Annotated in this window: 52 protein-coding genes; 23 read left to right on the forward strand and 29 right to left on the reverse strand. The window is 45.6% G+C overall.

Annotation, left to right across the window (positions count from 1 at the left end; genetic code table 11):
• Positions 1-42: 42 nt before the first annotated feature.
• On the reverse strand, positions 43-1,086 hold the full coding sequence (locus ACTRWF_RS18010) for a CDP-glycerol--poly(glycerophosphate) glycerophosphotransferase (protein ID WP_015065847.1): 1,044 nt from the start codon (positions 1,084-1,086) through the stop codon (positions 43-45).
• Between the two features lie 145 nt (positions 1,087-1,231).
• On the opposite strand from ACTRWF_RS18010, the gene ACTRWF_RS18015 reads away from it, so the two are divergent.
• The gene (locus ACTRWF_RS18015; RefSeq protein ID WP_012516554.1) at positions 1,232-1,774 is read left to right on the forward strand and encodes a gamma carbonic anhydrase family protein; all 543 of its coding nucleotides are present in this window, start codon (positions 1,232-1,234) and stop codon (positions 1,772-1,774) included.
• Here ACTRWF_RS18015 and aroE read toward each other — a convergent pair.
• Complete coding sequence (gene aroE / locus ACTRWF_RS18020; RefSeq protein WP_462835965.1) at positions 1,771-2,610, reverse strand: shikimate dehydrogenase; 840 nt, start codon at positions 2,608-2,610, stop codon at positions 1,771-1,773. The genes ACTRWF_RS18015 and aroE overlap by 4 nt on opposite strands.
• On the opposite strand from aroE, the gene ACTRWF_RS18025 reads away from it, so the two are divergent.
• Positions 2,609-3,040, forward strand: coding sequence for a group II truncated hemoglobin (locus ACTRWF_RS18025; RefSeq protein WP_020742579.1), 432 nt, complete (start codon positions 2,609-2,611; stop codon positions 3,038-3,040). The two genes, aroE and ACTRWF_RS18025, sit on opposite strands and share 2 nt — an antisense overlap.
• A 115-nt stretch (positions 3,041-3,155) precedes the next feature.
• On the opposite strand, the gene ACTRWF_RS18030 is transcribed toward ACTRWF_RS18025, so the two are convergent.
• The 7 genes from ACTRWF_RS18030 to ACTRWF_RS18060 all read right to left on the reverse strand — a co-directional run bounded on the left by ACTRWF_RS18030 (position 3,156) and on the right by ACTRWF_RS18060 (position 8,960).
• Entirely contained in the window at positions 3,156-3,830 is a 675-nt protein-coding gene (locus ACTRWF_RS18030; RefSeq protein WP_462835966.1) for an OmpW family outer membrane protein, read from the reverse strand.
• Positions 3,831-4,065: 235 nt separating this feature from the next.
• Positions 4,066-4,998: an oxygen-dependent coproporphyrinogen oxidase gene (gene hemF, locus ACTRWF_RS18035; RefSeq protein ID WP_012516550.1), complete on the reverse strand. Its 933-nt coding sequence runs from the start codon at positions 4,996-4,998 to the stop codon at positions 4,066-4,068.
• A complete protein-coding gene (tsaC, locus tag ACTRWF_RS18040) occupies positions 4,995-5,600 on the reverse strand; it encodes an L-threonylcarbamoyladenylate synthase type 1 TsaC (RefSeq protein ID WP_012516549.1) in 606 nt (201 codons plus the stop codon). The genes hemF and tsaC overlap by 4 nt, the downstream gene beginning before the upstream one ends.
• Positions 5,601-5,622: 22 nt before the next feature.
• Entirely contained in the window at positions 5,623-6,165 is a 543-nt protein-coding gene (locus ACTRWF_RS18045; protein WP_012516548.1) for a DNA topoisomerase family protein, read from the reverse strand.
• Between the two features lie 94 nt (positions 6,166-6,259).
• Entirely contained in the window at positions 6,260-6,736 is a 477-nt protein-coding gene (locus ACTRWF_RS18050; protein ID WP_012516547.1) for a DUF494 family protein, read from the reverse strand.
• A gap of 1 nt (position 6,737) precedes the next feature.
• Positions 6,738-7,847, reverse strand: coding sequence for a DNA-processing protein DprA (dprA, locus tag ACTRWF_RS18055; protein ID WP_012516546.1), 1,110 nt, complete (start codon positions 7,845-7,847; stop codon positions 6,738-6,740).
• 39 nt (positions 7,848-7,886) lie between these two features.
• Positions 7,887-8,960, reverse strand: coding sequence for a LysM peptidoglycan-binding domain-containing protein (locus ACTRWF_RS18060; RefSeq protein WP_462835967.1), 1,074 nt, complete (start codon positions 8,958-8,960; stop codon positions 7,887-7,889).
• Between the two features lie 216 nt (positions 8,961-9,176).
• Here ACTRWF_RS18060 and def point away from each other — a divergent pair, with 216 nt between their 5' ends.
• The 4 genes from def (at position 9,177) to trkA (ending at position 13,412) form a co-directional block, all read left to right on the forward strand.
• Positions 9,177-9,686 carry a peptide deformylase gene (gene def / locus ACTRWF_RS18065; protein ID WP_012516544.1) on the forward strand — a complete coding sequence of 170 codons (510 nt, stop codon included), beginning with the start codon at positions 9,177-9,179 and terminating at the stop codon, positions 9,684-9,686.
• Positions 9,687-9,694: 8 nt separating this feature from the next.
• Positions 9,695-10,645 (forward strand): methionyl-tRNA formyltransferase, encoded by a 951-nt coding sequence (gene fmt / locus ACTRWF_RS18070; RefSeq protein WP_462835968.1) that lies wholly within the window; start codon positions 9,695-9,697, stop codon positions 10,643-10,645.
• A gap of 2 nt (positions 10,646-10,647) precedes the next feature.
• A complete protein-coding gene (gene rsmB / locus ACTRWF_RS18075) occupies positions 10,648-11,967 on the forward strand; it encodes a 16S rRNA (cytosine(967)-C(5))-methyltransferase RsmB (protein WP_015065843.1) in 1,320 nt (439 codons plus the stop codon).
• Positions 11,968-12,032: 65 nt separating this feature from the next.
• Positions 12,033-13,412, forward strand: coding sequence for a Trk system potassium transporter TrkA (trkA, locus tag ACTRWF_RS18080; protein WP_012516541.1), 1,380 nt, complete (start codon positions 12,033-12,035; stop codon positions 13,410-13,412).
• A gap of 145 nt (positions 13,413-13,557) precedes the next feature.
• Here the strand turns inward: trkA and ACTRWF_RS18085 are convergent, their stop codons facing one another.
• Both ACTRWF_RS18085 and elbB read right to left on the reverse strand, forming a co-directional pair.
• Positions 13,558-15,009 (reverse strand): TrkH family potassium uptake protein, encoded by a 1,452-nt coding sequence (locus ACTRWF_RS18085; RefSeq protein WP_012516540.1) that lies wholly within the window; start codon positions 15,007-15,009, stop codon positions 13,558-13,560.
• A gap of 188 nt (positions 15,010-15,197) precedes the next feature.
• Positions 15,198-15,851, reverse strand: a complete 654-nt coding sequence (gene elbB / locus ACTRWF_RS18090) for an isoprenoid biosynthesis glyoxalase ElbB (RefSeq protein ID WP_020742574.1) — start codon at positions 15,849-15,851, stop codon at positions 15,198-15,200.
• Between the two features lie 421 nt (positions 15,852-16,272).
• Between elbB and polA the strand changes: the two genes are divergently transcribed.
• Positions 16,273-19,065, forward strand: coding sequence for a DNA polymerase I (gene polA, locus ACTRWF_RS18095; RefSeq protein WP_462835969.1), 2,793 nt, complete (start codon positions 16,273-16,275; stop codon positions 19,063-19,065).
• 383 nt (positions 19,066-19,448) lie between these two features.
• On the opposite strand, the gene yihA is transcribed toward polA, so the two are convergent.
• Positions 19,449-20,087 (reverse strand): ribosome biogenesis GTP-binding protein YihA/YsxC, encoded by a 639-nt coding sequence (yihA, locus tag ACTRWF_RS18100; protein ID WP_012516537.1) that lies wholly within the window; start codon positions 20,085-20,087, stop codon positions 19,449-19,451.
• Positions 20,088-20,261: 174 nt separating this feature from the next.
• On the opposite strand from yihA, the gene ACTRWF_RS18105 reads away from it, so the two are divergent.
• The 4 genes from ACTRWF_RS18105 (at position 20,262) to ACTRWF_RS18120 (ending at position 22,999) form a co-directional block, all read left to right on the forward strand.
• Positions 20,262-20,885, forward strand: a complete 624-nt coding sequence (locus ACTRWF_RS18105) for a c-type cytochrome (RefSeq protein WP_012516536.1) — start codon at positions 20,262-20,264, stop codon at positions 20,883-20,885.
• Between the two features lie 463 nt (positions 20,886-21,348).
• Positions 21,349-21,882, forward strand: a complete 534-nt coding sequence (locus ACTRWF_RS18110) for a class I SAM-dependent methyltransferase (protein WP_332310054.1) — start codon at positions 21,349-21,351, stop codon at positions 21,880-21,882.
• Positions 21,883-22,009: 127 nt separating this feature from the next.
• Positions 22,010-22,513 carry a Der GTPase-activating protein YihI gene (gene yihI / locus ACTRWF_RS18115; protein ID WP_015065839.1) on the forward strand — a complete coding sequence of 168 codons (504 nt, stop codon included), beginning with the start codon at positions 22,010-22,012 and terminating at the stop codon, positions 22,511-22,513.
• A gap of 18 nt (positions 22,514-22,531) precedes the next feature.
• Complete coding sequence (locus tag ACTRWF_RS18120; RefSeq protein WP_012516533.1) at positions 22,532-22,999, forward strand: DUF2489 domain-containing protein; 468 nt, start codon at positions 22,532-22,534, stop codon at positions 22,997-22,999.
• 86 nt (positions 23,000-23,085) lie between these two features.
• Here ACTRWF_RS18120 and ACTRWF_RS18125 read toward each other — a convergent pair whose 3' ends face one another.
• Positions 23,086-23,694: a DNA-3-methyladenine glycosylase I gene (locus tag ACTRWF_RS18125; protein ID WP_012516532.1), complete on the reverse strand. Its 609-nt coding sequence runs from the start codon at positions 23,692-23,694 to the stop codon at positions 23,086-23,088.
• A 145-nt stretch (positions 23,695-23,839) separates the two neighbouring features.
• Here ACTRWF_RS18125 and glyQ point away from each other — a divergent pair, with 145 nt between their 5' ends.
• The 3 genes from glyQ (at position 23,840) to ACTRWF_RS18140 (ending at position 27,354) form a co-directional block, all read left to right on the forward strand.
• The gene (gene glyQ, locus ACTRWF_RS18130) at positions 23,840-24,745 is read left to right on the forward strand and encodes a glycine--tRNA ligase subunit alpha (RefSeq protein WP_012516531.1); all 906 of its coding nucleotides are present in this window, start codon (positions 23,840-23,842) and stop codon (positions 24,743-24,745) included.
• A 2-nt stretch (positions 24,746-24,747) separates the two neighbouring features.
• Positions 24,748-26,826, forward strand: a complete 2,079-nt coding sequence (glyS, locus tag ACTRWF_RS18135) for a glycine--tRNA ligase subunit beta (protein ID WP_020742570.1) — start codon at positions 24,748-24,750, stop codon at positions 26,824-26,826.
• 84 nt (positions 26,827-26,910) lie between these two features.
• A complete protein-coding gene (locus ACTRWF_RS18140) occupies positions 26,911-27,354 on the forward strand; it encodes a putative periplasmic lipoprotein (protein ID WP_015065836.1) in 444 nt (147 codons plus the stop codon).
• 211 nt (positions 27,355-27,565) lie between these two features.
• Here ACTRWF_RS18140 and gyrB read toward each other — a convergent pair whose 3' ends face one another.
• The 4 genes from gyrB to dnaA form a co-directional block, all read right to left on the reverse strand.
• A complete protein-coding gene (gene gyrB / locus ACTRWF_RS18145; protein ID WP_020742569.1) occupies positions 27,566-29,986 on the reverse strand; it encodes a DNA topoisomerase (ATP-hydrolyzing) subunit B in 2,421 nt (806 codons plus the stop codon).
• 8 nt (positions 29,987-29,994) lie between these two features.
• On the reverse strand, positions 29,995-31,083 hold the full coding sequence (gene recF / locus ACTRWF_RS18150) for a DNA replication/repair protein RecF (protein ID WP_041702942.1): 1,089 nt from the start codon (positions 31,081-31,083) through the stop codon (positions 29,995-29,997).
• A 111-nt stretch (positions 31,084-31,194) separates the two neighbouring features.
• A complete protein-coding gene (gene dnaN, locus ACTRWF_RS18155; protein WP_015065833.1) occupies positions 31,195-32,295 on the reverse strand; it encodes a DNA polymerase III subunit beta in 1,101 nt (366 codons plus the stop codon).
• Between the two features lie 32 nt (positions 32,296-32,327).
• Positions 32,328-33,992: a chromosomal replication initiator protein DnaA gene (gene dnaA, locus ACTRWF_RS18160; protein WP_012516525.1), complete on the reverse strand. Its 1,665-nt coding sequence runs from the start codon at positions 33,990-33,992 to the stop codon at positions 32,328-32,330.
• 615 nt (positions 33,993-34,607) lie between these two features.
• Between dnaA and rpmH the strand changes: the two genes are divergently transcribed.
• The 7 genes from rpmH (at position 34,608) to ACTRWF_RS18195 (ending at position 40,374) form a co-directional block, all read left to right on the forward strand.
• Positions 34,608-34,742, forward strand: a complete 135-nt coding sequence (gene rpmH / locus ACTRWF_RS18165) for a 50S ribosomal protein L34 (RefSeq protein WP_014290886.1) — start codon at positions 34,608-34,610, stop codon at positions 34,740-34,742.
• 16 nt (positions 34,743-34,758) lie between these two features.
• Complete coding sequence (gene rnpA / locus ACTRWF_RS18170; protein WP_015068520.1) at positions 34,759-35,118, forward strand: ribonuclease P protein component; 360 nt, start codon at positions 34,759-34,761, stop codon at positions 35,116-35,118.
• Positions 35,103-35,351, forward strand: coding sequence for a membrane protein insertion efficiency factor YidD (gene yidD / locus ACTRWF_RS18175; RefSeq protein WP_012520236.1), 249 nt, complete (start codon positions 35,103-35,105; stop codon positions 35,349-35,351). Before rnpA ends, yidD begins: the two co-directional genes overlap by 16 nt.
• A 10-nt stretch (positions 35,352-35,361) precedes the next feature.
• Positions 35,362-37,017 (forward strand): membrane protein insertase YidC, encoded by a 1,656-nt coding sequence (yidC, locus tag ACTRWF_RS18180; protein ID WP_015068519.1) that lies wholly within the window; start codon positions 35,362-35,364, stop codon positions 37,015-37,017.
• A gap of 63 nt (positions 37,018-37,080) precedes the next feature.
• A complete protein-coding gene (locus ACTRWF_RS18185) occupies positions 37,081-37,563 on the forward strand; it encodes a YajQ family cyclic di-GMP-binding protein (protein WP_012520233.1) in 483 nt (160 codons plus the stop codon).
• 2 nt (positions 37,564-37,565) lie between these two features.
• A complete protein-coding gene (mnmE, locus tag ACTRWF_RS18190) occupies positions 37,566-38,954 on the forward strand; it encodes a tRNA uridine-5-carboxymethylaminomethyl(34) synthesis GTPase MnmE (protein ID WP_462835970.1) in 1,389 nt (462 codons plus the stop codon).
• Positions 38,955-39,156: 202 nt separating this feature from the next.
• Positions 39,157-40,374: a phage integrase SAM-like domain-containing protein gene (locus ACTRWF_RS18195; RefSeq protein WP_462835971.1), complete on the forward strand. Its 1,218-nt coding sequence runs from the start codon at positions 39,157-39,159 to the stop codon at positions 40,372-40,374.
• Here the strand turns inward: ACTRWF_RS18195 and ACTRWF_RS18200 are convergent.
• The 9 genes from ACTRWF_RS18200 to ACTRWF_RS18240 all read right to left on the reverse strand — a co-directional run bounded on the left by ACTRWF_RS18200 (position 40,364) and on the right by ACTRWF_RS18240 (position 51,053).
• A complete protein-coding gene (locus ACTRWF_RS18200) occupies positions 40,364-40,711 on the reverse strand; it encodes a helix-turn-helix domain-containing protein (protein WP_462835972.1) in 348 nt (115 codons plus the stop codon). The two genes, ACTRWF_RS18195 and ACTRWF_RS18200, sit on opposite strands and share 11 nt — an antisense overlap.
• 595 nt (positions 40,712-41,306) lie before the next feature.
• Positions 41,307-42,143 (reverse strand): replication protein RepA, encoded by an 837-nt coding sequence (locus tag ACTRWF_RS18205; RefSeq protein ID WP_462835973.1) that lies wholly within the window; start codon positions 42,141-42,143, stop codon positions 41,307-41,309.
• Positions 42,143-42,364, reverse strand: a complete 222-nt coding sequence (locus ACTRWF_RS18210) for a helix-turn-helix domain-containing protein (RefSeq protein WP_462835974.1) — start codon at positions 42,362-42,364, stop codon at positions 42,143-42,145. Before ACTRWF_RS18210 ends, ACTRWF_RS18205 begins: the two co-directional genes overlap by 1 nt.
• A gap of 114 nt (positions 42,365-42,478) precedes the next feature.
• Positions 42,479-45,310, reverse strand: coding sequence for a conjugal transfer mating pair stabilization protein TraN (gene traN, locus ACTRWF_RS18215; RefSeq protein ID WP_462835975.1), 2,832 nt, complete (start codon positions 45,308-45,310; stop codon positions 42,479-42,481).
• A gap of 138 nt (positions 45,311-45,448) precedes the next feature.
• On the reverse strand, positions 45,449-46,036 hold the full coding sequence (locus tag ACTRWF_RS18220; protein WP_462835976.1) for a FlhC family transcriptional regulator: 588 nt from the start codon (positions 46,034-46,036) through the stop codon (positions 45,449-45,451).
• Entirely contained in the window at positions 46,033-46,656 is a 624-nt protein-coding gene (locus ACTRWF_RS18225; RefSeq protein ID WP_462835977.1) for a hypothetical protein, read from the reverse strand. The genes ACTRWF_RS18220 and ACTRWF_RS18225 overlap by 4 nt, the downstream gene beginning before the upstream one ends.
• Positions 46,657-46,658: 2 nt before the next feature.
• Complete coding sequence (locus tag ACTRWF_RS18230) at positions 46,659-46,832, reverse strand: hypothetical protein (RefSeq protein WP_462835978.1); 174 nt, start codon at positions 46,830-46,832, stop codon at positions 46,659-46,661.
• A gap of 508 nt (positions 46,833-47,340) precedes the next feature.
• A complete protein-coding gene (locus ACTRWF_RS18235; RefSeq protein WP_462835979.1) occupies positions 47,341-47,628 on the reverse strand; it encodes a hypothetical protein in 288 nt (95 codons plus the stop codon).
• An 11-nt stretch (positions 47,629-47,639) separates the two neighbouring features.
• A complete protein-coding gene (locus ACTRWF_RS18240; RefSeq protein WP_462835980.1) occupies positions 47,640-51,053 on the reverse strand; it encodes a conjugal transfer protein TraG N-terminal domain-containing protein in 3,414 nt (1,137 codons plus the stop codon).
• Positions 51,054-51,266: 213 nt separating this feature from the next.
• Between ACTRWF_RS18240 and ACTRWF_RS18245 the strand changes: the two genes are divergently transcribed.
• Positions 51,267-52,130, forward strand: a complete 864-nt coding sequence (locus ACTRWF_RS18245; protein ID WP_462835981.1) for a hypothetical protein — start codon at positions 51,267-51,269, stop codon at positions 52,128-52,130.
• A 28-nt stretch (positions 52,131-52,158) separates the two neighbouring features.
• On the forward strand, positions 52,159-52,329 hold the full coding sequence (locus ACTRWF_RS18250; protein ID WP_462835982.1) for a hypothetical protein: 171 nt from the start codon (positions 52,159-52,161) through the stop codon (positions 52,327-52,329).
• Positions 52,330-52,343: 14 nt separating this feature from the next.
• Here the strand turns inward: ACTRWF_RS18250 and ACTRWF_RS18255 are convergent, their stop codons facing one another.
• The 3 genes from ACTRWF_RS18255 to ACTRWF_RS18265 form a co-directional block, all read right to left on the reverse strand.
• Positions 52,344-52,535: a DUF7706 family protein gene (locus tag ACTRWF_RS18255; RefSeq protein WP_462835983.1), complete on the reverse strand. Its 192-nt coding sequence runs from the start codon at positions 52,533-52,535 to the stop codon at positions 52,344-52,346.
• A gap of 54 nt (positions 52,536-52,589) precedes the next feature.
• Positions 52,590-52,856, reverse strand: coding sequence for a hypothetical protein (locus ACTRWF_RS18260; protein ID WP_178974643.1), 267 nt, complete (start codon positions 52,854-52,856; stop codon positions 52,590-52,592).
• Positions 52,857-53,279: 423 nt separating this feature from the next.
• Positions 53,280-53,516, reverse strand: a complete 237-nt coding sequence (locus tag ACTRWF_RS18265; protein ID WP_462835984.1) for a hypothetical protein — start codon at positions 53,514-53,516, stop codon at positions 53,280-53,282.
• Positions 53,517-54,308: the final 792 nt, after the last annotated feature.

The following is a 54,308-nucleotide window of genomic DNA, read 5'->3' on the forward strand; positions in this document are numbered from 1 at the left end:
TAAAAAAAGTGTCACATTCTTTCCGAACGCTCAAAATACCTACTATTTCCAGTATTTCAGCTTATTTCTTAATCTAAACTTACGCCACAGGTTTAAAGGCTTAGCTTTTATTCGGCCTTCGAAGTTAGATTTGAAATGGTCTACAGCATCTAAAACGCGAGAACAGTTATTTCCATCTCTATGCGCTTCGTGGTTCAACGTATATGTATCAATAGCTTCCATTAAGGATTTAGGCCTTGTTAATGCCGTCTCTAATGCAGGCTCGACGGCATCACACTCATTCACGTCTATTAAATGCGGTCCTGGGTTTGTATTTTTAAACGTGACTACGGGCTTACTAAGTAACATAAATTCAAGAATTATTGATGAACTGTCACAAAGCATTACATCTGCACGTTGGAATGTTTTTAAACCTTCATTTCTTTCAAAACTAACATTGTCGAACTTTTCTGCCAGCTTTTGGTATTTGTTTATTATCGAATGATCAGTGATTTTGGGATGAAAGGTTATTATCCATTCCCAATCTCTACGTTCAGCAATCTGATGTATTGTGTCATATAAGGCCTCTACCGAAGTTATACCCCGACTAAATGTAGGCGAATATAATATTGTAGTTTTACCTTCGTTCTGCAGAGTAGGTTCTGTAAAAAATGGATCAACCTTACACCAACCTGTTTCATAACATTTAAAGAAACCAAGCTTTTCTTCCAATTGCTTGAATACAGGTGTGCTGCTAGGACCTTGTGTACAATACAAGTCAAACCAATTTCGAATTGTAAAATGGTCATCCAGTACATTTCCCTTCTCACCACGTTTCCCTACTGCATACCCATGAAATACTGCGACCTTTATTCCAGGAAGAAAATGATAAATAAAGTTACCGCACGCAAAAATTGCAAGTGGGTCATAACTTTTTACGTCATCAATGTTTGCAAGCAAGACTTCAGTGTCATCAAGTAAATTTTCACACGTAGACTCTAGGTACCACGCAACGTCATCACCTCTCGCTCTTATCTCAGCTTGAAGTGGACGCAGAATTGAATATGCGTAGGGAAGAGACGCGAATAGTACGTAACGTTTAGCCATGTAAATTTCTTCTTAGCTTCTTTGTTTTGATAAGCGGATTTTCAAGTATAACTAACTTACCGTACTATTAGTATTATGAGCGCAACAAGACACTCATTGGTTAGTTGATTAGCTAATATGTTCATACTCAAAAGGAACGTTATAGATGAAGAACACTGTAGGTAGCTTTAAGGGCATTTTCCCATCAATAGATAAATCAGTATATATAGACGCTTCATGTCGAATTGTTGGTGATGTAAAAATTGAAAAAGATAGTAGCGTCTGGCCTTTAGTTGCTGCTCGAGGCGATGTAAACAAAATACGTATTGGCGCTCGCTCTAATATTCAAGACGGTAGTGTTTTGCACGTTACCCGTAAATCTGAGAAAAACCCTGATGGATTTCCGCTTATTATTGGGGATGACGTTACCGTTGGGCACAAATGTATGCTTCATGGTTGTCAGTTAGGCAACCGTATATTAGTAGGCATGGGCGCTATTGTCATGGATGGTGTTGTCGTTGAAGACGATGTGTTTATTGGCGCGGGTACATTAGTACCACCAAACAAGCGATTAGAGAGCGGTTTTCTTTACGTTGGAAACCCAATGCAGAAGAAGAGGCCGCTCAATGACGCTGAAATGGCGTTTTTAAAACAGTCTGCTGTTAATTATGTTGTGTTAAAAGATGAATACTTGGAAGAAGCGAACTAGTTTCGCTTCTCACTTTGCTCAACAATGTCACGAACTCGCTTAACAATATCAGAAGTGTCTGGGCGCTTTTGTGTCCATATATAGAACGCTTCAGCCGCTTGCTCAACCAGCATCCCTAACCCATCTATTTGCGTTTTAACACCTAGTTCAGCCGCATCTCTCATAAAACGCGTGGGTGAATTTTTATAAACCATGTCGTACACCACTTCACAGTGTTGTAAAACACCGTCATGCAAACTGCACGGCAACGCATTGCTTAAACTAGCTGCTGTTGAATTGATAATAATATGAGGTGCAATCGTTGCGATATCCTCAAGGGCCACTACGTCCACTTTAGGGTTTGAAGCAGCGCTTGCCACTTCTTCAGCTTTGGCTTTCGTTCTATTCGCAATAGTCAGTGTAGCAGCGCCCGCTTTTAATAACGGAGAAATGACGCCACGGGCTGCGCCGCCGGCTCCGATAAGTAACACGTGTTTATCTTTAATTTTCACGCCGCTATTTAGTAAATCATTGACTAGCCCCACACCATCTGTGTTGAACCCTAACAGCTCACCTCTGTCACCATTCATTAGTGTATTAACAGCTTGTGCGTCTTTAGCTGCTTGATCATCTACCTTTGCTAAGTTAAAGGCATCAAGCTTAAAAGGCATGGTGACATTGCAGCCTACAGCGCCTTCTTGAGCTAAAAACGCTTTGGCAGCTTCAACAAAACCATCTTCAGGCGCAAGTATCTTTTCATAAGAAATCTTTTCTCCGACCTGATCTGCAAACATCTGATGGATGGTTGGTGATAAACTCTGTGCAATAGGGTTGCCAAATACAGCGAATTTTTTCATGGGAATACGAGACTTATTTAATATAAAGAAGAAAAGCGATAATCGTGTTACGCAGAGTACACCATATGCGCGTATAGGTGGAGAGAAGAAAGTACGCGAATTGGCGAATACGTTTTACGACATAATGGAAACCGACCCATTAGCAAGCGAACTTTTGGCTCTTCACCCTCAACCGCTTGATAGAATTCGCAACGTGTTCTTTTTATATTTAAGTTTGTGGCTTGGCGGCCCAGATGATTATCAGCAGCAATTCGGCCACCCGCGACTTCGTGCACGCCACCTTCCTTATACCGTAACGCCAGAACTTAAAGCGCAGTGGATGTACTGTATGCGCAAGGCTATGTTTAAAACTGTCGATGATATAACGTTAGCGCAACAGCTACTTGAAGCACTTGACCAGCTTGCCAGCCATATGGTGAACACCAAATAAAAAAGCGCGTTGAAAGGAATAACCTTTAACGCGCAAGTCCCCTGTTACTGTCTACGCTCTTTGTGGCGTATAAAGTAGTACAATTACGAAAGCCTCAATTTTTGGGTGTTCGGCCTTAAAAGGTATAGCCTACCGATATGGTGTACACCCAAGGGTCTATTTCAATATCACTCACCTTACCTGCGGCATCACCAACCTTAAACGTGGCTTCAGTATCAATATCGATGAAACGTACTGATGCATTTACATGCCACTTTGTATCAATTTGGTAGTCCATACCCACTTGAGCTGATAAACCAAATGAGTTATCGAGTGATAGGTCGCTTAAGCCTGCATCCTCGTTTGCGCCAGTAAATTCCTCATCAAAGATAAAGGTGTAGTTAATACCCCCACCAATATATGGCTGAAAGGCTGAACTTGCATCGTTGAAGTAATAGTTAGCGGTGAGTGTTGGCGGTAAGTGAGTAACTTCACCAAGCTGATTTCCCGTACCTAACGGGTCGGCAACAGAGAAGTTCACGTCGTGCTTAAAGGGCGTTGCCGCAAGCAGTTCGATATTAATTTTATCAGTAATGAAGTATGCAACGTTCAAACCTAGCTGGGTATCGTTATCAATATTAAGGGCAACACCAAGATCATTGCCACCAGCGACGATGTTAGAAGTAGATTCGTCAGGAGCAACGGTAGTCAGACCGCCTCGAACAATCCAATCGCCCTGCTGATGAGCGCTAGCTAAAGGTGAAAGTGCAGCAAGGGTAAGACAAAGTGCAGATAAAGTGTGTTTGCGCATGATGTGTCTCTTTTGTGTTTAACTAAGATGGCGCTACTTTACGCCGTTAGCTAAACGAAACATTGATCCAGCGCAAAGTTAATAACCCACTGAAACACCAACGGTATTTGAAATTGATATAGATCAACAAGAAATGCCGCAGAGTGACTTCATGCGGCGTTTTTGTATGACTTTTTTATGCTTAAACCTTCTTTGGTGTAAGCCTGGATAAAGAAGTGATTGAATTGAACACTTTTTACCACGGAGTAGGTTTAAGCCAATCCGTAAGCTTAGCCTCAGCACTCCCTGGTGCCGGGGTATAGCAGTATTCCCACCGGGCCAACGGCGGCATAGACATTAAAATAGATTCCGTACGTCCACCGGTTTGCAAACCAAATAAGGTGCCACGGTCGAATACTAGATTAAATTCAACATAGCGACCTCTGCGATAAAGCTGAAAATCACGCTCTCTTTCGCCATAATCAGTTTGCTTGCGTCGCTCAACAATAGGGACATAAGCATCAATAAAACCATTGCCAACCGCCTGCATAAAAGCGAATGACTGCTCGAAGCCCCATTCATTAAGGTCGTCAAAGAACAACCCACCTACGCCGCGGGTTTCGTTGCGGTGTTTTAAGTAAAAGTACTCATCGCACCATTTTTTGTACTTGGGGTATACGTCTTCACCGAATGGCTTGCATAATTTCTTGGCTGTATCATGCCAATGCACCACGTCGTCTTTAAAGGGATAAAACGGCGTTAAATCAAAGCCACCGCCAAACCACCAGATAGGTGCTTCGCCCTCTTTTTCTGCAATAAAAAAGCGCACGTTTGCATGAGAGGTGGGAATATACGGGTTGTGGGGGTGAATAACTAAAGATACTCCCATTGCCTGAAAGTTTCGCCCTGCAAGCTCCGGACGATTAGCCGTAGCAGACGCTGGCATTTGACTGCCGAACACATGGGAAAAGTTTACGCCGCCTTGCTCTATCACCGCACCATTTTTAAGCACGCGAGAGCGTCCACCGCCCCCTTCTTCGCGCTGCCAACTGTCTTCAACAAACTGGCCCTTACCGTCGGCAAGTTCAAGGGTTTGGCAAATGGTATCTTGCAACCCTAGTAGATAGCTTTTTACTTGTTCTATTACTTCAGCGGCATTTTTACCGTCCAGTAACTCTGCTGATGTCATGCTCTTATTACCTCTGCTGTGTCACCATCGCGAATGGTACTGGGTTTAGTTGCTCCGCCTACTTTACCTTCTACATAAAATACAGAATCTGCAAACACGGCTTTGGCTTCGTCGGTGTCTGTCGCTGGCGGTTGCCCTGTTAGGTTAGCGCTGGTTGAAACAAGTGGCTTACCCAACTTATTGCACAGCGCTACAACCACAGGATGATTAGTTACGCGCACCGCTATTTTACTATGTTTGCCGGTTAACCAAACAGGCGCCGATGACGACTTAGGTAATAGCCAGGTGTTAGGGCCAGGCCAGCTTGAAAAAATATCGGTACGTCTATCGGGACGAATTGCATTGTCATCTACGTAGGGCAAAAGCTGGCTGTAATTAGCGGCAATTAATATTACGCCTTTTTCAACAGGCCTTTGTTTGATATCTAATAGTGCATTAACCGCTGCTTCGTTGTCAGGGTCACATCCTATACCCATTACCGCTTCGGTCGGATAAACAATTAAACGCCCCGCTTCGAAAGCGGCAACAACAGGGTCGACTTCAGATGCATTAGCCTCAACGGGGGTAAACGTATTTACGTTCCCATTTTGAGTATCAGACATGATTTTTGTTCTCTACGTATGATTACTTTTTGTAGCCACAAGTTGGCTGCGGGCACTGAATTTGCCCTTTTTTATCTATCAACACTGTCCATCCACAGTCTGGGCAGCTTTCATTTACAGGCGTGAAATTTAGCACATATCGGCATTGCGGATAATGGTTACACGCAAAAAACTGTTTGCCGTATTTATTGGTGCGTGAAATTAAATGCCCTTTCTTACACTTTGGGCAGTCAACTAAGGTGTCTTCTTTTTCTTTGATAGGCTCAATGTGATGGCATGAGGGAAAGTTGGTACAGCCTATGAACATGCCAAACCGACCCTTTTTAATGGCTAGATCGCAGGCGCACTTTGGGCAGGCCATACCGTCTAGCGTTTTAAGGACCGTGGTTTGGGTATCGTGAAGCGGTTTACTGAAATTACAATCAGGGTAGCCAGTACAGCCTAAAAACGGCCCTGATTTGCTGTTCTTAATATGAAGGGGCTTGCCACATTCGGGACAGTCTCCAAAATTATCTTCTAGAGCGTGCTCGTGAGCAGAAAAAAGTGAGTGGTCTATTTTAGACATGATGTAGACATAAAAGCCTCGAACGCGCTACCAGCTGGCAACGCATTTAGTTAAATACAGATTCGCGAACCTAAATTGCAGCTGGGCTACCGCATTAATGTAGTATGCCGTCTGGTTCTTCAAACAATAGGTCTTCCATTTGTGCGTAGGCTTTTTCTTTACCGGGTACATTAAATAGCACCATTAGCACAACCCATTTTAAATCTTCTAAACAGAATTCGCTGGAATCGATTTCCATTACGCGGTCTATCACCATTTCACGCGTAGATGCGTCTAATACGTTAACCTGCTCTAGAAACATTAAGAAACCACGACATTCCACATCTAAACGCATTTGTTCTTCGTGGGTATATATCCGGCTTAAGCTAGTGCTAATGCCTTTGCAAAAATACGGCTTGATGTCTGTTTCTTGCAATGCCGCTAACTTTTCTAACCATGCGAGGGCTTTATAAATCTCATCGTGATGGAAACCCGCGCGCACAAGTTCTTCCGTTAACTCGTCTTGATCAACACGAATTTCCGTTTCACTGTGAATGAAGTTTTCAAACAGATACATGAGGATATCGAACATATTATTTTCCCCTCAATTTAACGTAACCACCAGGGACAGCGGCTACTAAACCACGCAACTCATATTCTAATAGTGATGCCATTGCTTGCGATACAGATAAGGCATTGCGCTGCGCTATAACATCAATAGCGGTGATGTCATATTCCACACTAGCTAATAATTTATCAGTTGCCAAGCTATTCACCGCACTTTTTTCATTTTGTTCGCCAACATCAAAGCTCATTTGCTGAGGTTGAACCCCAATTTCCAAAAGAATATCGTTTACATTAGTTACTAACTTAGCACCTTGTTGGATTAACCAGTGACAACCTTCAGAGTAAGCGTGAAAGAGGCTACCAGGTACAGCGAATACATCTCGCCCCATATCTGCGGCCAAATTTGCAGTTATCAAGGTACCGCTTTTAATTTTTGCTTCCACAACCAAGGTTCCAAGTGAAAGTGCGGCAATAATTCGGTTACGCCGGGGAAAATGCCACGGCTTAGGCCCCTGCCCCGGGAAAAACTCTGTAACACTAACGCCGCCACTATCGTGTATTTCGTTATAAAGCTTACTGTTCTTTGCAGGGTATATTTTATCCGGCCCCGTACCCATAACAGCGATGGTACCTATACTGCCGGATATGGCGCCCACGTGAGCGGCGCTGTCTATGCCCATCGCCAAACCACTGGTAATGGCAATGCCATTGTTAGAGAGCCCCATTGCAAAGTCAGTCGCTATACGCTTTCCTTGAATACTCGCCCTTCTGCTGCCAACAATGGCTATTTGCGGTTGTTTTAGTAGCGCTTTACTTCCGGTAGCAAATAATACAAGCGGAGGGCTGTCTAGCTGCTTGAGTAACGGTGGATAGTCCGGTGAATCAAGGGTAATGACGTGCCTGTTTTCACTTACCTTCGCCCAATTCAACGCTGTGTCGATGTGCTTTTGTGTTATTTGATCAGTGAGTGTAGTGACCGTACTTCCCAAAGAAGAAGCTTGGCTTAAAAGTTCAATGGGAGAACATTGATGTTGCTCGAGCGCCTGTAACCACAGTTTAGGTGAAACACGCTGCGCAGAGGCTAGCGCTATCCATGCCGTTGCCGAGCTGTCTAAAGATGTAAATTGTGCGCTCATTGCCGCTCCTTACTAAGCGACAATGAGGCACTCGGAACGTTAAGGTTTAGCGACAATAAAGCCGCGCTTAATGCCTTTGTTCGCTCGTGTGATTAATCCGTAACTTGCCGCGTCAAATGTTTTGAATACCACAACTTCACCAACTTTAAGTGCGGGTTGCGACACTGTATCGATAAACCATTCACCACTTGTTTTTATGCCCGGTTCATCTACATAACGCGGACTTTCTTCATCTATGATGGCTGGACCTTGTGCGTAAACACCTAACACTGTTCCCGGTAAGACATCTGCCGCGCCCAAATCAAGGATAACAACGTCATACTTTCCTAACAGGTCGTGATCGTGTAGGTTTCCCACAACGGCCCCACGCTGAGACTTCGCAGGAACAAGTTCAAAGCTTTGCGGCTGTTTAAACCCACCAGCCATTAGCTTATCGCCGCGTTTAGCCTCTTGATTCGCATCATCAATAAAAAGCAGCATGGTGTCGTCTGCCTGACCTTTTTCTACTAAAGATGCCGTGGAAACATGGGTAACTTGTACGCCCAATATTTCTCCATCAAGGTTTTTAATAGTAGCGTGCTTTCTAATGACTCTATACTGGTCGTCAGTACTGAATTGCTGTTGACTTAGTACAAAGTCATCTGCAGCAAACCTTACGTTTCCGTCTTGGTTCCCTAACAGTTTCGGTAATGCCTGATAACTCTCTTCGTCTAGTAACATATGTTGTTTAATAAACGGCGATATGGTTGTCCAAGAAAGTACGTCTACAGGCTTTGGTTTTAACCGTTTGTCCGTTGAAGGTGACAGTTTGTAGCTAGGTTTATCTCGTTTTACCGATAAAACAGGCTGTCCGTCTATGTAGCCTACAACGATGACATCACCAGGATAAATCAAGTGAGGATTTTCAATTTGTGTGTTAGTGCGCCAAAGCTCTGGCCATAACCAAGGTTCATTCAAAAAAATGTTAGCAATGGCCCAGAGCGTATCACCACGTTTTACCGTGTAGGTTTCAGGTGCGGTATCTTTGAGTTGAAGTGCAAACGCTGGCAAAGACAGAATTGCACAAAGAAGGAGTGTTGCCCCGCGACGAGCGCTTATTAATCGCTTTTTCAAATTAACCACCTTCAAATTATTCACTATCACTTATTGTTGTTTTTTCAGACAATAGCACTATATCGGCATAAGTTCGTATTCTTATAGGGGTTCGGCAAAAAACTGCACGAATGCGCCCGATATACGTTAGAATAGTAACTTAATAAGCACTGTAAAGTGTGCTGGCAATTAGATCGTATATGTATTTATACAGCGAAAAGGTGAAGTAAGCGAGAAATGGCAATTTTAGACGTATTAAGTTTTCCTGATGAACGTCTTCGTACGGTAGCTAAGCCGGTAGAAGAAGTTAACGACGAAATTAAACAATTGGTATCGGATATGTTCGAAACCATGAAAGACGAGAACGGCATCGGCCTTGCGGCGACGCAGGTGAACCGTCATGTTCAAGTTGTTGTAATGGACGTATCGGAAGATCAAAACGAGCCACGTGTATTTATTAACCCAGAAATTACTCGCAAAGATGGCTCAACGATTAGTGAAGAAGGCTGTTTATCTGTTCCGGGTAATTACGCCAAAGTTGAGCGAGCAGAAGCGATTACGGTTAAAGCGTTAGATCAAAATGGCGAGGCATTCGAGCTAGACGCAGAAGGCCTACTTGCGATTTGTATTCAGCACGAGCTTGATCACTTAAAAGGTAAGCTGTTCATTGACTACCTTTCTCCGCTTAAGCGCCAACGTATTCGTAAGAAGCTTGAGAAAGAAGCGCGTCTTGCTGCGAAAGCCTAAGGAATAACGTGACAACTCCATTGAAAGTAATTTTTGCCGGTACACCGGATTTTGCAGCTAAGCATTTATCAGCCTTGCTTGATAGCGAGCATGAGGTATTTGCGGTTTACACACAGCCTGACAGACCCGCAGGGCGAGGCAAAAAGCTGACCGCCAGCCCAGTGAAAGTGCTGGCAGAAGAAAACGCTATTCCCGTTTATCAACCTCAATCACTTAAAGCCGAGGACGCACAAAAAGAATTAGCGGCTCTTAACGCGGATTTGATGGTAGTTGTTGCCTATGGCTTATTACTTCCCACGGCGGTACTTAATGCACCTAGGCTTGGCTGTATCAACGTACACGGCTCTATTTTGCCTAAATGGCGAGGCGCTGCCCCAATTCAACGCTCTATATGGGCGGGGGATGCCGAAACTGGCGTAACTATTATGCAAATGGATGAAGGCTTGGACACGGGTGACATGTTACACATTGCCACACTGCCCATTGCCAATGACGACACCAGCGCAACAATGTATGAAAAGTTAGCTACACTTGGCCCTAAAGCCTTAGTGGATGTGGTTAACGATTTCGAGAGTTATACCCCAACAAAACAAGACGATACCCAGGCAACCTACGCTAATAAGCTATCTAAAGAAGAAGCGTTAATTAGTTGGTCTGATGATGCTAAGCAAATTGAGCGCAACATTCGTGCATTTAACCCATGGCCGGTTGCTTGGATGCAAGTTGAAGATCAAAACGTAAAAGTGTGGTCTGCTGATGTAGTTACATTAGATAAAAACGTGAAGCCGGGCACGGTAATAAGCGCAGATAAAGCAGGCATCACTATTGCGACAGGACGAGACGCCCTTCGCATTACCTCTCTTCAAATACCTGGTAAAAAGGCGCTACCTGCAGCAGATGTTATTAATGCCCGCCAGTCGTGGTTTGAAGTTGGCCGTTGTATTAAACAAGCAGACTAAAAGTGAAACCATTACCCCTTCCCAAACAAAAGAACCTGCGTGCAGATTGCGCGTGGGTTATTTACCAAATCTTAGAGCAAGGCAAATCATCACGCGAATGTTTAGAGCGAGTTCAGCGTAGGCACAATGCACGCGATAACGCTTGGTTACAAGAAATGTCGTTAGGGGTAATGCGTCGCCTTCCTCTTTTACAACATTGGCTAAGAGCCCTATTAGATAGGCCCCTTAAAGGTAATAAGAAAGTAATAGAGCACCTTATCCTGCTTGGGTTATATCAGCTGAACTTTTCTCGGGTTAGCAACCACGCGGCCGTGGGAGAAACCGTAGCAGCGGCGTCTTATTTAAACGCCGCTGGCCTTAAAGGTTTAGTCAATGCCGTTTTGCGTAATTTTCAGCGTGAGAACCTTGCCGATAAACCCGTCGACGATGCTATTATCAATAGCGGCTTACCGAAGTGGCTTTATAAAGCGATAGAGCAAGCCTACGGTGCAGAGGCCGACAATGTGCGTGCCGAAACTAACGCAATGGCACCGATTTGGCTTCGAGTGAATAGGCAGCAGGTGAGTTTTAGCGCCTTTACCGAAGCACTTGATAAGGCAGAAGTAAAATACACGCTAAGTGAAAGCCACCGCGATGCAATCGTCCTTTCTCAACGCGAAGATATTACGGGCTTACCCGGGTTTGAAAAGGGTCACTTTGCCGTACAAGACGGCGCGGCCCAATTAGCGGCACATTATTTACAACCACAAGCTAATGAGCGCATTTTAGATTGCTGTGCCGCTCCGGGCGGAAAAACCGGTCACATTGTAGAGTGTGCTCCTGACACAGAGTACGTGTTAGCACTCGATGCTGATGCCACACGCCTTAAACGCGTAGAAGAAAATATGACGCGATTGCAGCATAAGGTAGACATTAGGCAAGGTGATGCAGCTAACCCTGAATCATGGTGGGACGGAAAACCCTTCGATAGAATTTTGTTAGACGCTCCCTGCTCTGCCACTGGTGTTATTCGTCGTCATCCAGATATTCGCTGGCTGCGTAAAGCAAATGACATAGATAACTTAGCACAGCTACAACGCCGCATCTTAGATACATTGTGGGGCTTATTGAAACCTGGCGGTACGCTGCTTTATGCCACCTGCTCTATTTTACCGAAAGAGAATATGGCGCAAATACAACAGTTCCTTGCTGACACGCCAGATGCGTCGCTATCTCCTATTTTAAAAACGGAAACACCAGACAAGCCAGGCCGTCAAATTACACCAGGTGAGCAACAAATGGATGGTTTCTACTATGCGAGGCTGGTAAAGTCACAAGACTGAGGGCTCACGCATTGTGCAGCGGTACAATGTAAGACCAGCAAGAAGACGAAGGCAAAATAATAACGATGAAAATCATCATTTTAGGGGCAGGCCAAGTAGGCGGTACGCTTGCTGAAAACTTAGTTGGTGAAAATAACGAAATTACCGTTATAGATTCAGACCCCACCATTCTACGGGCACTTCAAGACCGTCTAGATCTACAAGTAGTCACGGGTGTTGGTTCTCACCCTGACGTACTGCGTAAAGCAGGGGCAGAAGACGCTGACATGCTTATCGCCGTTACTAACAGTGACGAAAGTAACATGTTGGCGTGTCAGGTGGCCTACAGCTTATTTAAAACCCCCACAAAAATAGCCCGCGTACGCTCTGAACAATACATTATTTATCAAGAGCAGCTGTATAAGCAGCAAGATATTCCTGTCGACCATATCATTGCCCCCGAACAGCTAGTGACCAAAGCAATTAAGCGCCTTATCGATTATCCCGGCGCGCTTCAGGTAGTAGAGTTTGCTGAAGGCAAGGCAAGTTTGGTCGCGGTTAAAGCCTATTATGGTGGCCTGTTGGTAGGACATGCGCTATCAGCCCTGAAAGACCATATGCCTAACGTTGAGACCCGCGTGGCCGCCATCTATCGCCGCGGCCGCCCTATTCGACCACTGGGCACAACGGTTATAGAAGCGGATGACGAAGTCTTCTTCATTGCAGCGACCAAACATATCCGCGCGGTAATGAGTGAACTACAAAAATTAGAGTCTAGCTATAAGCGCGTCATGATAGCGGGCGGTGGTTTAATTGGTGCAGGACTGGCTAAGCAGCTCGAGCACAACCACAATGTAAAACTTATCGAATACAGCCCTGAACGGGCTAAATACCTTTCTGCTAACTTAGATAAAACCATTGTTTTCAGTGGCGATGCCTCTGACCCTGAGCTACTCAGCGAGGAAAATATCGAACAGGTAGATGCGTTTATCGCGGTTACCAATGACGATGAAGCGAATATTATGTCGGCCATGCTGGCCAAGCGTATGGGTGCACAGAAAGCCATGGTGCTTATCCAACGCAGCGCTTACGTGGATTTAGTTCAAGGTGGCGAAATCGACATTGCGTTTTCACCCCAGCAAGCCACTATATCGGCCCTGCTTACTCACGTACGTCGTGGTGACATTGTGAATGTTTACTCGTTGCGCAGGGGCGCTGCTGAAGCCATTGAGGCCATCGCGCACGGCGATGAAAACACCTCTAAAGTGGTGGGCAGACAAATTGGTGATATTAAACTGCCACCGGGTACTACCATTGGCGCTATCGTTCGCGATGAACAGGTTATTATTGCTCATAGCGATACCAAGATAGAAGCTAACGATCACGTTATTCTGTTTTTGGTAGATAAGAAGTATATCAACGACGTGGAAAAGCTCTTCCAACCGAGCGCGTTTTTCTTTGGCTGACACGCCATAGCCTCACCGTAGGGCTTACGCTGCGCAACCTAAGTCGCAGTTTGAGCACAGAAAATTAAACACAAAGGGCGATAGTTGAAGTTATCGCCCTTTCTAGTTTAATAAACCGATAATTTTAGCGTGTACCGCGAATGTATTAGCTGCGCCAAAAGGTAGGCGAGAACAGTACAAGAAGCGAGAATACTTCTAAACGACCAAACACCATACCGGTAACCAAAATCCACTTTCCGGCGTCGGTTACATCGGCATAGTTTGCCGCCACACTGCCTAAGCCTGGGCCTAGGTTGTTCAACATTGCCGCCGTTGCGGTAAACGCACTTAAGTTATCAAGACCAGTAGCGATAAGGCCAATCATAAGCACAACAAATACCACAGCATAGGCTGAGAAAAACCCCCAAACAGCCTCTACTACTCTATCGGGCATGGCACGGTCGCCAAACTTAACGCTGTACACGGCTTTAGGATGAATGAGCCTATCGACTTCACGTTTACCTTGTAAGAACAAGAGGCAAACCCTTACAACCTTCAACCCGCCGCCTGTCGAGCTTGCGCAGCCCCCGATAAAGCTTGAGAATATTAGCATTATCGGCAAAAACGTTGGCCATATTGAAAAGTCAGTGGTAGCGAAACCTGCTGTAGTGCTTATCGATACCGCTTGGATCATGGCTTGATCTAAAGCCTGCTCGGCGGAAGTGTAATAACCTGACAATGTCAGCACTAAGAAACAAATGCCAATAAGTGAAGCCTGAATAATAAAGAACGCTTTAAACTCAGGGTCTTTGAAATACCCTTTAACGGAACGAGAACTCACCGCGGCATAGTGCAACGAGAAATTAAGGGCGGCGATAAGTAGAAATACCGTACACACTACGTTGACCATGGGGCTATTAAAATAACCCAAGCTCGCGTCGTGGTTAGAAAAGCCGCCAATGGCGACGGTAGAGAACGCATGACAAATAGAATCGAACACATTCATACCCGCGAGCCAATAAGCACCTGCACACGCAATAGTAATTGATAAATAGATATACCAAAGGTGCTTTGCGGTGTCGGCAATACGCGGCGTCATTTTGTTATCTTTTACAGGGCCCGGCGTTTCAGCGCGGTAAAGCTGCATGCCACCCACACCTAGAATTGGCAAAATAGCGACAGCGAGTACGATGATACCCATCCCGCCTAGCCACTGAAGCTGCTGGCGATAAAACTGTACAGAATGGGGCAGAAAGTCTATCCCTTCTATAACTGTTGCCCCAGTGGTGGTAAGGCCTGAAAACGACTCAAAAAATGCGTCGGTCACTGTCATGCTCGGCTGCTCGAGCAAGATAAGCGGAATTGCACCTACACTTGCCAGTACTGACCAAAACAGCGCCACGATAAGAAACCCTTCTCGTGCTCTTAAGTCACTTTTCTCCAAGCGGTTGGGATACCATAACGCCATGCCTCCTATAACACACAATATAAAGGCCAGGGTAAAAGGTAAGCCACTGCCATCTTGATAAATCAACGACACAATAGCCGGTGGGATCATGGTTACGCTAAAAAGCGCGATTAATAACCCAAGTATTCGTATGATGGCACGGTAGTGCATTGTTCGTTATGCCTTTGTTTTTATAGTAGCGCAGTGTTAAAAAGTGCATTTATGGACACGCTAAAATGCTATTCGTAAAACGCGAATGCTTGAATATTGCGTATAGGATTTTGATTATAGGACTATAATGAATGTGGGGAAACCTTTGTATCCCCACATCGCGAAACAAAAATAAACCGTACTTGTCGCTATTTCATTGCTAATACGGTTTTAACCATTTTAGTGATGCTGCTATGGGCTTGAGAAACACTTTCAGCTAACATATAAGCAGGGGTGGTGACAAGTTTGGCATCATTATCAACGACCACTTCATCTACTTTACAATCTACGTGTGATGCACCTAACGCATTGACACCATTAGCCGTGCCCTCATCGTTACCAATAGTCAGCTTTACGTGGTTACCGTATACCTTGGCAGCCAATACTGGAGCAATACAGGCATAGGCGGCTGGCTTTTTCGCCTGAGCAAAGGACTTGCACACATTTAACACGTCCTCATTAAACGAGCAGTTTTCGCCGTCTACCGCGAATGTACAAAGGTTCTTAGCGGCACCAAAGCCACCTGGCACAATTAGCGTGTCGAATGCGTTTACATCGCACTCAGTGACGGGCTTGATGTCACCCCGCGCCACGCGCGCAGACTCTACAAGTACGTTTCGAGTCTCGCCTTCTGATACTTCACCGGTTAAATGATTTACCACGTGTAATTGCTCTACATCTGGTGCAAAACACGTATAGGTTGCCCCTTCTTGTTCGATGGCTAGAAGCGTTAATACGGATTCATGCAATTCAGCTCCGTCGAACACCCCACTACCACTTAAAATAACGGCTACTTTTTTCATATTGTCCTCCTAGACGCGATACCATCTACTTATTCAAAATTTGGCTATTAATCACACAACTGTTCAAAAAAAGTTCTTAATAAATCGTGTATACATTGTTAATGGTTATGCTACATTACTTGACCAACTTGGTTAAACCAAAAATAAACGTACACCAAGTTATCCACACAAAATGGAATGTTTAGTAGCAGGTACGCTGTTTTCACACCTTAGGCTCATTCCCTTATTTTTCTTGATTTGAAAGGCGATCTTTAACTTGACAAAGATCGCCACGATCGTCGTGCGCCAAACTTTAGATCACAAAGTTATCCACAGGCAGATTGCGATCGCATATTGTCCTTAATGTGCCTTCATGATATGGCGATCAGCGCTAGTCTGTGGCATCCTTGCGCTCATATTGTATCTCGGAAAATCGCTATCTATGCCTGATTCTAAAAAGCCGCCATTTATTCTTGTTGATGGATCGTCTTATCTCTTTCGTGCTTTTCACGGTCTACCACCTTTAACCAACTCAAAAGGTCAAGACACCGGCGCTATTTACGGCGTTGTAAATATGCTCAAGAGCCTGATCAAACAATATAACCCAACTCACATGGCGGTTATTTTTGACGCTAAAGGCAAAACCTTTCGCGACGATATTTATAAAGAATATAAAGCTAACCGCCCGCCTATGCCGGAAGAGCTAAGAAGTCAGATCGCGCCCTTACACACGATTATCAAAGCGATGGGTCTACCGGTTATTGTTGAGTCGGGTGTGGAAGCTGATGATGTTATTGGTACATTAGCAAAGCACGCCACAGAAAAAGGGATCGATACACTTATCAGTACGGGCGACAAAGATATGGCTCAACTGGTGAACAAGCATGTCACACTAATCAATACCATGACTAACCAGCTTATGGATGTGGAAGGTGTAAATACTAAATTCGGTATCCCTCCTGAACTTGTGATCGACTTTCTCGCGCTTAAAGGCGACAAGGTTGATAACATCCCAGGCGTGCCAGGGGTTGGTGATAAAAGCGCTCAAGCACTATTAAACGGTATCGGCGGTATTGACGATATATATAAGAATTTAGACAAGATCGCCGACCTTTCATTTAGAGGCAGTAAGTCGATGGCTGCTAAAATGGAAGAGTATGAAGAACAGGCCCGCCTTTCTTACACCCTCGCCACGATTAGTATCGATCTGGAATTGGACTACGATGTCGAAACGCTAATGCCTTGCCAAGCCGACAATGAACAACTTCATGATCTATTTGCCGAATACGAGTTTAAGCGTTGGCACGCTGAAGTGAGTGCTTTGTTAGCAGGCGGCGATACATCTAGTGCTACAGAATCCACAAGCGCTGAAAGCAGCGACTCTACGCAAACGAGTGAATCTGCGACATCTGGCGATATTGATAAGTCTAAGTATGAGACCGTGCTAGATGAAGAAACATTTAATACTTGGCTTGGCAAATTGCAAAAAGCACAGCTCATTGCGTTTGATACTGAAACGACCAGCCTTAATTATATGGATGCAGAGCTTGTTGGCGTCTCATTTTGTATTGAAGAAGGTGAGGCTGCCTATGTACCTGTAGCGCATGATTACCCAGATGCTCCGACACAGTTATCTCGCGAGTTTGTATTAGATGCACTTAAGCCTATTTTAGAATCGAGCAATATCATTAAAGTAGGTCAGCATATCAAATACGATAAAAACGTATTGGCAAACTACGATATTACGTTGAACGGTATTGGCTTTGACACCATGCTTGAGAGTTATGTGCTTAACAGCACTGCACAACGTCACGACATGGACTCCCTTGCTCTTGCCTATCTCGGCCACAAAACCATTCACTTTGAAGACATTGCCGGTAAAGGGGCGAAGCAACTTACGTTTAACCAAATTGCTCTTGAGGAAGCTGGGCCGTATGCTGCTGAAGATGCGGATATTACGCTTCGCTTGCACAATACAATATGGGCTAAGCTGAAAGAAATTCCAGAGCTTAAGAACTTGTTAATTGATGTAGAAGTGCCCCTTGCTTGCGTACTGTCGCGAATGGAGCAAGAAGGGGTATTAATTGATAGTCAAAGATTGAGTCAGCAAAGCCAAGATCTTGCCGCCCGTATCGCTGAGCTGGAAAAAGAAGTCCATGAAGAAGCCGGCGAACCATTTAACCTTGGTTCAACAAAGCAGCTTCAACATATTCTATTTGAAAAGATGTCGCTGCCCATAATAAAGAAAACGCCTAAAGGCGCGCCATCAACGTCTGAAGACGTGCTACAGGAGCTTGCCCTTGAATACCCGCTTCCCAAGAAAATTATGGAATACCGGGGATTAACCAAGTTGAAAAATACCTACACCGATAAGCTTCCAAAGATGATCAATCATCGAACAGGCCGTGTCCACACATCTTACCATCAGGCCATAACAGCGACCGGAAGACTCTCTTCTACCGATCCGAATTTACAAAACATCCCTATTCGCAACGAAGAAGGCCGTCGTGTACGCCAAGCCTTTGTTCCCCGTAAAGGAAACAAGTTTGTTGCTGCCGATTACTCGCAAATTGAACTGCGCATTATGGCTCATCTGTCAGGGGATAAAGGTCTGTTAGATGCGTTTGCACATGGCAAAGATATACATAAAGCCACCGCATCAGAGGTATTTGGGGTGCCGCTTGACGAAGTAACAACCGAACAGCGACGTAGCGCTAAGGCCATTAACTTTGGCCTTATTTACGGCATGAGTGCATTTGGGTTGGCTAAGCAATTAAATATTCCCCGTAATGAAGCCCAGAAATACATGGATCTTTACTTCGAACGTTACCCTGGTGTACTTGAATATATGGACTCAACCCGCGAGAGTGCAAAAGAAAAAGGCTATGTTGAAACGGTATTTGGCCGACGTCTTTACCTGCCAGATATTAAAGCAAGCAATGGTGCCCGTAGAAAAGGCGCAGAACGCGCCGCTATCAATGCGCCTATGCAGGGTACAGCCGCAGACATCATTAAAATGGCTATGATCAAAGTGGATGACTGGATTTCAAAGAATGCCGCAGACGATGTCACTATGATGATGCAAGTGCACGATGAGTTAGTGTTCGAAATAAAAGAAGATAAAGTCGATAGCTATGTGAAGACCATCAACACGCTTATGGAAAGCGCTGCAACGCTTAATGTACCGCTTGTTGTTGAAGCGGGTGTTGGTGAAAACTGGGACGAAGCGCACTAGTTTAGTAATTAGATTACAGTTTTATCGTTAAAAGGCAGCGTAATTTCATTAATTTTGGTAATTTAATTACATAACGCTCTTGCCTTTTCTGTGCTTTGTTGTAATATTACGCATGTAGGGTACAGAGGTGAGAAAGCTGTTTTCAAACCTTTGCTTTAACCCCGACAGTTTTGTCGGGGTTTTTTTATGTCTGAAGAAAATAAATAATCATTAATTATCAACAGTTTAAATAAAAACAAAGAAATAATTTAGATTTTTCTGAACTTCTTCACTTTTAGCTACTCTATATCTTCGGTTTTTATGTGTTTTCTCTCAGTTTACGCCTCGCACTATGCGAGGCGTTCTTTTTTCTAACACAGCAATTTGTGACATCATCTCAAGCGCTAATCTTGTCCCTCGACAACAGCCCCCTCTTCATCACTTTTTTTGTCTAGCCCGAACCATCCATCTAGAATACGTTCAAGTTCTGGTAAACCGTGTTTATTTAATGAAGAGAAAGTCTGAACCGTGACATCCCCCATAAACGCAAGTGCTGCTTCTTGTGCCATAAGCAGCTGCGCCTTACGCTTACCACTTTTTAATTTGTCGGCTTTAGTTAATAGCGCTAACACTGGAATATTCGACTCTACAGCCCAGTGAATCAAGTCTTGGTCTAGGTCTTTAAAAGGATGGCGGATGTCCATTAATACGACTAACCCTTTAAGCGACTTACGCTTTTGTAGGTATTCGCCCAACGACGCCTGCCACTTCTTTTTCATCGCGACAGGGACTTTTGCAAACCCATAGCCAGGTAAGTCAACTAAACGCAGTTCTTCTTCTAATTCAAACACGTTGATTAACTGTGTACGGCCAGGGGTTTTACTGGTTCTTGCCAAATTTCGTTGGCGCGTTAACGTATTTAGTGCGCTTGATTTTCCCGCATTTGAGCGGCCGGCAAACGCTACTTCAATTCCGGTATCGTTCTTCAAGTGACGAATATCAGGTGCACTCGTAAAGAACTTTGCTTTGGTGTAATACGACATCTAGACTTACCTCCACATGCGTCTCAACCTTCGGTTTACAGTTTTTTAATGAATAAACCAACTAAAAACCATAGTTTTATCATGGAATAGGTTTTTCTGACGCGTTAAATGTGTAAAATACGCATGATATCACGTATATCACGCTAGCCGTTGGATCCATTTAAGAGATTTATTATGAAAAAACTGTGTTTGTTGGTATGTATGTCTTTAGGTTTAAGCGCAACTGCGATAGCAGAAGGCGACGCCGAGGCAGGTAAAGCGAAATCTGCAGTCTGTGCAGCCTGTCATGGCCCTGATGGCAATAGCATGATTGACATGAACCCTAAGCTTGCTGGCCAACATGAGAAGTACATTGTTAAGCAATTAACCGAATTTAAACTTGCTTCACAAACAGGTGGTGAAGAAGGACGCAACAATGCTGTGATGAATGGTATGGCTGCCCCACTTTCAGAGCAAGACATGAAAGATTTAGCTGCTTACTTTTCTAGCCAAGAGCCTAAAGCGGGTGAGACACCAGAACAATACGTTGAAGCGGGTCGAGCACTTTATCAAGGCGGCGATGAGTCTAGAGGCGTAACAGCGTGTATTGCATGCCACGGTCCGAAAGGTAACGGCATGGGCTTAGCAGGTTTCCCTGATATTAGTGGGCAACACGCTACCTACACGGCTTCACAGTTAAAAGCATTCCGTTCAGGCCAACGTCATAACGACATGAATGGCATGATGCGTGATATTGCGATGAAATTAACTGACGAAGATATCGAAATTTTATCTAATTATATTGCGGGCTTACACTAAGACGCAGCCTGTTTACACATTGTTGTTAAATATTTGTTACCAAAAAAATTGTATTTTAAAATTATTCGTGTAATCTAACGGCGTAGTTTGTAGGTGCCTTTGAAAAGCTACAAACTAAATAACAAGAATAATAATAAAAATGCAGCATGGAAGACGGGATAAAGAGCCACGAGGGCCAAAAACAACAATACAGCTCTGCGAACAATAAAAATAAGGGGAGCATAGCTAGGGAAGCCAGCTACACATAGAAGTGTATAACGGGAGAGGTGTCATCTGACACTCAATCAATGTAAGGTGATGGTGAAAGCCATCACCTTTTTCTTTTTTCAGCGCTTTAATATTCACGTTTCCTATGACTTGCCCTTTATGCCAAAGCCCTCACGCATCTCATTATCACACCGATAAGAAACGCGATTATTTTCAGTGTAGTCGGTGCGAGCTTGTTTATGTGGGCCCTGCCTATTTGCCCTCTAAAGAACGCGAAAAGCAAGAGTACGATCTTCATGAAAACAGTTTTGAAGATGTCGGCTATAGAAAGTTTTTACGAAAGGTTTTAACGCCACTTACACCTTATATTGATGCCCATGAGTCTGGCACACTAAAAGGCTTAGATTTCGGCTGTGGCCCTGCTCCTGTACTCGCGGCGATGCTAACAGAACAAGGCGTTCAAATGAGTACGTATGACCCGTTTTACGCCAACACGTCCGATGCGTTATCACACACATATAATATTGTTACATGTACAGAAGCCATCGAACATTTTCATGCTCCCCACAAGGAATGGGCCTTGCTCAATTCGCTTTTGGCACCAAAGGGTATACTTGCCATTATGACGAAGCGCGTTTTAGATAAAGCGCGGTTTGAAAATTGGCATTATAAAAACGATATTACCCACGTCAGTTTTTTCAGTGAGGCAACCTTCAGATTTTTAGGGCAAAGAGACGGCTTAGACGTGGCCTTCCCCGCTGACGATGTTGTTTTACTAAAAAAGATTTAGAACAGAAACGTCTACAAGTAAGCTTCACCCGTATTGATTTTATATAGCTAACCCAAAGATCGATACGTAGATACGAATTCGCGCTATAATAGCGCTGTTTTTTCACTCTCTTTGTTATTTGGAAATTATGGCACGTTCAAAGAAATCTCGTAAAGTCGGCCTCATCGGCGTTCGTAAAGATCCAGACTTTAAACCTAGCGAAAACCGTAAATCAGACTCGCCTCGCCCTAAAAAACATAAGGGCAAGCCCGCTGGTAACCGCCACAATGTTGAACAGAAAAAAGTGACGGGCAAAAAGAGTGCAGAGAATAAAGACCCTCGCCATGGCAGCAAAAAGCCAATCCAGCTTGTTAAAACGGTAACGCCTACTCCAGTACAGAAGAAAAAGTTTGCTACGCCAGCACAAGAACTCGCAGCTCTTGAAGCAGATCAACGCCTAACGGACTTACTTGACAAGCTAGATGATGACAAGACCTTAACCCGTGAGCAACAAGCTTATGTGGATGAGAAAATGGCGCGCCACCGTATATTGTGCGACCTACTAGGCATAGTAGAAGAAGATGATGAAGACGACGATATGGATCCGTTTGACGATTTAGACGCTATTAACATCGACGACTTTAAGCATTAATAATTACGGGAAAGAGTCATGCTTTGGGCAGTACTTTCAGGCATTGCGCTACTAATCATTCTTGGGCTTGGGTTTTACGCAGGCAAGCTGCTGTTTTTATTGAATCAACAGAAGAAACGACAGGAAGCCGCAAGGCAGTCTCGGATTGTCAATATCACCGACAGCGTCATTGTAATAGCCAAAGCAATGGACCAGCAACAGTGCGACCTTTCAGAAGGTGTGATCCGCATTGTAAACTTGCTTAATGCACTGCCGATTAGTTCGCCACCCGATTTTAAAGCGCAGTATCCTCATATTCATGCGCTTTTTACAGAAGTAAGTGGCTTCGCTATTTTAGAAGAGAGGCAACAACTTCCTAAAAGCGAGCGCCGAAAGCAGGATATTGCCAGAGAGCAAATCGAGTCGGAATATGAGTCAAAAGTGTTAGAAGAACTTCCTGCTTTGCAGTCCTATTGTGGAAGCTTGTTGGCGGCTCAGAACGGCTAGTATTAGAGCGACAGTAATAGAAGAAGATTTAGGCTGAGTACTTAGTGTGCTCGGCCTTTTTTATTTGAATTGTACTTTTTGCGCGTTTACTCCACTGCCAGTTCGCAGGTACGTTCGTAACAATGACAGCTAATTTCATGGTCATTCACCATACCTACCGCCTGCATAAACGCATAGCAAATTGTTTCGCCAACAAAATTAAACCCCTGCTTTTTTAACGCTTTTGACATGGCTTTTGATTCATCGGTCGAGGTAGGCGCTTGCTTAAAGTCTTCCCACCTATTGATAACGGTGCGCCCGTCTGTGAACTGCCAAATAAATTCACTAAATGGCTGCGTTTGTTCTATAGCGAGAAAGCCTTTAGCATTTCGGATGATCGACGCAATTTTTAATCGATTGCGAATAATACCTTTATCTTGCATAAGTCGCTCGATATCAGATTCGCCCATTACGGCAATCTTTTCTGGGTTAAATTGATGAAAAGCGTTCTCAAAGTTTTGCTGCTTTTTAAGAATTGTTAACCAAGACAACCCCGCCTGCTGACCGTCTAAACATAACTTTGTAAACAATGCTCGACTGTCTAATTCGGGGACGCCCCACTCAGTGTCATGATAAGCGAGATAAGTGGGGTCATTACTCACCCATCCACACCGGTGTAGCGGCTGCTTTTTCTCTATTTTTGTCTGATCACCCATGGTTAAAAATTAAATCCTTGTTGTGAAGCGGCATATTACCCTTATTCAACCCGTTTTTTCACGGTTTACACCTACATACTATGCCTGACAAATTGTATACTATCCCACCTTTATTTAAGTCAGATAACTAATAAGCAGCGGATGTATGCAGAAATACGATATTAAGACCTTTCAAGGGTTGATCCTTGCGCTTCAAGATTATTGGGCGCGTCAGGGCTGCGTTATTATTCAGCCTCTGGATATGGAAGTGGGTGCAGGAACTTTCCACCCGATGACGTTCCTACGTTCTTTAGGTCCAGAGCCTATGAGTAGCGCTTATGTTCAACCGTGTCGCCGACCTACTGATGGTCGTTACGGCGAGAACCCAAACCGCTTACAACATTACTATCAGTTTCAAGTAATGCTTAAGCCTTCGCCTGATAATATTCAGGAGTTGTACTTGGGCTCTTTGAAAGAGTTAGGTTTCGATCCGCTAGTTCACGACATACGCTTCGTTGAAGACAACTGGGAATCGCCAACGCTAGGTGCGTGGGGACTAGGTTGGGAAGTATGGCTAAACGGTATGGAAGTGACCCAGTTTACTTACTTCCAGCAAGTAGGCGGCATTGAATGTAAGCCTGTTACCGGTGAAATTACCTATGGCCTAGAACGATTGGCTATGTATGTTCAAGGCGTAGATAGCATTTACGATCTTGTATGGACTGACGGTCCGATGGGTAAAGTAACCTACGGTGACGTATTCCACCAAAATGAAGTAGAGCAATCGACGTATAACTTTGAGCACGCCAATGTGGAAGCGTTGTTTAGAACCTTCGACGAATGCGAAGCGGAAAGCAAAAAGCTGATAGAAAACAGTCTTCCACTTCCTGCTTATGAACAGGTAATGAAAGCGTCCCACGCGTTTAACCTTTTAGATGCACGACACGCTATCTCTGTTACTGAGCGCCAGCGCTATATTCTTCGCGTAAGAACACTCGCTAAAGCGTGTGCAGAAAGTTATTACCAAGCGCGTGAAGCTTTAGGCTTCCCACTATGTAACAAGGAGGCATAAGCGTGCGTACTGAAAATTGTTTAGTTGAATTAGGTACTGAAGAGTTACCACCAAAAGCACTTAAGTCTTTGGGCGAAGCCTTCGCCACACAATTTGAAGCAGCACTTAGCCAAGCTGACTTAAGCTTTGACTCAGTTAGCTGGTTTGCAGCCCCTCGCCGCTTAGCGGTTTACGTTTCAGGTCTTGCTGAAGGTCAGGCTGACAAAGTGGTTGAAAAACGCGGCCCAGCAGTATCTGCGGCATTTGACGCTGATGGCAACCCCACTAAGGCAGCTCAAGGTTGGGCACGCGGTAACGGTATAGACGTTTCTGACGCAGAGCGTTTGGTTACGGATAAAGGTGAATGGCTTCTTCATAAAGCACATGTGCCTGGTCAAACTATTGCTGAGCTGTTAGAAGGGTTAATTAACCAAGCGGTAAGCAAGCTACCTATTCCAAAGCCTATGCGCTGGGGTAACTACAACACTCAGTTTATTCGCCCTGTGCACACCCTTTGTGTGCTTTATGGAAGCGAAGTGGTTAACGTTTCAGTATTGGGCCTAACAAGCGGCCGCGTTGTACAAGGTCATCGATTCCACGGCGAAGGTCGTTTTGAGCTTGATCATGCTGACAACTACGCCTCTGCATTAGAGAAACAATATGTGTTGGCAGATTTTGAAGCGCGTAAAGATAAAGTACGCCAGCAACTTGAAGACGCAGCCAAAAACTTATCGCTTAAGCCAGATTACGACGAAGAACTGCTGGAAGAAATTGCTTCCCTGGTAGAGTGGCCTGTAGTGCTGCAAGCAGGATTCGATAAGGGTTTCTTAGAAGTGCCGAAAGAAGCACTTATCTACACAATGAAGGACGACCAGAAGTATGTGCCGCTGCTTGATAGTGATGGCGCACTTTCTAACACTTTCTTGTTTGTGACGAATATTGAAAGCCATGACGCATCTCAAGTTATCTCAGGTAATGAGAAGGTTATCCGCCCTCGCCTTGCCGATGCAGAGTTCTTCTTTAACAGCGATAAAAAGACAACGCTAGAAAGCCGCCTTGAAAGCTTAGAAACCGTGTTATTCCAAAAGCAGCTTGGAACGCTTAAAGAAAAGTCTGAACGTATTTCTGCCCTATCGGCGTTTATCGCTTCGCAAATAGATGCGAATGAAACACAAGCAGCACGAGCTGGTCTTCTAGCTAAAACCGACTTAATGTCGAACATGGTTATGGAGTTTCCAGACGTTCAGGGCGTTATGGGTAAATACTATGCGTTAAACGACGGTGAAGATGCACCTGTTGCTGAAGCGCTGTACGAACAATACATGCCGCGTTTTGCTGGCGACGCCCTTCCTAGTTCTGGCGTAAGCGCATCAGTAGCCCTTGCTGACAAACTTGATACACTAGTTGGTATATTCGGTATTGGCCAGCTGCCAAAAGGTGATAAAGACCCGTTTGCACTTCGTCGTGCAGCTATTGGTGTTCTGCGTATTGTTACCGAGCTATCACTGCCATTAGACCTTGAAACGCTTGTAAGTAAAGCTATTGACGTTTACGGCGATAAGTTAACAAATGCTGAAACACAAACGCAGGTTGTTGATTTTGTATTAGGTCGCTTCAATGCCCTCCTACAAGATCAAGCTATCGCCATTGATGTTATTCAAGCCGTAGCAGCCCGTCGCCCTACTAAGCCATCTGATTATCTAGCTCGTGTCCATGCGGTTGATAAATTCAAGGCATTAGAAGAGGCAGAGGCGTTAGCTGCCGCTAACAAACGCGTAGCAAATATTCTTGCTAAGCAGAACGTCGAAGTAACAGCAACTGTCAATATTGATGAATCACTGTTGGCTGAAGACGCTGAAAAAGCGCTTTACGTTGAGCTAAAAGCCGCCCAGAAAGAAGTCGAAATTGCCGTTCCTTCACAGGACTACACGCGTATTCTTACCACGCTTGCAACCTTACGAAATGTAATCGATAACTTCTTTGATAACGTAATGGTTATGGCAGATGACGAAGCAGTTAAACATAACCGACTTGCTTTGCTATCGCTTTTAAGGCAACTTTTCCTTACTACCGCGGACATCTCAATTCTCGCGAAGTCGTAGGCTAGTAAAGTTTTTGCGGTTATTCACCGCTTAGAACATAAAGCCCAGCCTTAGTTGTTGGGCTTTTTTATAGATGGAGACGCTGTGAAAAAGTTATTAACTATTGCTTCTATGTGTATGGCACTTTCAGCATGCTCTAGCAGTGGAAGTTTTAAAATTCCAGAAATAGCACCGGAAGTGCCACGCATTCAATTTGAAAACATGTTTTTAAGAGGCGTGTTTAACTGGTGGGAGGCTGACCCAAGCTACAAGCTTCAACGTTCAAATTCAGGTTGGACAGTAGACGTTGAACTCATAGCAGACGGGCAACCTTATGACTTCAGGTTATCTGATGCAAGATGGACGCCCTCACAGAGCTGTGGAGGCAAATATAAAGGCCAGCCTGTAATGCTAGGCTCTACCGCTTATTTAGTCTGTGAGCAAGGCTCAGAGAACTTACAATTTACTCCCTCTACTACAGGTACTTATCGCTTTACTGTAAACCCTGCTAGTGCGGGAGAAGTTGCATTGGTAGTGTCTAAACTCTAAAGTAGCTATAAATTTGGCTAAACACCTACTGCGAGAAAGGCAATTTATTATTAACCTTTCTCGCAGCAAGTTTTAAAAAAAACTCCATTTCAAGTTCGCCTAGCATCATTGTCCCGTTATCGCTTGTTTAGATTGAGCGGAACCCATTTCGTCACGCAAAAAAAAACGACCCTGTCGGGTCGCCTTTGAAAAAGATTTCTATCAGGTAATGCTACACGTCTAGGTTTTCTACCTTTAACGCATTTGCTTCGATAAACTCTCTACGAGGCTCTACTTGGTCGCCCATTAACGTTGTAAACAGCTGGTCACAACCAATGGCATCTTCAATGGTAACTTGAAGCATGCGGCGACCTTCTGGGTCCATCGTCGTTTCCCAAAGCTGCTCCGGGTTCATCTCGCCTAACCCTTTATAGCGCTGAATGTATTGACCACGTTTTGCTTCATTCATTAACCACTCTAAAGCGTCTTTGAAAGACTCTACTGGCTGTTTACGTTCACCACGCTTAATGTAAGCGTCTACCCCCATCATGTCATTAATAGCTAAGTTAAGCTCTTTCAGACGCTGGTACTCAGACGACTCAATGAATTCATGGTCGATAATATACTCATAATCGATACCGTGCATACGCATGATGATCGTGATGTAGTATTCGCTCAGCTCAGCATCAGTACGAATTTCATAACGGTATGTAGCACCATCATTTTCACGTTCTGTTAACTGTTCAACGAAGTGTTTTGCTACGTGCTCTAGAGCCGCTTCGTCTTTTAAGTCTTCTAGATTTAGCGTAGGCGTGTACAGCATACGGTAAAGAATTGCTGAAGGCATCTTGCGCTTCATACGCGCAATCATTTTCTCTACTGACTGATATTGCTTAACTAGGTTTTCTAGCCCTACACCACTGATGCCTGGGTCCTCATCACTGGTGTGCAAAGATGCGCCATCAATTGCAATACCTGTTAGGTAATTAGTCAAAGCATCGTCGTCTTTTAGATACTGCTCTTGCTTACCTTTCTTCACTTTATAAAGCGGTGGCTGTGCGATATAGACGTAGCCACGTTCAATAATCTCTGGCATTTGACGGTAGAAGAACGTAAGTAGAAGTGTACGGATATGCGAGCCATCAACGTCAGCATCGGTCATAATGATGATGCTGTGATAGCGTAGTTTCTCTGGGTCATATTCGTCACGGCCAATACCACAACCTAGTGCTGTGATAAGCGTTGCAACTTCTTGCGAAGAAAGCATCTTGTCGAAACGTGCTTTCTCTACGTTAAGAATTTTGCCTTTAAGCGGCAAAATAGCTTGGTTCTTACGATTACGACCCTGCTTAGCTGAACCGCCCGCAGAGTCACCCTCCACTATGTACAGTTCACTTAGTGCAGGATCTTTCTCCTGACAATCAGCAAGCTTGCCCGGTAGACCAGCTAAGTCTAGTGCGCCCTTACGACGTGTCATTTCACGAGCTTTACGGGCAGCTTCACGCGCGCGAGCAGCATCGATAATTTTACCCGCAATGATCTTACTTTCCGCTGGGTTTTCTAATAGAAACTCAGCAAGCTTTTCGTTCATTGCCGATTCAACAGCAGGGCGTACCTCAGAAGAAACCAACTTATCTTTTGTCTGTGAGCTGAATTTCGGGTCAGGTACTTTTACGGAAATAACGGCAGTTAACCCTTCACGAGCATCGTCACCACTGGCATTGGTCTTGGCTTTTTTATTCAGCCCTTCCTTTTCCATATAGTTATTTAATGTACGTGTAAGCGCACCACGGAAGCCCGCTAAATGCGTTCCGCCGTCTCGTTGTGGAATGTTGTTAGTGAAGCAAAACACGTTTTCTTGGAAGCTATCGTTCCACTGCATTGCGACTTCTACTGCAATGCCATCCTCCTGCTCACTGCTAAAGTGGAATACTTTTTGATGAACAGCAGTTTTCTTTTGATTCAAATATTCAACGAATGCCTTGATACCGCCTTCATACATGAAGTGGTCTTCTTTACCATCACGTTCGTCTTTTAAACGAATAGAAACGCCAGAGTTCAAAAACGACAACTCACGAAGACGCTTAGCTAAAATATCATAATGATAAAGCGTATCGGTAAAGGTATCAGAACTTGGCCAGAAGCGAATCATGGTTCCGGTTTTATCAGTATCACCAGTAGCCGCTAGTGGCGCTTGTGGAACACCGTGTTGGTATTCTTGTTCATGAGCCTTTCCACCACGGCGAATACGAAGCTTCAATCGGCTTGAAAGTGCGTTCACTACTGAAACACCTACGCCGTGAAGACCACCTGATACTTTATATGAGTTATCATCAAACTTACCGCCTGCGTGAAGCACCGTCATGATAACTTCAGCTGCAGATACGCCCTCTTCAGGGTGCAACTCTGTAGGAATACCGCGACCATCGTCAGACACAGATACTGAGCCATCGCTGTGAATCTGCACAACAATCTCAGAACAATGTCCAGCAAGTGCTTCATCGATAGAGTTATCGACCACCTCGAAAACCATGTGGTGTAACCCGGTACCATCATCAGTATCACCGATATACATACCAGGACGCTTTCTTACGGCATCTAATCCTTTAAGTACTTTAATACTGGACGAGTCGTAGTTGTTCTCTGCTGACATACTAGCTTTTACTCCTCTTTCACGCTTCCATGTTCCACGTGAAACATTTTCTTTTCGTTGTATTTTTGTATAAAAGCGAGTTGCGAGGATTCTATTGCAGTAACGAAAACCTGCGTATCCATCTTAAGCAACCCATCAATAAATTGTTCTCTTTTATCGGCATCTAGTTCAGCGCCAACGTCATCAAGTAGAAATATGCTTTTACGCTGCGTTGCAGAGTTAAATAGCTTGGTTTGTGACATTTGAAGCGCAGCTACTGCCATTCTAAGCTGCCCTCTCGATAAAAGCTCCTGGGCATTCACCCCATTCACTTTAAGCCTTAGATCAGCTTTATGGGGCCCAGAAGAGGTATGTCCTATTTTACCATCATACTCACGTTTTTTAACTAGGCTTTCTGATAAAGAAACATCTTTTTCCCACCCCTTATAGTAACTTAATTCAACATTAAAGTTCGGAAGAAATTCTTCCGCGTAAAATTTAAATAATGGAGTAAGTTTATCTATGTAACTAACTCGTATGGAGGTTAACGATTCTCCCAACTCTGCGAACTTTTCTTCCCAATACGTATTTTGAGGTGCTGTAAGACTCGCCTGTTGTTTCAATAGCGCGTTGCGGTGTTTTAGAAATTTAGTGTATTGGTTCGCAAGAGTTTGGAAATCATGTTCCACGTGAAACAATCCCCAATCACAAAATCGTCTTCGTTCTGATGGAGAGCCAATAATGAGATCGGTACTTTGAGGCGTAAAAAGTTGAAGAGGAACAAGACTGACCAAATCAGAAAGCTTATTGGAGTGCTCACCATTTATGCTGCAAGTGAATGAATCATTTCTATTACGCTGAAAGCCAAGCTTTAACGCTTCACCTAACTCATCTTTACAGGAAGCGAAAACACTAAAATTATCTTTTTCATTTTGGATAACAGCGCTGTGTTTATTTGTTCTGAACGAGCGACCAAAACCCAAATAATAGAGGGCTTCGATGAGCGAAGACTTACCACTTCCATTCGCGCCAACAATAACAGTTAACGACGGCGAAGGAGAAAACGATACGGAAGTTAGATTACGGAACTGGGTAATCTGGACTTTGTCCAGTTTCATGATATCACGCTGAATATAAAAAGAAGCGATAGGCACTAAGGCTTATCGCTTCTTGTATTTGGACAGTTAAAAACAAGATGGGTTTATTAACGCTTAGAATTAGATAACAGATTACAGACGCATCGGCATAATTACATATAATGCGGCATCATCTGCTTCATCTTCAATTAGCGCACTTGCATTTGAATCTGACAAACTTACTTTCACGCTCTCAGAGCCAAGTGAATTTAAAACGTCAATAAGATAGGCCACATTAAATCCGATTTCTAAATCATCACCCTGATACTGAACGTCTACAATTTCTTCAGCTTCTTCCTGTTCAGGGTTATTGGCGGTTATCTTCAACTCACCAGAAGAAAGGTTTAACCTCACACCCCTGAATTTTTCATTAGACAAAATAGCAGCTCGCGAAAATGCTTCCTTTAAAACTGGCTTGCTAGCGATAATTTCCTTATCACCATTTTGCGGCAATACACGACGATAATCAGGGAAGCGACCATCTACTAACTTAGATGTGAAGATAAAGTCGTTTGAAAAAATACGTAGATGATTTGCACCGATTTGTACTTTAAGCGATTTATCGTCTTCACTAATTAGGCGAGATATTTCTAAAACACCCTTTCTGGGTATTATAACCTGACGAGAAGGTAATGCTGTTTCATAATTTAAACGGCAAAGCGCTAATCGGTGGCCGTCTGTTGCGACAGTGCGAATGACGTTTTCTTCTGTTTCAAGCGACATACCGTTTAAATAATAGCGCACATCTTGTTGGGCCATTGAAAAGCTCGTTGCGTCAATTAAACGTTTAAGATCGCTGCAAGATAGCTCGAACTCAACTTCTCCCTCCCAATCCTCTAAATTCGGATAGTCATTTGCTGAGAGTGTTGAAAGTGTATATCGCCCTCGGCCTGCACGAATTAGTGCCTTACTTCCGTCAAGAGAGAAATGAATATCTGTTCCCTCAGAAATACCGCGAATAATATCAAACAGCTTCTTAGCAGGAACGGTAATCTCACCTTCAGTGTATTCACCTTCAAGCTTCACACTAGAAATCAGTTCGACCTCTAAATCTGTACCCGTTAACCAAAGTGCGTCCTCACTAACTTTAATGAGAACGTTGGAAAGGATTGGTAATGTGTGTCTGCGCTCAACTGCGCCAGACACTAATTGTAGGGGTTGCAAAAATTGTTCGCGGCTTATAGTAAATTTCATCGCAGTGCTATCTCGCCTCTAAGGTCGTGTTGTTAGGAAGACAAAGTCCTAATGAGGTTCTTATAGTCCTCTTTTATATCATGACTTTCTTCTCTTAGCTGCTCTATTTTTCTACATGCGTGTAAAACAGTTGTGTGGTCCCTACCCCCAAACGCATTTCCTAATTCTGGAAGGCTGTGGTTAGTGAGCTCTTTGGCAAGCGCCATGGCTACTTGGCGAGGTCGTGCAACACTACGGCTTCGTCGTTTAGATAAAATATCAGCTACTTTTATCTTATAATAATCTGCAACCGTTTTCTGAATATTATCAACGGTTACCAGTTTTTCCTGTAACGCTAAAAGGTCTCTTAATGCCTCGCGTACGAAATCAATGGTTATAGGACGGCCGGTGAAATTAGCATTAGCAATAACCCTGTTCAACGCCCCTTCTAACTCTCGCACATTTGAGCGCAAACGCTTAGCGATGAAGAAAGCTACCTCGTTAGGTAGATGAATACGATTTTCAGCCGCTTTGCGCATTAAAATGGCGACACGGGTTTCTAATTCAGGGGGCTCAATAGCAATTGTTAAGCCCCAACCAAATCGCGACTTTAACCTATCTTCTACGCCGTCAATTTCCTTCGGATATCTATCCGAGGTAAGAATAATTTGCTGATTACCTTCAAGTAATGCATTAAAGGTGTGAAAGAACTCTTCTTGAGAGCGCTCTTTGTTAGCGAAGAACTGAATATCATCGATAAGCAACGCATCTACACTGCGATAGAAGCGCTTAAAATCTTCAATTGCGTTATTCTGAAGCGCTTTGACCATGTCTTGAACAAAACGCTCTGAATGCATATATACTATCTTAGCATCGCCATTATTAGCGACAATACCGTTACCTACCGCGTGAAGTAAGTGAGTTTTACCTAAACCTGTACCACCGTAAATAAACAGTGGGTTATAAGAGCCGCCAGGATTGTTGGCCACTTGCGTAGCTGCTGCCCGAGCAAGCTGGTTCGATTTACCTTCTACGAAGTTATCGAATTGATACGTTGGGTTAATGTTACTCTTGTGCTTCATCGCCTCAGGGATCGGGATCACTTTAGGTGGTGCAGACGATCGGTTAGGTTGGCTATTATAACTGTTGTTATAACCGCTGCGATCGTGACTTTGCCTGCCGTGATCATTTTGATCGTAGCCCTGCTGCTTATGATTCCCTAGGCCATTATTCATTGCATTGTGCTGGCTATGATCATTTGCATTAAAACCAGAAGAAGGTGGAACATGCTGTGACGAAGGCTGATGATAACTTTTCTGCTGCGTATTGCCGCTATTACTGCCTGAATTAAGCGAAGAACGACTTGCACTGTTATCTTGACTTTGAACATTGGCATTAAAATGGCTGTTGTTGACACCACTGTTTGCATTGCTAGGTGTCGACGCAGACGAAGATACGGTCTGACTACGGCTAACGCTGTTGCGACTCATGACTTCTAATCGCAACTGAGGAGCATCGTTACCGGCAAACTCTCTAAGTAGTGCGGTAATATTATTAAGGTACTTGTCTCGAACCCAATCTAGTACAAAACGATTAGGCGCGTAGAGCGCAACAACGCCACCTTGTTCTTCACAAACAAGTGGCCGTATCCACATACTAAACTGCTGCGTAGGTAATTCTTGACGCAATCTTTCAAGACATTGATTCCACAAGGACATGGTACGTTGTTAGCTCCCGTATCTCGCCCGAAAAGCCAACTCCTAAAAAAGCCAAACAAAGGAAAGCAGGCACTAGAAAGCGCCATTAAAGAAAATAGCGTTGGAAGTGTTGGGTATCAGCGAGAAATTAAGTTATCGTTTTAATCGCTGTGGATTATCTAACGTTATCAACAAAAAGTAAATGGCGATCCCGATCAAACTTTTCGATCTGTATTTTATGTTATTGATTTATATAAAATTACTATTTAGATCAATTAACGATAGATATGCTTACTTTCATTCTAAATTACGCTTTAAAAACCGCTTGATCACCTTGCAAATTTGAGGCTGTACGGTTTTTTACACAATCTATTGTGGATAACATAGTTGATTTTTACGCCTTATTCACAAGTAAACCCGTTGATAAAGTACAGTATCGACTAAAAAATAACTAAATTTGTTCAGTTATTCGTCCGAAAAGAGAGAATATCCATTGACAGTAGCCCCCGAGATCTCTAGAATTCAGCGTCCTTTTTCGATGGGCTTTTCTGGTGAAAACACCACATTGTTCTGGCAACAGTATAATGTGTTACCAAAAACGCCTATGTTTAACTAAATATAAGTGAGACTTTGGTCATGAAAAGAACATTTCAACCGAGCAATCTAAAGCGCAAGCGTTCTCACGGTTTTCGTGCTCGTATGGCGACTAAAAATGGTCGTAAAGTACTAGCAGCTCGCCGTGCAAAAGGCCGCGCTCGTCTTTCTGCTTAATTAGAAAGACACCAAAGTGGGCGAGAATAAATTTTCTAGGGAGTTACGTCTGTTAACTCCCACCCACTTTACCTATGTGTTTGATAACGCAACCCCTGCTGTATCTCCCTCTTTTACCGTCCTAGCTAGAAAAAACTCAGTCACTACACCTCGCCTTGGTATTACACTTGCCAAAAAACGTATTCGTAAAGCACACGATAGAAATCGTTTGAAGCGATTGGTAAGAGAAAGTTTTCGGCACAAACAGCACAATTTACCTAACGTCGATATTATCGTTATAGGCAAGTCTGGCGCTGATAACCTTAGCAACCAAGAAGTTTTTGCTACATTGGACAAGCTATGGAAAAAATTAAACAAGCGTTGCGGCAACTCTTAATTGTAGTGCCTTTAGCCTTGATAAAATGCTATCAATGGTTCATTTCGCCTATGTTAGGCCAACGTTGTCGTTTCCATCCATCCTGTTCTTGGTATGCTATAGACGCATTAAAAACACACGGATTGGCAAAAGGCGGTTGGTTATCTATTAAACGCATATTAAAATGCCACCCTTTGCATGCCGGCGGATATGATCCAGTGCCGGAAAAACAACAAGATAAACACTCAAAATAAAGAGACCTCTATGGAATCGCAACGTAGTTTTCTGATAATTGGCCTCGCGCTAGTTAGCTTTTTGCTTTGGCAACAATGGCAAAAAGATTATGGGCCACAGCCTGTAGAACCCGTTGAGCAACAAGCTCAACAGACAACGCAAGGTGTACCGTCTTTTAACGATACGGGTAATGAAGACGTACCAAGCAGCGATAGTGTGCCTGCCGCACAGCCTGCTGTGGCTGCGCAGTCTACCAACCGTATTATCGAAGTAAAAACAGATACGTTAGACCTGCGCATCGATTTGCTCGGCGGAGATGTTATATCAGCAGACCTGCTAAAATTTCCAGTAGAGCAAGGCTCAGACATTCCATATAGCTTGCTTCGTTCAGGCAATGGTCTTTACGTAGCCCAAAGCGGTCTTATCGGTGCCCAAGGCCCAGATGCAAGTGCAAATGGCCGCCCTGTTTATACAGCGCAAAGCGAATTCTATGAAATGACCGGCGATACCCTTGTTATTCCATTAACTTGGAAAAACAATCAAGGCCTGTCTATTACTAAAACATTTACGTTTACAAAAAACCACTACGACGTAAACGTAAGCTACGACATTAACAATGGTACGGGCAGTGCCGCTACGGTTCAGCCGTATGCTCAGTTAAAGCAGGTTATGGAGTTCGAAGACGACGGTAATATGTTTATGCCAACCTACCGCGGTGCGGCATATTCGACAGAAGACGACCGTTATCAGAAATACTCTTTTGACGAAATAGAAGATGACAACTTGCGTGAAACTACAAAAGCAGGTTGGGTTGGCATGCTCGAGCATTATTTCGTATCAGCATGGGTGCCTTCGCAAGAACAAACGAATACGGTTTATTCACGTAACCTGAAAAATCAATATGCCGTTATTGGTGTGTTATCGCCGTCTGAAACGGTTGCTTCTGGCGATACCAAAACCATAGCTTCTACCCTTTACATGGGTCCAAAAGACCAAGATAAATTAGCAAAAATTGCACGTGGTTTAGATCTAACCGTTGATTACGGTATCCTTTTCTGGATTTCTCAGCCTCTGTTTGCCCTGCTTACTTTCCTTCACAGCTTAGTCAACAACTGGGGTGTCGCGATTATCCTTATCACTATTGTAGTGAAAGGTGCTATGTACTGGTTAACTAAGAAGCAGTACGAATCAATGGCTCGTATGCGCAACCTTGCACCTAAGATGCAACAGTTGAAAGACCGCTTTGGCGATGACAGACAGAAAATGTCTCAAGCCATGATGGAGCTATATCGCAAAGAAAAAGTGAACCCAATGGGTGGATGTTTACCACTTCTTCTGCAAATGCCTATCTTCCTAGCACTTTACTGGGTACTCATGGAAAGTGTTGAACTACGCCATGCAGACTTCGTACTTTGGATCACTGACTTATCAACGAAAGATCCGTACTTTGTGCTACCTATTCTTACCGGCGCAAGTATGTACCTATTGCAAAAACTTCAGCCGACCACCATTACAGATCCAATGCAGCAAAAAATCATGCAGTGGATGCCAGTGGCAATGAGCGTATTCTTCCTGTGGTTCCCTGCAGGTCTAGTACTATACTGGCTAGTGAGTAACGTGATTACCTTGGTTCAAGCCAAAATGATTTATGCTTCTATGGAGAAGCGGGGCATCAGCAGTAAATAAACTGTTGAGCAATTAATTACACAGCCCGCCTACGCGGGCTGTTTTGTCTTAGAGGATTAAACTGTGCCATCATTTGATATTGTTTCAGAAATCAACATGGAAGAAGTGCGTAACGCAACGGACAATGCCAGCCGTGAACTGTCTACACGTTTCGATTTTCGCGGCATCGACGCCAGCTTTGAATACAAAGATAAAACCGTTGTGATGAAAGCCGAAGCCGAGTTCCAACTTCAGCAAATGGAAAGTATGTTTAGAACAGCCATGTCTAAACGCAACGTTGACACATCGTCAATGGACGTGAAGCCTTACGACGCACACGGTAAAACTTACCGTCAAACGATTGCGTTTAAAGAAGGTATTGAACAGCCCACTGCGAAGAAAATCGTAAAGCTAATTAAAGACGCCAAAGTAAAAGTACAAACAGCCATACAAGGCGAAGAGCTTCGTGTAACCGGTAAAAAGCGTGATGACCTTCAACAGGCTATTGCCTTAGTTAAAGAGGCAAATTTGGGCCAACCTTTCCAATTTAAGAACTTCCGCGACTAATTATGGAATCACTCACCCTTTCTACCGACACCATTACCGCACAAGCTACCGCCCCTGGCCGTGGCGGCGTAGGTATTGTGCGTGTATCTGGACCCAAAGCAAAAGACATTGCTGAAGCGTTAGTACCAAGTGAGCTTACACCCCGCCTTGCAACCTATACACCCTTTGTTGACGCCAACAAAAGCGTAATAGACCAAGGTATCGCGCTATTTTTTAAAGGCCCGAATTCGTTTACCGGTGAGGATGTGCTTGAACTACAAGGCCACGGCGGTCAGGTTGTTATGGACATGCTTATAGACGCCGTACTTGCTACCGGGCACGCCAGGTTGGCCAGCCCTGGCGAGTTTAGCGAACAAGCCTTTTTAAATGACAAGCTCGACCTTGCACAAGCAGAGGCCATAGCAGATTTAATTGATGCTAGCTCTAAGCAAGCCGCACGTAGCGCTTTACGTTCGCTACAGGGTGAGTTTTCCACACAAATTCAAACGTTGTCAGACCAAATCGTACACCTTCGTATGTACGTTGAGGCAGCCATCGACTTTCCAGAAGAAGAAATCGACTTCTTATCAGATGGAAAAGTATCAGGTGACTTAAGCACTATCATGCAAAGTCTGACTAAAGTACGTGAGCAGGCGAAACAAGGTACCTTGCTGCGCGAAGGGATGCAGGTGGTTATTGCCGGTCGTCCAAATGCGGGTAAATCGAGCTTGCTAAATGCCCTCGCTGGCCGCGACAGTGCAATCGTAACCGACATAGCAGGTACCACACGAGATGTGCTTAAAGAGCACATACATATTGACGGAATGCCGGTTCACATAATTGATACCGCAGGTCTTCGTGAAAGCCCTGATAAAGTAGAACAAATAGGTATCGAACGAGCGTGGCAAGCTATCAATGAGGCAGATCATGTTTTATTTGTTGTAGATTCCACTGCAACAAGCGTTATTGACCCTTATGAAATATGGCCTGAATTTATGGCTCGCCTGCCACAAGGCATACCTGTTACGGTAGTACGCAATAAAGCTGATCTGAGTACATTGAGTATTGGACAAAGCAGCGTTAATACCCAGCAGGGGGATATTTCGGTAATTAACCTCTCTGCAAAAGAAGGCAGCGGCGTAGACACACTTAAAGCACATTTGGCCAAAACCATGGGCTTCGACACAACGACCGAAGGCCAGTTTATTGCCCGTCGACGTCATATTGATGCACTTGATCAAGCCTACAGCTATGTGAGCACCGGCGAGCAACAATTGCATGATGCAATGGCAGGCGAGCTGCTAGCGGAAGAATTGAGGTTGGCCCATCAGGCACTCTGTGAGATAACCGGTGAATTTACCTCAGACGATCTGCTTGGCAAAATATTTTCATCATTCTGTATCGGGAAGTGAAGTAGCAATTTCTTCATCAACCATTGCAAACTATTGCTAAAGATTGCAAATATAAGCTACTGATTTAAAACACTTAATATCGAAAAAGCAAAAATAACTCTTTGCAGTCATTCGCCTTGTTTTGCCTTTTTTCTCCAAAAATTGATCCCCATTTGCTCCAAGGTTAGAATCTGGGAGCAATGGGATCAAGATTGGAGCAAACATGAAAGTATCTGTTAACAAGAGGAACCCCAACTCGAAGGGGCTACAGCAGCTTCGCCTGGTGTACTACTACGGTGTCGTCGAAGGGGAGGACGGAAAGAAGCGGCCTAAGCGGGATTACGAGCCTCTTGAGCTGTACGTGTATCACAACCCCAGGACTCAGGCTGAGCGGCAGCACAACAAGGAGATGATGCGTCAGGCAGAAGCAGCAAGGTCTGCACGTCTCGTTGAGTCACATGCCAATAAATTCCAGCTTGAAGACCGCGTGAAACTGGCCTCAAGCTTCTTTGACTACTATGACCAATTAACCTCTACCAAAGAGTCCGGAAGCGCATCTAATTATTCAATCTGGATCTCGGCAGGCAAGCACCTCAGAAACTACCACGGCAGAGCTGAACTCACCTTTGAGGAGATTGATAAGCCGTTCCTAGAAGGGTTTCGGAAGTACCTACTGGAGGAAAAGCTCACCAAATCGAAAAATCGGCTCGCCAAAAATACTGCATCCAGTTATTTCAATAAGATCCGGGCCGCTCTGAATGAAGCATATCGAGAGGGCATCATCAGGGACAACCCGGTGCAACGTGTGAAAAGTGTCAAGCCAGAGAAAACCAAGCGAACCTACCTAACGCTGGATGAAGTTCGTGCGCTGACGAAGGCAGAGTGTCGCTACGATGTCCAAAAGCGGGCTTTTTTGTTCAGTTGCACTACCGGTCTCCGCTGGAGTGATATCAATAAACTTAAGTGGAGCGAAATCGAAGAGCTTGAGCCTGGGCACTATCGAATTATTTTTGACCAGAAAAAGCTTAGGAACGGTGGAAACTCCCTTGTGTACCTGGACCTTCCAGATTCGGCAGTAAAGCTGTTGAATATAGATCAAAAGGGCAAACCAGAAGATAGAGTATTCGTTGGCCTAAAATACAACAGCTACTTTAATGTGTCATTGTTGCAATGGGCTATGAGGGCTGGAATAACAAAGCATGTCACGTTTCACGCAGGGCGACATACATTCGCCGTAGCCCAACTTAACCGGGGTGTTGATATTTATTCTCTCTCCCGGCTCCTTGGACACTCAGAGCTGAGAACAACAGAAGACTATGCTGATATTCTTGAAAGTCGCCGTGTAACTGCAATGCGGAGTTTTCCGGACATATTTCAAGAACGTGAAGAGAAAAAAATCTGTACTCATTGTGGGCAGCCAACCCCCAAAGCTATCGCTTAAGGGGCCTACGACCAGTTCTTCGAGAGTTCTTCATAAACTGCTCGACTTCGCTCGTGACCTCACTTTGAGACTTAACGCGGTTAGTTTCGAGCCACTCTAAGAAGTCTCTGCGCCGGATCATTACACGCTTTCCTCCTGGCTTAGAGAAAGGGATTCGCTTTTCGGAGGTTAGTCGGTAGATATGGCTTCGCGCGACTCCCATTATCTCCGCCGCTTCATCTACAGTTAGAAACTCTTTGTTGGGGGACCTATTCTCAGAAAGTACCTCCGATAGAATTTTCTTAATCTCTGCCAGTTCCTTCATTACGCATGATAGCTGCTCTGCTTCAGACATCATTCACCTATACCATTTCGCATTTCTTTGCTTTGTTTCGTTGGGGCTATCATGCGGCATAGGAATTAGATCTGACGGGTCTGCTTTTGCCCATTTTGGGCGGTTTGAGCGGAATCGAGAAAATTTTCTGGAAAGTGCCTACGTCAGTCCGACCGACTGACTATCCACATTTCCCTGTCACCAATAGTTGTAATTTATTATTTGTTTAAAACTACTTGAAAGAACTACTTGCAGACTGTCCAATACGATAATTTAGCCTTTAGATTCATTAACTTACTGCTAAATCATCACTTATAGGCGTGGCGCTAGTGTCGTACAAGCGTGGCGCTAGTGACGTGAGTGACGTGGCGATAGTGTCGTGGATAACTTCCGACAACTTGCCAGAACCCTTGATTTCACAGGCCTGACTACTGTGTGGCGCTAGTGACGTGGATAACATCAGTTATGAACAGGGTTATCCACCATGGGAGCGAATTCGACTTAACGAGAATGCCGTCCATAGGGGCTGTAATTATCATAATTACCGTAATCGAAGTAGGCTAACTAGACTTTGAATGAGGAGACGCGAACGAAGAAGAATTCGCCCCGAGGCTTTTGTTTACTTAGGGGCGATATGAGGGTTCGTCTTGGTAATTATCAGTTTATCGCTTTGAAATAGCGTGCTGTTGAAAATCTCATGATGGAAAATAGACGCTAATATAGCGGCATTTTCCAGCTTACGCCGGAAGTCTCTCCGCTCCTTCGTTTCACTACTGAACTGAAGCTTCAGGGCATCAAGCGGGATTTCAATTTGCTTTCTGCGCGACATCGAGTGGACTCGCCAATTCCACCAACAGTAGAAATCGATGGCGAGCGGGTTTTTAGTCAAAGCTTTGATCGCGTGGGCGGAAACTGGCACAGCATTGCTCAAAATGCTTTGATAGAACTCTTCATCCAGGCGGATCGTTGATGACCAACTCGAATTTTTACCAGGACGCATAGAGATAAGCGCCTTCCGGGATACAAGGACATTTTCAATTTCTACCCCGTTTCCCACCACTCGCTCTATCTGAAAGGTAGAGCGAGCCAAACGATTGACCTGTTCAAGCAGTAGAGCTGCATATCGGCCACTATTGCTTAGCCCAAGGCTTTTTAGGAACTGGCTTTGGCTTGTATCAATCGTCAACACAGGACTTTTCTGCCACTTCGCTTGCGTTGTCAGCCAAGCCAGCAATAGTCGTACAAGCCCCCCTGATGGCAGACCCCGTTTAGACCATATTGTCACAGTTACATTGCCGTTTGTACGTTCAAACATATTTTTACCAGTATTGGCTGCCGGCAATGGGCTGAGCTGGCAAAACAATTGGGGCATGAACCATGTTTCAGGGCTCAGCTCTTGATTTTCTGCCTGCTCAACAAGACTTTGATGGTAGGCAGTAAACGGCTTGCCTCCCATCAATCCACCTTCCGACGCTCAAGCCAATCCTCTACGTCGGCGCGCTTCCAGCGGACCGCTTTTGTGGTCACAGCAATGGGTTTTGGAAAACCAGCGTCCTTATCTGCCCGAATGCGGCTCAGCGTCGGATTGGATATACGCAAAAGTCGTTGAACATCACGTACCGTTAAAAGCACGTCCGACTCAACGTCATGCTCTCGATCTTTCTTTTGGGATTTCATAAAAATAGCTCCTTTGATTTCTCTAGGAGCTATTTTCGGTTTAACTACCTTTAACCGAAGAACGCGCTTTTTACCATTTTGGGCGCATAAGGCAGTTTTTCAGTATTTTTATCGTTAGGTTCCTGGCCCGCCGGGATTCACTTCTATTTTGTCCATTGCCTCCCGACGCTTTGCATCCACGTCTATGTCGTCAACGCGATCCATTGCACGCTGATCAGCAGGCAAACGGTCCCCGTCGATATTGAAGACACTGCCAGAGCCTGTGACGGCGTCCATAGATATATTGGATCCATTGGGAAACTGACCGTTCTGCTGAAGAATAGCCAGCCACTCATCAAGATTAACCTCATCCCAGTTGATTTGAGCGATCTGCTCAAAGGGAATGCCTCCACAACTCGGATTCTTAGGGGTTCCGAAGTCCTGACCAAACTGAGGCCGCACCTGTTCCTGGATGATTCGAGACAGTGGTGAGTTGAAGCAGCAGTACGCTTTGCGCTTCTCGATACAGGCCCCGAGAACCTCTTCCTTACAGTATGAGCCAACATAGGTACAGCTATCCGTCGCCCGTTTGGTGTTCATTTCCAGCTCTTCCTGTTCGCAGGCATAGACCATTTGAATTACGGCTACAGCGACCACATACACCGTGTAGACCGTCATCGCCGCACCCAGCATGGAAGCGGCTTGGTTCGCCATTTCAGTCATTGCCTCCTCAGCCGCTCTATCTGCCGTAGCAGTAGCTGCCGCCTCGGTCGCGCCATCCTGGGCCAAATTACCCATCACGTCCTGCAACATACCTTTAGCCTGCTCTTTCAGCTTCTCGATGAGCTGGTTCTTCAGTTCCTCGATGGGCGACCATATCTCCTCAACGGCACCAGAAATGTTATCCATGTAGTTTGTAAACGGCTGAGACACCTCCGTCCACGCATTCATGACTGGCTCACGGAGGGTTTGGTAAGAGCTTTTGATGATGTTCGTGTCCTCAAGCGCCAATACCGCACCATCAAGCTTCGGAACCTGGCGAATCATCATCAGGTAATCAGCCATGCTCACGTTAGAGGGTTTCTCACAGCAGTCCGAAACTCCTCCGACGGCAATCTTGCATTCCCCCGCCTCACCACCGAACGCGGTGCAGGTCACGTTCTCATCCCCGGTCGCATTGCCATCGTCATCTTGGCCGGTGCAACTCATGTCCTGAGTCATAAACTGGGCAGCGTTCAGCAACGCTGAGGCTTTGGCGAAGTTCGCGGTCTGATCGGTGGATTGTGTCGGGTCGAGGCAGTCGTCCCCCATGCAGCGAATAGCTCCACCACATTGGTATTCGGTGTTTTTCTCAATGGTGTCGATGTCCACACTACTCCCGCAGTCCCACGTCTCCTCTTTGACGTAGCACACACCGGAGTTACCCTGAGCGCCATCAACACACTCCGAGCTTATAAAACCGCACTGCGGGTTTTCTTCGTACTGCTGGCACATATTTAGATTCCCGCCTTCGTTGACCGGGCACTGCTCCTCACCGTTGACATCGGTGTAGCACTCCATATCGCCTTTGTAGAAGTCGAAGTCAGCAACCACCTGGACCTTTTTGCAGAGGTTTGGTATGCCCGGAATAGGGGTCGGCTTGAGGTCGCTCTCGCAAATCTTGATACCGTTCGTGTAGGTGCAACCTTCCGCGTCACGCGGGTCGTCCACGCAGGTCAGACTGCCTTCTGCAAACCCGTCCACCACACCCGTAGCAGACTCGATGCAGCTATCTGGTGACCATTCATCTTTGATGATGGCTTTGGAGGGGTCGTACTTGATGCGAATTTTCCCGAAGCCTTCCCCTTCGCCGGATACGGATACGCGAATCTTGAAACGTATAACTGAATCTTCAGGGACATTCTTGAAATACTGAGTAAGGTTGAGATTTGGATTCTCGTCCCAGCTAGTGCTCAACTCACATTTGCCAGCGGTCTCTGGCGGGAAGTTATTGTTGGGGCCAGACCAGACTTTCACCTCTTGCCCTGGCTCGCCAATCCAGATCTGCATGTAATCGTCCCACTTCGCCCGAACCAATGTTGCTGAGGTTATAGCGGCTGGGTTGACGACTTTGATTTCCGTGAATTCCTCGTAGATTGTGCATGAGCCTCCCCAGTAGTCATCGCCTACTTTACCAATCCAAACGTCAGAACATCCGCCTCCAGCTCCATCGCATGGGGAGATGTTGTAGGGGCCGTCATGGTGCTTCACTACTGCGGCTTCATAGTCGTGGATGACTTCACAGGTGGCACTTTTGTCGGTTACACGGTCGCAGGTTTCGTACTCTGGGTTGTGTACCGACATGGTGATTTCGTCGAAGGTTGTTTCAGCGGAACAATCACCGAAACCTTCAGAAATCACATCAATGTTTTCGTATGTGGCGTTGGTGAGCCCCAACATCGGGTCGGAACTGAAATCCGGGCTACTCTGGTTTGAGGAATCCACCAGAACCTTATACGCGGCGCCTGAGATAGAAGGGGTGTCGCTGTAGGCATCCTCCCAGAGCGAGTCTTTGGCCTCGCTACCGGTTTCGCCCATTCCCTCTTCCGAGTCATAGATCCCCTGAAGCTGATCGAGGTCAGGGGCTATGCCATCAGAGAAATATTCGTTCTGGACGGAGGTGTTGGAAGGGTTGCTACCTGGGTACAGGCTTTGAACGCTGAACTGAGCTCCCCCTTGGTATTGGAGGTTGCCATTTTCGTCCATGGTGGGCACAGTGATTTGCCCGTTCTGGACCTTGGCTGGAGTGTTTTTGGCTTCGTTACCAAGCTCGATACCCAGATTCTGGCCTTCGCGACCGAGCTGACTTAAAAAGTCCTGAGTATCAACTTCAGGTGACTCTTGAGCCACGCCGTGAAGGGGCATCAGAGTCGTGGTGACAGTTAAAAGGTAGGCAATGGCTCTCATCAAGCCTGGTGAATTTCGCATAACGACCTCTCCGAAAATCTTTTCGAGAGATCATATCGAGCATCCGGCGCTCCCAGCGGATGTGTAATTTACCGTTTTGGGCGCATAGCGTTAATTGGCCAAATTTTCTTTCACATGTGAAAGTTTTTCAAAGGTAGCTCAAGCTGGCTCAGCGAAGACTTCAACCGCTGGCATCGCCGCACCCTTCGCATTCAGTGGCTGAAAACAGTGCGGGCAGTGTATTCCCGTCGCCTGATTCACAGAGGTGAAAAAGTCACACCCGCAGTCGCAACAATGCTCAAACATCGCGTCCCCAGAGCGCACCTCCGACGCTAAGCACCAAGCATCTGTAATTGTGAATATCTGAAATGCCTCCTTTCCCATCGGCGTACTGACAGAGGCAATTTCACTGATTGCTGCACAGTACATCCGGTATGCGCGATCCAGCGCAGATATGCTGGTCGAGGATTCAACGGCCCTTCCACCTATCTGTCGATAAAAACCCATGAGAAGTGAAGCATGAAGCTTGGAAAGCTGATTCGTTACCAAAGAAGCGCCACTTTTGATGGTATTAGAGGTCCTGTTTTTACCGACCTCCATCCCATCATCTTCCAGATCTCGGTAAATCCTGCGTACCTGTTTATCTGTCAACCCAGTCTCCAGAATGATAATGCGCGTTACGTACCCCATGAGTGCCATCTCACGTGCTTGAACCCATAGATGCAGCGGATTGTTACGGGTATTCATACGTTGCCTCCCACCGATAGGCATTGCTGATACTTCATAAAGAGCGCCTGTCTACGCTTACGAAGGTCTGCTGAGGGCAACAGACCCTCGACAATCTCCGGCCCAAATCGCAGAGTGCAGGCGGTACAAATTTCTGTAACCAGTTGACGGATTTGATTGTCGGTAGCCTCCGCCGCAGCCTTCGCCAGTGAATGGCTGACACCAAATGCGGCTGCGGCCATAGAAGCGTCTCGGCGAGCCAAATTTCTGAGCGTCAGCCAGTACGTCACATCAAATTCTCGCTCCACCCCCTCCATTCCTGCGAAGCCAGGTGGAATAGCACGTTCGTATTCAGTGGACAGGAAATCATATACGTCCAGTTCCGGAGTATGTAACTGAAAGCTTAAAACTACGCCTGAAGCCAACTTGGACAATTGGTGAGGTGGCGTGGCAGCCAAGGCCACCACTGTGCTTTGCGGTAGTGAGAACTGCTCTCTGGCCACGCTGGGAGCATGACGGCAGAGAGTTGCCAGCAGGTTCCATAGAGTGAGATCCAGCTCATACATATTTTGGTCTGGGCGCTGCTCATTAATCTGAGAAGCCTGGTTATCCAAGTCGGACATCGAAAGTAGAGGTGACATTTTTACGCCTCCTCTGTGAATCGTTTCTTATAAGACGTTGGTAGATACAGAGTAAGTGCAACCCCACAGGCAACAGACAATGCAAAATAGGCTAAATTACCTGAATTCAGCAACTGTCCAATAATAAAATAGATAAACCCTACAAAAACAAACCAAAGACATTTTTCAGCAAACATAACTACTCCTCAATCAAAGCAAAGCATTGCAAAACATATGAATATAAATACCACTAGTTCCCGAATATACAAGGGATTTTACTGTATTTTTTTACAGTATCACTTTATGATTCTATGAACAGAATATTGAGCGACTTGCATTTATTGAGAACAGGGGTAGGATTTAAATTAGGGTAAATTTCATCGAAAAATAGGCTATGAAACTATTAATCTTCGTCCTTTTAACATTGTTCGTTAGTTACAAACTTGCTGGCATCGGCGGCTTGATATTATCGCTCGTTCCGCTCGCGTTAATTTTGAGCTTTATTGTTAGCAAAAGGAACGCACAATCAGGTTGCAACGTACATTCATCACAGCAGGACCGTTCGTTAGTTTGGGATGATAGCCAAATAGACAGGATTCCGTTCACATCGCCAGATAGTTCAGGATCGCAATTTGAAAAATGGGACGGTCAACCTTGGACAGGCCAATAGAAGAGAGCTGGATGAAACCAGCTCTCTAAGGTGAGTTATCGAGTTAACAAAATTTCAATCCCTTTTCCCGCTAATCGCCTAGTGTCATATCTCCGCCCGATTAGTAACCGAACGCTTAGAGCTGCAATCTTCATTTCGAACGCCCTTACACCCGCTTTCTTCGCCAGCTTTTCAAGCAGAGCATTAGTCAGAATGATCGAGCGCATATTTTCTCTATGAGCGTATATTCGTATCCTCATCTTCTCCCCGCAGGGTGCCATGAATTCGCCCGCTTCCGCGTGTCCAATAATCTTATCAATCACTGCCACAGCTTCTCTTTTCATGAAACGCTCCTTTACTCTCCATTCTGTACAGCCATATAGCGGCTTACTGGCATCAGATAACCCCCGGCCTGCTCGCGCCCGGCACCCGCAGAAGCCTCAATAATGTCTGCTGCTTTGTTTGCCAGATCGGCGTCACCGCCGAACTCACTTTGAAGTTGCTGCCTGTATTCAGCTTCACGCCCGTCACTTGCTCCCAGTAGCGACGACGCAAACAGTTGCGCACCGGCTTCAGACTGAAGACCATGCTCATTAACAGCCGTTTGGGCTGCCAGCTCACGGAACTCGTCACCATATTGCTCAACAAAACGCTGTGCGTGCTCCGCACCTTCCTCTGATGCACTGGCAAACGCTGCCGCAAAGAACATCCCACGTTCCCTAATGGACATGTCTTTAGCGGCTTCCGACAAATCACTTTCTCCAGTAATCCACTCTTTGGCCGCTGTGTATCCGCTGACCCCGGCACCGATAATCGAACGCCCCAGGTCTGCGGCTCCGGTCGCGATATGACCCGCTACGCCGTACTCATCCTGGATGTACTGATCGCCACGGTTTGAATCAGCGATAAACTGGTCGCGCTCTTGGGGAGTCATGGCCGCGAGGTGCTCCATCGAACCTGCAAAATCATCCAAGAAACCGCCTGCTCCAGCACTAACCCCACCAACTACTTGGTCGAAAAATCGGCCAATACCCTCGGTAGTAGAGAAGATACTCGCCGAGCTAGATGGCTCGACTTCAGACGCCATAATTTGACTTCTCAGAGCACCGAGCCGCTCTCCCCGGTAGTCGTCTCTGTTTTCAGAGTCTGCCGCTTCTACGTGGCTTAGGTTTTGGTTATGACGCTGAAGCACTGCGCTCTCCCCAGGCACGCCTGCCTTTGCCTGATTTCTTTGTTCGTTCGACATGCTCTGAGGTTCTTGAAGCTTTCGCGCACCTATACCATGCGGTATCGCTGGAGAGCTTTCCAAAAGATCTTGCTGTGCATTGGAATCTTTCACGGTTGTCGCGCCGCCCGTAGCACTTTCGATGGTTTCGGCAGCAATAGCCTGTTCCGATGCTTTACCAGAGTTAATAAGCGCATAGAGCTGACCGCCTGCAGTTGCTCTTGCTGAATCCATTCCCAACGCTTCATAAAACTGGGATTTCTCAGCCGCAAGTTGGCGTGTTTCGGGTGAAGCCATCCGCATCCCATCTCTTAACTGTGAATGAGCTTCAGGACTGCTGGTTACTTTCTCCGCCAGAGCCCTCATATCCATTGCACTCGTCGTTCCAATGCTCGATTGAGCGCTGGCGAGACGCTGATAAGTATTTTGTGCTGTTATGGCTTGGGTCGCGGATTCAGAAAACTGCTCACGCTGCTCCTCTCCAAGAGAGTTCGTAAAACGCTGACCACTCTGCGTATTGACCTGACGAGCTATATCCCTAGTCAAAGCTGCTGAATCGCTGTCAGTGAAACCAACATTTTTGGCAAGCCGGTCCATATCGCCTGTAAGCTGCTGACGTTGATCGGTGGAGGTAGAAGTTGCCGAACCAGAAATTCCTCCTTTGACATCGACTGGTGCTGCCTTCGCTATTGCCATTCCAGCAGGGCCAGCCAACAGGGCTCCCGCAACCTGCCCGGCATCAACATTCGCACTGGCTTGCATACCAATCGCCCCAGCAATGGCATCTGTATGGCTCTCATTCAAACCATATTGTCGAGCGTAATCCTGAGCTTGGCCGTAAATCGCCTGTGCCTGTGAAGAGTCAGATGCACGAAGGGATTGCCCAAGCCCTTGTAAACGAGCGTAGCTTTGTTCAGCAGAGGCCCCAGAGAAAACCGAATTAGAAAGCTGGGATGCAAATGACTGTGTTGCCTGGGCTGACGATGCCTGGGAGGAACTAACCGCACTACTGAGCATGTTCCCGACATTAATTTTGTCTACCATGCTCTCGGAACCGGTAAGTTGAAGCCCTCGGAAGTCATCAAATTGAGATTTCGGCATCATGTCCAACGCCGCTGAGGGCTTAATGGCGTCGGGAGTAGAAATTTTCTCGTTGATATGGTCACCGCCATTCAAACGGCCTGCGAGAGAAGTCATTGCGTAAGTGGAGCCGGTTACAACGAACAGAGTAATCACTGGAGTGGCCGCAGCCAACATGCCTCCCGTTGCAAGCCAATTAGATGTTATCTGGTATGCCTCGCTTATCCCGTGGAAAGTGGAAAACGGGTCGTTCTCTAGGGCACTCAACGCACCTGTAGCGGATATATGAATATAGAGGTTAATAATTGACAACACCGGCATCCAGAGCTGAATCCATGCGAGTGTCACCAAATACTTTCCCACCAAACCGATACCGAACCGGCCCATCAACATAAAGAATGCAGCCAGAGGTGTTACGGCATAAACGAAACCCTCGAAAAACGTCATCATCGGGCGAACGATGGTCATAAACATTGATTGTTCAGCAGCCCATTGAGTATTCCTTTGCTGGATAGCTTGGTTCAGCATAATTGCCGACGAGAAATCCCGCATATCCTGGTACTTTCCTTGGGCAGCATCTTCATATATCGGCTTAAGCACGGTTGTTAGTATGTAGTCCTGAGCATTAGATCCGGTCATACCAAGACTCGCTAATGCATCATAAAGACGATTTGACACACCGACTCCAGCGACATCACCACTAGCGTCTCTCATTCCCCGCTCGATGGCTTCATGAACCAAATAGTTGCCTTTAACTTCATTAAGTGCGTTGCTAATCGCAACAAACCCATCAGAACAGGTGTAATCCTGGGGAGAGCCACCAAGGTAAAGCCGAGTGCCATATAAGCCTGATTCAAAGCGAAGTGCCTGCATTGCAGGGGCGGTAAATAAGTCTTGGATTGACGCTTGATGCAAATCAATTTTTGTTAGCGTGCATTCTCGTATGTAGTTGTGAATTGAAAGCTCGACGTTTACACCCTCTCCACCAACAGCGTTATCCATTGCTTTAAATACAACCGGGTTAACGGCAGCATCTTGAAGCTGATTTATCAAGTGAAGGGAGTCAGCAAATCGATTCTGTGTCGAGCCCGGTGAAATAAATGAATACCCCTGCTCAAACAGGCTTGTAACTGAGTACCCAACATTTGAGACAACCGAACCAACCGCTGCTGGCCCCACTGGGACATTATCAACGACCCGAACTTCGCCGGAGTATGCATCTTCAATAAGGACAGTCGTGGATGGTCCAAATGCCATAGCATAGAAAATCCATGCCACCAAAATAGTGCCAATCTGTATTTCCTTGGCTCCATTCATAATCGATTGGAAAAAAACTATTAGTACACCGATAAGCAGCCCTACCGATGCCATTTGTGTGAAATCGCCGGTTCCGGTGATCATGGAAACGGCTATCAAAACCTGCTCCAAAAATGCCGAATCACCGACAGAGTGTATGGTCCACATTGGGGAATCTCCTGTTAAAAACTCCCCCTCATACTAAATACACCCATCACTAGAGCACGCACGTGTTCTTGCCCATTTTGGGCGCAAAGCCAAATTTAGGGTAAGTTTGTACCGTCAGTACAAACCATTGTTTTTTATGGATTAACCAAAGTTTTTGGGTTGCGTTTTCTTAAAGTCGTGAGACACTTTTTAAAGATAACGGAGGATAAACCCATGAAACGATACATCGCGATTGCAGCTTCTGCTGCTGTAGTTCTGTCACTGGCAGGTTGTGCAACCACCGGGTCATCCGACCCCGCAACCTATGAACCGGCTAAATCCCGTGCGTACAACCTCGCTCAGGCCGGGGGTATCACTGAAGCGCGGGATACGGAGAGAAAGCACCTTTCAGAAAACGAGCTTTACAAGGTCGCTTCCAATGCCGACATCCTTATGTGGGATCGAGGAGCAAATTGGAGCGGGGGAGAAGCACTGGGAGCCAGCCTCTTGTTTGCAGCCCTGGAGCCAACGTCGAACTTCGCGAAAGACTCTTTGTTCGGCTGGATGCCTTCCAGCATGGCCACAGATGCCGTTCAGGCCCGTGCGAAGATGTCAGAAGTGACTACCTCCGCAATGAAAAAGGCCCTCGGTAGCCTTGGCTATACGTATGAAGCCAAGCTAGAGAACTACGACCAAAAAGCAGTGTTTGGGGGCGGAAGCGCTTTTCTGTTCAGTCAGATAACTATTATTGACACAAATCAGGGATGCCCCTCGCCAGATTCTGTCGATCACTACTCAAAAACATGCTATGTATCTTCTCAGATCATAGAGCCAAGTCAAGGCTTTGAACCTGCGTTCCTGGGAGGTGGTCAGGCCTGGTCGTTCACAACTGAAGGTGTGAAGGCCTCATCTGTAAAACTGAATGTCCCGGAAGGGGTGACCCTGGACAGTGTATCCATCATCGGCGCGATCAGCGCGAATCTGCCCGATTGGGCCTATATGTTTGCCCCTCAAACCGATGAAACTCCTCCCATGGTCGTAAACAAGGGGAAACCCTTGTACTTTGTGGAACCGGTGGAGAGTATCGAAAAGAGCTGATCGAAAACGAGTGATTGGAGGGAGGGCTATGGCAAGAAATCTCGAAGAGATTATTCAGAGCGAGGATCCAAAGATAGTTTCTGCCGCGAAGAGAAAGGCAGAGAAGATCCTCCAGTCAATAGATGACACAACGGGTACGGTAGCCACCAAGAAAAGAAGTAACTCTCGGCTGGTCAGGAAATCAAAAAGGGGCCAGTGATCTGGCCCCTTTCACTATCGAGGAGCATAACCGCAATCGGCCAGACTCCTTTGCAGAGATGCTAACGCATCCTTCATCAGATACGCCTCGTCATCGTCAACAGCATTAACCCTCACTTTTTGCCAACCAATTCGCTTTACAAGCTGTGCTAAAGCCAAGGCCTGCGCATCGGACAGCTCAGTCAGGACAGATACTGTGTTATCCATAAGGACCTCCTATGGGAAGGAGGGAAGCCCCCAAGGTCTTCCCCAGGGGCTTCATTAATTCACCGCGCCGTAGTGCGACTTCGCGTAGGCAAGATCGAGCGTAAAGGTAATCTCAATCCGGTCCACGACGAGATCGAATTTACGGGCGTGTTCCAGCAGATTAGACCGGAACACTGATTCGGCGTCGTCATGCGACGTTGCGTTAACCGTCTCAGCGACCAGCTCACCTTTTCCGTTGTCGTAACAGACGTCGGTGTAGTACACACGTCCGCACACATCGAACTGGTGATTCTCTGGTTGATTTTGAATTTGTCCCAGCATGTCTTTTCTCCAAGAGTAAAAAGCCGGGACTTCGCCCTACCGGGCTTGGTACCCGGCTGGGTGGTTTAATACTTACCGAGGACCGGCAAGTGATTTGTTGCAGTGGAGCGCAGGTCGAATGACCTCACCATCAATGATGCGGCCAGTGATAAATCCGACAGGGGGATTCTGCTCTGATTGCTCCGGTTCAATAACGTCTCCAGAAATTGGCGACGAGGTTTGACTGACGACCCGTACGGGCCGCGCTTTGAACATTGATCGAACGATGACGTTAAGAGTGCGGGCTACCAGTGAGGCACCAAACGCAATAACGCCAACCGTGACAATCATGACCAAAACGAATGTGGAAAAGTACATATAGAGCTCCAAACAATAGTTGATTGAAAGGGGCTCATCCGTGACCGGGAAGCCCCGGTTACGGGTTTAAATGATTTCTCGGGAACGCGAGAACCAATCTGAAACTGGCTCAAACTTGTCGCCCGACTTCATTATCTCGATGAAGTCGTCCTCGTTGCCGCATCGAGCCAAACCGAAATAGGTTTTCGTAAATCGGCCATCAAGACACCGAAGGACAGTGAAGTGGAGATTTCCTTTTGACTCACAGTGAGTCATGACAATCCCTCTGCGTTGATACACATGAGAATCATTCAAAGGAAGCACCAAGCCGTTGACTTCGAGTTTTTTCATCTTGCACCTCAAATAATTTTGAGGGGTCTCCCAGTACAGGGATGCCCCTGCTCTGAGATGATAGTTAAACTTGCTGTTTGTTTGAGGAGGCCAGCTACCTCACTATTTCCGGCGGTTCCGGAAATTGAAGATAGGTTATCGGAGAATGGCCGTGGGGCACGCAGCTACTTTTTCCCTTTTTGGGCGCAAAGAGTTTTTTTGTCTATTTGGGCCTGGGAGGTTCGCCGGGTCTGCCTAACAGCTCCCATAGAAGTCTGAAGGCATAGAAATGATCCCTGAGTGTCGTGCTACTCAGGTTATCGTGTCGAGTGTAGTAACGGTGGATGTGCGCTCTTCCTACCTGGTCTGGCCGCGAAACCCCCTGCTCATGTGACGAAATATCTGCCAAGGCCGCTATGAGCCTCTTCACCATTGCTCGCCGAGCCGTTTTGCCGCCGTGCCGGACATAAACGTGCGCTCGCTCTCTTACCCATTTTTCCATCATTTACTCCAAGTATGAGTTTGTAACGTCAATACGCCCGTGTCCCAACTCCCGCGCCACCTCAGCTCGAACCTCCTGATCAAGTGTCTTGGCCTGGGCAACTGAAATCCCCAGCTCCTTGGACAGGTATTCATGATGAGCCCGACCGTGGGCCACACCAGCGCGGATAGGGCTATCGGCTCCTATAAGGACTCTGTATCGCTCCTGGGCATAGTGGTGACGTTCACCATGGAAATTCACGGGGTGACGCCCAATCTCCCGATATGCCTCTTGTCGAAATTCTC

The organism is Alteromonas sp. G5_S2_22_S1 (assembly GCF_054968525.1).

Bases quoted from the DNA above. Each gene is read 5' to 3' on its own strand.
- ACTRWF_RS18235 (WP_462835979.1), bottom strand. From the start codon at position 47,628: ATGAAAAGAGAAGCTGTGGCAGTGATTGATAAGATTATTGGACACGCG.
- ACTRWF_RS18240 (WP_462835980.1), bottom strand. From the start codon at position 51,053: ATGTGGACCATACACTCTGTCGGTGATTCGGCATTTTTGGAGCAGGTT.
- dnaN (WP_015065833.1), bottom strand. From the start codon at position 32,295: ATGAAATTTACTATAAGCCGCGAACAATTTTTGCAACCCCTACAATTA.
- ACTRWF_RS18250 (WP_462835982.1), top strand. From the start codon at position 52,159: ATGGCAAGAAATCTCGAAGAGATTATTCAGAGCGAGGATCCAAAGATA.
- tsaC (WP_012516549.1), bottom strand. From the start codon at position 5,600: ATGTCTGATACTCAAAATGGGAACGTAAATACGTTTACCCCCGTTGAG.
- ACTRWF_RS18025 (WP_020742579.1), top strand. From the start codon at position 2,609: ATGGGAATACGAGACTTATTTAATATAAAGAAGAAAAGCGATAATCGT.
- ACTRWF_RS18120 (WP_012516533.1), top strand. From the start codon at position 22,532: ATGCTTTGGGCAGTACTTTCAGGCATTGCGCTACTAATCATTCTTGGG.
- hemF (WP_012516550.1), bottom strand. From the start codon at position 4,998: ATGACATCAGCAGAGTTACTGGACGGTAAAAATGCCGCTGAAGTAATA.
- ACTRWF_RS18050 (WP_012516547.1), bottom strand. From the start codon at position 6,736: ATGTTCGATATCCTCATGTATCTGTTTGAAAACTTCATTCACAGTGAA.
- ACTRWF_RS18085 (WP_012516540.1), bottom strand. From the start codon at position 15,009: ATGCACTACCGTGCCATCATACGAATACTTGGGTTATTAATCGCGCTT.
- glyQ (WP_012516531.1), top strand. From the start codon at position 23,840: ATGCAGAAATACGATATTAAGACCTTTCAAGGGTTGATCCTTGCGCTT.
- yihA (WP_012516537.1), bottom strand. From the start codon at position 20,087: ATGTCGTATTACACCAAAGCAAAGTTCTTTACGAGTGCACCTGATATT.
- yihI (WP_015065839.1), top strand. From the start codon at position 22,010: ATGGCACGTTCAAAGAAATCTCGTAAAGTCGGCCTCATCGGCGTTCGT.
- ACTRWF_RS18260 (WP_178974643.1), bottom strand. From the start codon at position 52,856: ATGCTGGGACAAATTCAAAATCAACCAGAGAATCACCAGTTCGATGTG.
- aroE (WP_462835965.1), bottom strand. From the start codon at position 2,610: ATGAAAAAATTCGCTGTATTTGGCAACCCTATTGCACAGAGTTTATCA.
- ACTRWF_RS18230 (WP_462835978.1), bottom strand. From the start codon at position 46,832: ATGTTTGCTGAAAAATGTCTTTGGTTTGTTTTTGTAGGGTTTATCTAT.
- dnaA (WP_012516525.1), bottom strand. From the start codon at position 33,992: ATGTCCTTGTGGAATCAATGTCTTGAAAGATTGCGTCAAGAATTACCT.
- traN (WP_462835975.1), bottom strand. From the start codon at position 45,310: ATGCGAAATTCACCAGGCTTGATGAGAGCCATTGCCTACCTTTTAACT.
- ACTRWF_RS18195 (WP_462835971.1), top strand. From the start codon at position 39,157: ATGAAAGTATCTGTTAACAAGAGGAACCCCAACTCGAAGGGGCTACAG.
- def (WP_012516544.1), top strand. From the start codon at position 9,177: ATGGCAATTTTAGACGTATTAAGTTTTCCTGATGAACGTCTTCGTACG.
- dprA (WP_012516546.1), bottom strand. From the start codon at position 7,847: ATGAGCGCACAATTTACATCTTTAGACAGCTCGGCAACGGCATGGATA.
- rpmH (WP_014290886.1), top strand. From the start codon at position 34,608: ATGAAAAGAACATTTCAACCGAGCAATCTAAAGCGCAAGCGTTCTCAC.
- elbB (WP_020742574.1), bottom strand. From the start codon at position 15,851: ATGAAAAAAGTAGCCGTTATTTTAAGTGGTAGTGGGGTGTTCGACGGA.
- ACTRWF_RS18225 (WP_462835977.1), bottom strand. From the start codon at position 46,656: ATGTCACCTCTACTTTCGATGTCCGACTTGGATAACCAGGCTTCTCAG.
- ACTRWF_RS18220 (WP_462835976.1), bottom strand. From the start codon at position 46,036: ATGAATACCCGTAACAATCCGCTGCATCTATGGGTTCAAGCACGTGAG.
- ACTRWF_RS18010 (WP_015065847.1), bottom strand. From the start codon at position 1,086: ATGGCTAAACGTTACGTACTATTCGCGTCTCTTCCCTACGCATATTCA.
- ACTRWF_RS18245 (WP_462835981.1), top strand. From the start codon at position 51,267: ATGAAACGATACATCGCGATTGCAGCTTCTGCTGCTGTAGTTCTGTCA.
- polA (WP_462835969.1), top strand. From the start codon at position 16,273: ATGCCTGATTCTAAAAAGCCGCCATTTATTCTTGTTGATGGATCGTCT.
- ACTRWF_RS18015 (WP_012516554.1), top strand. From the start codon at position 1,232: ATGAAGAACACTGTAGGTAGCTTTAAGGGCATTTTCCCATCAATAGAT.
- trkA (WP_012516541.1), top strand. From the start codon at position 12,033: ATGAAAATCATCATTTTAGGGGCAGGCCAAGTAGGCGGTACGCTTGCT.
- ACTRWF_RS18200 (WP_462835972.1), bottom strand. From the start codon at position 40,711: ATGATGTCTGAAGCAGAGCAGCTATCATGCGTAATGAAGGAACTGGCA.
- ACTRWF_RS18045 (WP_012516548.1), bottom strand. From the start codon at position 6,165: ATGTCTAAAATAGACCACTCACTTTTTTCTGCTCACGAGCACGCTCTA.
- ACTRWF_RS18210 (WP_462835974.1), bottom strand. From the start codon at position 42,364: ATGAAATCCCAAAAGAAAGATCGAGAGCATGACGTTGAGTCGGACGTG.
- mnmE (WP_462835970.1), top strand. From the start codon at position 37,566: ATGGAATCACTCACCCTTTCTACCGACACCATTACCGCACAAGCTACC.
- ACTRWF_RS18125 (WP_012516532.1), bottom strand. From the start codon at position 23,694: ATGGGTGATCAGACAAAAATAGAGAAAAAGCAGCCGCTACACCGGTGT.
- recF (WP_041702942.1), bottom strand. From the start codon at position 31,083: ATGAAACTGGACAAAGTCCAGATTACCCAGTTCCGTAATCTAACTTCC.
- ACTRWF_RS18205 (WP_462835973.1), bottom strand. From the start codon at position 42,143: ATGGGAGGCAAGCCGTTTACTGCCTACCATCAAAGTCTTGTTGAGCAG.
- gyrB (WP_020742569.1), bottom strand. From the start codon at position 29,986: ATGTCAGCAGAGAACAACTACGACTCGTCCAGTATTAAAGTACTTAAA.
- ACTRWF_RS18105 (WP_012516536.1), top strand. From the start codon at position 20,262: ATGAAAAAACTGTGTTTGTTGGTATGTATGTCTTTAGGTTTAAGCGCA.
- ACTRWF_RS18030 (WP_462835966.1), bottom strand. From the start codon at position 3,830: ATGCGCAAACACACTTTATCTGCACTTTGTCTTACCCTTGCTGCACTT.
- ACTRWF_RS18255 (WP_462835983.1), bottom strand. From the start codon at position 52,535: ATGGATAACACAGTATCTGTCCTGACTGAGCTGTCCGATGCGCAGGCC.
- yidC (WP_015068519.1), top strand. From the start codon at position 35,362: ATGGAATCGCAACGTAGTTTTCTGATAATTGGCCTCGCGCTAGTTAGC.